At 64.9% G+C, this 56,310-nt stretch carries 53 protein-coding genes (1 of these 53 only partly in view); 27 read left to right on the top strand and 26 right to left on the bottom strand.

All coding sequences use genetic code 11. The annotated features are described in order from the left end of the window. Positions 1-582 precede the first annotated feature (582 nt). Positions 583-1,797 carry a hypothetical protein gene (locus RT131_RS13995; protein WP_313173414.1) on the bottom strand — a complete coding sequence of 405 codons (1,215 nt, stop codon included), beginning with the start codon at positions 1,795-1,797 and terminating at the stop codon, positions 583-585. 128 nt (positions 1,798-1,925) lie between these two features. Next, on the bottom strand, positions 1,926-3,161 hold the full coding sequence (metK, locus tag RT131_RS14000; RefSeq protein WP_293715206.1) for a methionine adenosyltransferase: 1,236 nt from the start codon (positions 3,159-3,161) through the stop codon (positions 1,926-1,928). A gap of 194 nt (positions 3,162-3,355) precedes the next feature. Here metK and RT131_RS14005 point away from each other — a divergent pair, with 194 nt between their 5' ends. The 7 genes from RT131_RS14005 (at position 3,356) to RT131_RS14035 (ending at position 11,669) form a co-directional block, all read left to right on the top strand. Continuing rightward, entirely contained in the window at positions 3,356-5,068 is a 1,713-nt protein-coding gene (locus RT131_RS14005; protein ID WP_313173415.1) for a lysophospholipid acyltransferase family protein, read from the top strand. Continuing rightward, positions 5,065-5,868, top strand: a complete 804-nt coding sequence (locus tag RT131_RS14010) for a UDP-2,3-diacylglucosamine diphosphatase (RefSeq protein ID WP_313173416.1) — start codon at positions 5,065-5,067, stop codon at positions 5,866-5,868. The genes RT131_RS14005 and RT131_RS14010 overlap by 4 nt, the downstream gene beginning before the upstream one ends. Before the next feature lie 102 nt (positions 5,869-5,970). Then, a complete protein-coding gene (locus tag RT131_RS14015; RefSeq protein WP_313173470.1) occupies positions 5,971-7,320 on the top strand; it encodes a TolC family protein in 1,350 nt (449 codons plus the stop codon). After that, positions 7,317-8,327 (top strand): efflux RND transporter periplasmic adaptor subunit, encoded by a 1,011-nt coding sequence (locus RT131_RS14020; RefSeq protein ID WP_313173417.1) that lies wholly within the window; start codon positions 7,317-7,319, stop codon positions 8,325-8,327. The genes RT131_RS14015 and RT131_RS14020 overlap by 4 nt, the downstream gene beginning before the upstream one ends. After that, positions 8,312-9,475, top strand: a complete 1,164-nt coding sequence (locus RT131_RS14025; protein ID WP_313173418.1) for an ABC transporter permease — start codon at positions 8,312-8,314, stop codon at positions 9,473-9,475. The genes RT131_RS14020 and RT131_RS14025 overlap by 16 nt, the downstream gene beginning before the upstream one ends. A gap of 38 nt (positions 9,476-9,513) precedes the next feature. Next, a complete protein-coding gene (locus RT131_RS14030; RefSeq protein ID WP_313173471.1) occupies positions 9,514-10,584 on the top strand; it encodes an ABC transporter permease in 1,071 nt (356 codons plus the stop codon). Between the two features lie 29 nt (positions 10,585-10,613). Further along, positions 10,614-11,669 (top strand): metal-dependent hydrolase, encoded by a 1,056-nt coding sequence (locus tag RT131_RS14035; protein WP_313173419.1) that lies wholly within the window; start codon positions 10,614-10,616, stop codon positions 11,667-11,669. On the opposite strand, the gene RT131_RS14040 is transcribed toward RT131_RS14035, so the two are convergent. After that, positions 11,663-12,484: a methyltransferase domain-containing protein gene (locus tag RT131_RS14040; protein ID WP_313173420.1), complete on the bottom strand. Its 822-nt coding sequence runs from the start codon at positions 12,482-12,484 to the stop codon at positions 11,663-11,665. The two genes, RT131_RS14035 and RT131_RS14040, sit on opposite strands and share 7 nt — an antisense overlap. A 355-nt stretch (positions 12,485-12,839) precedes the next feature. On the opposite strand from RT131_RS14040, the gene RT131_RS14045 reads away from it, so the two are divergent. After that, the gene (locus RT131_RS14045; protein ID WP_313173421.1) at positions 12,840-13,439 is read left to right on the top strand and encodes a nitroreductase family protein; all 600 of its coding nucleotides are present in this window, start codon (positions 12,840-12,842) and stop codon (positions 13,437-13,439) included. 306 nt (positions 13,440-13,745) lie between these two features. On the opposite strand, the gene dusB is transcribed toward RT131_RS14045, so the two are convergent. The 3 genes from dusB to RT131_RS14060 form a co-directional block, all read right to left on the bottom strand. Then, entirely contained in the window at positions 13,746-14,735 is a 990-nt protein-coding gene (gene dusB / locus RT131_RS14050; protein WP_313173422.1) for a tRNA dihydrouridine synthase DusB, read from the bottom strand. A gap of 236 nt (positions 14,736-14,971) precedes the next feature. Beyond that, a complete protein-coding gene (locus RT131_RS14055; RefSeq protein ID WP_313173423.1) occupies positions 14,972-15,922 on the bottom strand; it encodes a ribokinase in 951 nt (316 codons plus the stop codon). Positions 15,923-16,010: 88 nt separating this feature from the next. After that, the gene (locus RT131_RS14060) at positions 16,011-17,309 is read right to left on the bottom strand and encodes a nucleoside transporter C-terminal domain-containing protein (RefSeq protein ID WP_313173424.1); all 1,299 of its coding nucleotides are present in this window, start codon (positions 17,307-17,309) and stop codon (positions 16,011-16,013) included. Positions 17,310-17,513: 204 nt separating this feature from the next. Here RT131_RS14060 and RT131_RS14065 point away from each other — a divergent pair, with 204 nt between their 5' ends. The 4 genes from RT131_RS14065 to RT131_RS14080 all read left to right on the top strand — a co-directional run bounded on the left by RT131_RS14065 (position 17,514) and on the right by RT131_RS14080 (position 22,397). Continuing rightward, the gene (locus RT131_RS14065) at positions 17,514-18,485 is read left to right on the top strand and encodes an aldo/keto reductase (RefSeq protein WP_313173425.1); all 972 of its coding nucleotides are present in this window, start codon (positions 17,514-17,516) and stop codon (positions 18,483-18,485) included. Between the two features lie 345 nt (positions 18,486-18,830). Further along, positions 18,831-19,025, top strand: coding sequence for a hemin uptake protein HemP (locus tag RT131_RS14070; RefSeq protein ID WP_313173472.1), 195 nt, complete (start codon positions 18,831-18,833; stop codon positions 19,023-19,025). A 151-nt stretch (positions 19,026-19,176) separates the two neighbouring features. Next, on the top strand, positions 19,177-21,381 hold the full coding sequence (locus RT131_RS14075) for a TonB-dependent hemoglobin/transferrin/lactoferrin family receptor (RefSeq protein WP_313173426.1): 2,205 nt from the start codon (positions 19,177-19,179) through the stop codon (positions 21,379-21,381). Positions 21,382-21,470: 89 nt separating this feature from the next. Then, entirely contained in the window at positions 21,471-22,397 is a 927-nt protein-coding gene (locus RT131_RS14080; protein ID WP_313173427.1) for a DUF6607 family protein, read from the top strand. Positions 22,398-22,635: 238 nt separating this feature from the next. On the opposite strand, the gene RT131_RS14085 is transcribed toward RT131_RS14080, so the two are convergent. Further along, entirely contained in the window at positions 22,636-22,989 is a 354-nt protein-coding gene (locus RT131_RS14085; protein ID WP_313173428.1) for a DMT family protein, read from the bottom strand. 163 nt (positions 22,990-23,152) lie between these two features. On the opposite strand from RT131_RS14085, the gene RT131_RS14090 reads away from it, so the two are divergent. The 11 genes from RT131_RS14090 (at position 23,153) to RT131_RS14140 (ending at position 31,753) form a co-directional block, all read left to right on the top strand. After that, a complete protein-coding gene (locus RT131_RS14090; protein WP_057630720.1) occupies positions 23,153-23,866 on the top strand; it encodes a response regulator transcription factor in 714 nt (237 codons plus the stop codon). 136 nt (positions 23,867-24,002) lie between these two features. Then, positions 24,003-25,265, top strand: coding sequence for a HAMP domain-containing sensor histidine kinase (locus RT131_RS14095; RefSeq protein ID WP_313173429.1), 1,263 nt, complete (start codon positions 24,003-24,005; stop codon positions 25,263-25,265). Between the two features lie 148 nt (positions 25,266-25,413). Next, a complete protein-coding gene (locus RT131_RS14100; RefSeq protein WP_313173430.1) occupies positions 25,414-25,794 on the top strand; it encodes a diacylglycerol kinase in 381 nt (126 codons plus the stop codon). A gap of 54 nt (positions 25,795-25,848) precedes the next feature. Then, positions 25,849-26,598 carry a TerC family protein gene (locus RT131_RS14105; RefSeq protein ID WP_313173431.1) on the top strand — a complete coding sequence of 250 codons (750 nt, stop codon included), beginning with the start codon at positions 25,849-25,851 and terminating at the stop codon, positions 26,596-26,598. Positions 26,599-26,869: 271 nt separating this feature from the next. Further along, the gene (locus tag RT131_RS14110) at positions 26,870-27,502 is read left to right on the top strand and encodes a LemA family protein (RefSeq protein ID WP_313173432.1); all 633 of its coding nucleotides are present in this window, start codon (positions 26,870-26,872) and stop codon (positions 27,500-27,502) included. 10 nt (positions 27,503-27,512) lie between these two features. Next, a complete protein-coding gene (locus tag RT131_RS14115) occupies positions 27,513-28,406 on the top strand; it encodes a YgcG family protein (protein WP_313173433.1) in 894 nt (297 codons plus the stop codon). Then, positions 28,406-28,897, top strand: coding sequence for a TPM domain-containing protein (locus RT131_RS14120; protein ID WP_313173434.1), 492 nt, complete (start codon positions 28,406-28,408; stop codon positions 28,895-28,897). Before RT131_RS14115 ends, RT131_RS14120 begins: the two co-directional genes overlap by 1 nt. A 66-nt stretch (positions 28,898-28,963) precedes the next feature. Then, entirely contained in the window at positions 28,964-29,872 is a 909-nt protein-coding gene (gene lgt, locus RT131_RS14125) for a prolipoprotein diacylglyceryl transferase (RefSeq protein ID WP_313173435.1), read from the top strand. After that, positions 29,869-30,663, top strand: coding sequence for a thymidylate synthase (locus tag RT131_RS14130; RefSeq protein ID WP_313173436.1), 795 nt, complete (start codon positions 29,869-29,871; stop codon positions 30,661-30,663). Before lgt ends, RT131_RS14130 begins: the two co-directional genes overlap by 4 nt. Before the next feature lie 23 nt (positions 30,664-30,686). Then, a complete protein-coding gene (locus RT131_RS14135) occupies positions 30,687-31,265 on the top strand; it encodes a hypothetical protein (protein ID WP_313173437.1) in 579 nt (192 codons plus the stop codon). Then, the gene (locus RT131_RS14140; protein ID WP_313173438.1) at positions 31,262-31,753 is read left to right on the top strand and encodes a dihydrofolate reductase; all 492 of its coding nucleotides are present in this window, start codon (positions 31,262-31,264) and stop codon (positions 31,751-31,753) included. Before RT131_RS14135 ends, RT131_RS14140 begins: the two co-directional genes overlap by 4 nt. A 235-nt stretch (positions 31,754-31,988) precedes the next feature. On the opposite strand, the gene RT131_RS14145 is transcribed toward RT131_RS14140, so the two are convergent. From RT131_RS14145 to RT131_RS14190, 10 genes are all read right to left on the bottom strand, one after another. Continuing rightward, positions 31,989-32,630, bottom strand: coding sequence for a DUF1287 domain-containing protein (locus tag RT131_RS14145; protein WP_313173439.1), 642 nt, complete (start codon positions 32,628-32,630; stop codon positions 31,989-31,991). After that, positions 32,627-33,676 carry a symmetrical bis(5'-nucleosyl)-tetraphosphatase gene (locus tag RT131_RS14150; protein ID WP_313173440.1) on the bottom strand — a complete coding sequence of 350 codons (1,050 nt, stop codon included), beginning with the start codon at positions 33,674-33,676 and terminating at the stop codon, positions 32,627-32,629. The genes RT131_RS14145 and RT131_RS14150 overlap by 4 nt, the downstream gene beginning before the upstream one ends. After that, on the bottom strand, positions 33,676-34,059 hold the full coding sequence (gene apaG, locus RT131_RS14155) for a Co2+/Mg2+ efflux protein ApaG (protein WP_313173441.1): 384 nt from the start codon (positions 34,057-34,059) through the stop codon (positions 33,676-33,678). Before apaG ends, RT131_RS14150 begins: the two co-directional genes overlap by 1 nt. Before the next feature lie 49 nt (positions 34,060-34,108). Then, positions 34,109-34,915, bottom strand: a complete 807-nt coding sequence (gene rsmA, locus RT131_RS14160; protein ID WP_313173442.1) for a 16S rRNA (adenine(1518)-N(6)/adenine(1519)-N(6))-dimethyltransferase RsmA — start codon at positions 34,913-34,915, stop codon at positions 34,109-34,111. Next, a complete protein-coding gene (pdxA, locus tag RT131_RS14165; protein ID WP_313173443.1) occupies positions 34,912-35,892 on the bottom strand; it encodes a 4-hydroxythreonine-4-phosphate dehydrogenase PdxA in 981 nt (326 codons plus the stop codon). The genes rsmA and pdxA overlap by 4 nt, the downstream gene beginning before the upstream one ends. Positions 35,893-35,895: 3 nt before the next feature. After that, a complete protein-coding gene (locus RT131_RS14170) occupies positions 35,896-37,254 on the bottom strand; it encodes a peptidylprolyl isomerase (RefSeq protein WP_313173444.1) in 1,359 nt (452 codons plus the stop codon). Next, the gene (gene lptD, locus RT131_RS14175; RefSeq protein WP_313173445.1) at positions 37,251-39,683 is read right to left on the bottom strand and encodes an LPS-assembly protein LptD; all 2,433 of its coding nucleotides are present in this window, start codon (positions 39,681-39,683) and stop codon (positions 37,251-37,253) included. Before lptD ends, RT131_RS14170 begins: the two co-directional genes overlap by 4 nt. Positions 39,684-39,779: 96 nt before the next feature. Next, the gene (locus RT131_RS14180; protein WP_313173446.1) at positions 39,780-40,703 is read right to left on the bottom strand and encodes a histone deacetylase family protein; all 924 of its coding nucleotides are present in this window, start codon (positions 40,701-40,703) and stop codon (positions 39,780-39,782) included. A gap of 57 nt (positions 40,704-40,760) precedes the next feature. Continuing rightward, the gene (locus RT131_RS14185; protein WP_313173447.1) at positions 40,761-41,315 is read right to left on the bottom strand and encodes a cob(I)yrinic acid a,c-diamide adenosyltransferase; all 555 of its coding nucleotides are present in this window, start codon (positions 41,313-41,315) and stop codon (positions 40,761-40,763) included. Between the two features lie 14 nt (positions 41,316-41,329). After that, positions 41,330-41,911, bottom strand: coding sequence for a hypothetical protein (locus tag RT131_RS14190; RefSeq protein ID WP_313173448.1), 582 nt, complete (start codon positions 41,909-41,911; stop codon positions 41,330-41,332). 114 nt (positions 41,912-42,025) lie between these two features. Between RT131_RS14190 and ubiH the strand changes: the two genes are divergently transcribed. Further along, positions 42,026-43,237 (top strand): 2-octaprenyl-6-methoxyphenyl hydroxylase, encoded by a 1,212-nt coding sequence (gene ubiH / locus RT131_RS14195; protein WP_313173449.1) that lies wholly within the window; start codon positions 42,026-42,028, stop codon positions 43,235-43,237. After that, a complete protein-coding gene (locus tag RT131_RS14200) occupies positions 43,234-44,412 on the top strand; it encodes a UbiH/UbiF family hydroxylase (RefSeq protein ID WP_313173450.1) in 1,179 nt (392 codons plus the stop codon). The genes ubiH and RT131_RS14200 overlap by 4 nt, the downstream gene beginning before the upstream one ends. Before the next feature lie 128 nt (positions 44,413-44,540). On the opposite strand, the gene RT131_RS14205 is transcribed toward RT131_RS14200, so the two are convergent. The 9 genes from RT131_RS14205 to RT131_RS14245 form a co-directional block, all read right to left on the bottom strand. Beyond that, positions 44,541-44,942: an EF-hand domain-containing protein gene (locus tag RT131_RS14205; RefSeq protein WP_313173451.1), complete on the bottom strand. Its 402-nt coding sequence runs from the start codon at positions 44,940-44,942 to the stop codon at positions 44,541-44,543. Between the two features lie 90 nt (positions 44,943-45,032). Further along, positions 45,033-45,755: a hypothetical protein gene (locus RT131_RS14210; protein WP_313173452.1), complete on the bottom strand. Its 723-nt coding sequence runs from the start codon at positions 45,753-45,755 to the stop codon at positions 45,033-45,035. Between the two features lie 63 nt (positions 45,756-45,818). Beyond that, a complete protein-coding gene (locus RT131_RS14215; protein WP_313173473.1) occupies positions 45,819-46,724 on the bottom strand; it encodes an SMP-30/gluconolactonase/LRE family protein in 906 nt (301 codons plus the stop codon). A gap of 255 nt (positions 46,725-46,979) precedes the next feature. Beyond that, entirely contained in the window at positions 46,980-48,035 is a 1,056-nt protein-coding gene (rlmM, locus tag RT131_RS14220) for a 23S rRNA (cytidine(2498)-2'-O)-methyltransferase RlmM (protein ID WP_313173453.1), read from the bottom strand. A gap of 157 nt (positions 48,036-48,192) precedes the next feature. Next, positions 48,193-48,753 carry a nucleoside deaminase gene (locus tag RT131_RS14225; RefSeq protein ID WP_062169154.1) on the bottom strand — a complete coding sequence of 187 codons (561 nt, stop codon included), beginning with the start codon at positions 48,751-48,753 and terminating at the stop codon, positions 48,193-48,195. A gap of 266 nt (positions 48,754-49,019) precedes the next feature. Next, positions 49,020-51,296, bottom strand: a complete 2,277-nt coding sequence (locus tag RT131_RS14230; RefSeq protein WP_313173454.1) for a TonB-dependent receptor — start codon at positions 51,294-51,296, stop codon at positions 49,020-49,022. A 246-nt stretch (positions 51,297-51,542) separates the two neighbouring features. Continuing rightward, entirely contained in the window at positions 51,543-52,283 is a 741-nt protein-coding gene (phbB, locus tag RT131_RS14235; protein WP_313173455.1) for an acetoacetyl-CoA reductase, read from the bottom strand. 31 nt (positions 52,284-52,314) lie between these two features. Then, positions 52,315-53,643: a CitMHS family transporter gene (locus RT131_RS14240; protein WP_313173474.1), complete on the bottom strand. Its 1,329-nt coding sequence runs from the start codon at positions 53,641-53,643 to the stop codon at positions 52,315-52,317. 40 nt (positions 53,644-53,683) lie between these two features. After that, the gene (locus RT131_RS14245; protein ID WP_313173456.1) at positions 53,684-54,853 is read right to left on the bottom strand and encodes a porin; all 1,170 of its coding nucleotides are present in this window, start codon (positions 54,851-54,853) and stop codon (positions 53,684-53,686) included. Positions 54,854-55,045: 192 nt separating this feature from the next. Here RT131_RS14245 and RT131_RS14250 point away from each other — a divergent pair, with 192 nt between their 5' ends. Together RT131_RS14250 and RT131_RS14255 are read left to right on the top strand one after the other, a co-directional pair. Beyond that, positions 55,046-55,735: a response regulator transcription factor gene (locus tag RT131_RS14250; protein ID WP_313173457.1), complete on the top strand. Its 690-nt coding sequence runs from the start codon at positions 55,046-55,048 to the stop codon at positions 55,733-55,735. Continuing rightward, on the top strand, positions 55,722-56,310 hold the 5' portion of the coding sequence (locus tag RT131_RS14255; RefSeq protein ID WP_313173458.1) for a sensor histidine kinase. The gene runs 797 nt beyond the window's last position; the window shows 589 of its 1,386 coding nt (coding positions 1-589); the start codon lies at positions 55,722-55,724; the stop codon falls past the right edge of the window. The genes RT131_RS14250 and RT131_RS14255 overlap by 14 nt, the downstream gene beginning before the upstream one ends.

Raw genomic sequence — 56,310 nt, forward strand, 5'->3', positions numbered from 1 at the left:
CTTGCTCCTTGCTCCTTGCTCCTTGCTCCTTGCTCCTTGCTCCTTGCTCCTTGCTTTGGGCTTTGGGCTTTGGGCTTTGACTCTAGTTTCGGCTTTGGCTTTGATTCAAGCTCTGGCTCTGGCTCTGGCTCTGGCTCTGGCTTTGGCTGTGCTGTGCTGTGGCTGTGGCTGTGGCTCTCGCTTTGGCTCCTGCTTTTGGTTGTTTCTTCTCCCGCTTGCGGGAGAAGGTGCCCGGAGGGCGGATGAGGGGGCTCTTTAGACTTTTGCCCTTGTCTTTTCCAAAACCAAAACAGAATCCAACGCAAGAGCTGCCCTCATCCCGACCCCCGTTCCGCGCCCCGGCCCTTGCGCTGGCACCAGGGTGTTCGATGGGCAGCGAACCAGTAGTTCGCAAGCGGCCCCTCTCACCCCGCTAGCAGGAGAGGGGTCAACGCAAAAGCGGTGCTATGGCCAACCTCAAGGCGCGAGGCTAGAGCTCAAAGCTCAAAGCCCCAATCCGAAGTCAACAAAAGTCGCCACCTTCGCAGGCAGCCTGCATTGCTCAAGCGCTACGGGTGTAAAGCGATGGGTCTGGGCGAGGAATCAGAGCGCCTGCAACTGCGCGCGCATCTGTGCATCCGGAAACCCAAGCGTGAGGTAGCGCGGTGGGTAGATGTGCCGGCTGTCCTCGCGCAACAGGTGGCCAAGAACAGGCTGGGCCTGTTCCCAATCCACGACCAGCATCTCGGACTCCTGACCGTCGACAGGCGTCATCAGCACGATGCGGTCGGTGCGGGGGAGTGAACTGGCGACGCCATCCGTCCAGACGCATAGCGAGCGCTGTTCTTCGGTATGAATCATGAAGTTGGCGACGAATACATCCTCTGCATGCTTCTCATGCACACGGTCCAGCGACTGCTTCTGCTGTGCATAGTTATTGGCGTTCAACTCCAGCTGCAGCAGCCGTTGTCGCTCACGCAGCTCGGCAGTGGCCAGCGTGTGTGCATGCAGCCGTCCTTCGTCGTAGCGCAGCACTTCCCATGAAATTACGCGGCCGTCGTTGAATGCAATGGCAGCCAGTTCCAGCATATGCGCCTGCCCCTGCAGGTCGCCTTCACCGGCGACCAGCAGTACGTCGCGGCTGGCCAGCATGAACACGGGCAAGCCAGCGACCGGCACCCGGTGCAGGAGGTCGGGCAGCAGCGCACGGCTACTGTCATAGGCATCAGCCCACGCCGCCTGATAGACGCCGGGCATGACTTCGACGAAGGGCACATCAGGGCTTTGCCGCAGATTGGTGCGGGCGATGGCCAGGGCCTGCTCGAAGTCGATTCCCCATGCCTCCTCCGGACCACGGGTGAGCGTGGCGGTGTGGTCGGGGTGGTCGACCGCCAGCAGTTCGACGCACTCCTCGCTGAGGCGCCGGTACTGCAGACGCAACGGTGAAGCGTCCCAGCCCTCCTGCTCGGCATGGTGGAGCATCACCTCCTCAAGCTGGGTGATGCTGCGGACCAGCGGGCGCAGCAACGGCCGGATCTGCTCCCAGTCCATCGCCTCATCGTTGTCGTGGATGCCGAGCAAGCGGCTGAAGGATTGCAGCGCCTCGCGCTGTTGCCCTCGGGGTGCGCCCAGGTAGGCGTGATAGGCGTTGTGCAGGTTGAAGTAGGAGCCATTGGCGTGGCGGATGCGGAAGGCGTCCGCCTCGTATTCCAGTTCATGCGCATAGCCGTTGCGGCGCACTGCCTCCATGAACTTGCGGGCAAACCGATCCTGGTCGGGCTTGTCCTTGAACAGATTGCCGATGATTGCCGAAAACATGCCAACGCTCCCTGTGTATGCGGCGCCATCGTGAGCGGATGCGCGGTGGCTTGGCAAGGGCGCAGATGCAAAAACGGACGGGCCGCTTGCGCGGCCCGTCCGGGTGATGCTTTTACCTGCCGCTGAACTTACTTCAGCTTTGCAGCCTTGCGCAGGGCTTCGGCGCGATCGGTCTGCTCCCACGAGAACGCGGTGGCGTTCTGGGTCTTGCCGTCGCCGTCGACGTACGAGAATTCCTTCGGCTTGCGGCCGAAGTGGCCGTAAGCAGCGGTCTGCTGGTACATCGGGTGGATCAGGTCCAGCATCTTGATGATGCCGTACGGGCGCAGGTCGAAGTGCGCACGGATCAGCTTCTCGATCTGTGCGTCCGGGATCTTGCCGGTGCCGAAGGTGGTGACCGAGATCGAGGTCGGCTCGGCCACGCCGATGGCGTAGGAGACCTGCACTTCGCACTTGTCGGCCAGGCCTGCGGCAACCACGTTCTTGGCGACGTAACGGGCAGCGTAAGCGGCCGAACGGTCAACCTTGGACGGATCCTTGCCCGAGAACGCGCCACCACCGTGACGGGCCATGCCGCCGTAGGTGTCGACGATGATCTTGCGACCGGTCAGGCCGCAATCGCCCACCGGGCCGCCGATCACGAAGATGCCGGTCGGATTGATGTGCACCTTGTTCTTCGGCAGCTTGTCCAGCCATGCCTTCGGCAGCACCGGCTTGAGGATGTGCTCGCGCACGGCCTCGATCAGGTCCTTCTGCTTCACGCCCGGGTCGTGCTGGGTCGACAGCACCACTGCGTCCAGGCCTTCGATCTTGCCGTCCTGGCCGTAACGCAGGGTCACCTGGCTCTTGGCGTCCGGGCGCAGCCACGGCAGCGGCGAGTTCTTCTTCTTGCGGACCTTGGCCTGCTGCTCGACCAGACGGTGCGAGTAGTAGATCGGCGCCGGCATGTATTCCGGGGCTTCATTGCAGGCATAGCCGAACATCAGGCCCTGGTCGCCAGCGCCCTGTTCTTCCGGCTTCTTTGCCTTCTTGTTGGTGCCATCAACGCCGGCAGCGATGTCCGGCGACTGCTTGCCCAGCATGTTGATGATGGCGCAGGTGTGGCCGTCGAAGCCGACGTTGGAGTTGTCGTAGCCGATCTCGTTGATGACGTTGCGGGTCAGTTCTTCGATATCGACCCACGCCGAGGTGGTCACTTCACCGGCGACAATCGCCGCACCGGTCTTGACCAGGGTTTCGCAGGCCACGCGGGCGCGCTTGTCCTGGGCCAGGATCGCGTCCAGCACCGCATCGGAGATCTGGTCGGCAATCTTGTCCGGATGGCCTTCGGAGACCGATTCGGAGGTGAACAGGTAGCTGGACATCGGGCTATATATCCCTTGATTCGGATGGAAAGATGGGCGCGAATGATACACGCTCGGCCCCTTGACGGAATAGTGCCGATACGGCTGTTGCCATACGGTTAAGCCGGGGTCACCAAATTGCCGCAAATCCGCAACCGGCCTGCCTTGTAGCGGGCGCAGGCTCCCGGCCAATGGGCCGTCAGGGAGACCTTGCCATGCAACAGATCGCGCAGCGCCTGCAGCAACGCTACCCCGATTGGTTCCACGGCCCGCGCCGCCACTTGGCGAAGCCGTTACTGCGCACAGTGGGACGCTGGTCACGTTTCGAGCAGATGGACGCCTTCCTGCAGCGCAGTGCCGGGTTGCAGGGCTTCGCCTTCGTCACTGCCGCGCTGGGCTTCCTGGACACCGGTTATGCGGTGGATGCGGCGGCGCTGGCCCGGATTCCGGCCAGCGGCCGCCTGCTGATCGTCGCCAACCACCCATCCGGGGCGCTGGATGCGCTGGCCTTGCTGGACGCGGTGGGCCGGGTCCGCAGCGACGTGCGGATCATCGCCAACGACATGCTGCTGGAGCTGGAGCCGTTGCGTGAGCTGCTGCTGCCCGTTCGCATCCTCGGCGGCCGCGCCCAGCGGGCCAGCCTGCAGGCGGTGGAGCAGGCGCTGCAGGCCGAGCAGTGCGTGATCGTGTTCCCGGCCGGTGAGGTCTCGCGGCTGTCGCTGCAGGGTATCCGCGACGGCCGCTGGAACCGTGGCTTCGTCCGTTTCGCCCGCGCCTGCGACGCACCGGTGCTGCCGGTAAGGGTGCAGGCGCGTAACTCGGCCCTGTTCTACGGCGCCTCGGCGCTGTTCAAGCCTGCAGGTACCGCTTTGCTGGCACGGGAGATGTTTGCCCGCCGCAAGCGCCCGCTGCGCCTGCAGATCGGCCAGCTGATGCGGCTGGACGCGCAACAGGACCCGGCGCGGCAGCTGCAGGCGGTGCGCGACGCGCTGTACGCGCTGGGCAGGGAACAGCAGAACGCCGAGTTGCGCGAGGACGGCCCGCAGCCGCTGGCCGAGCCGGTAGCGGTGGCCGATGTCGCCGCTGCCATCGACACGACTGAGCTGCTCGGCCAGACCGGCGACGGCAAGCAGATCCGCCTGGCCCACTGCGCCGCCAACTCACCCTTGCTGCTGGAGCTGGGCCGGCTGCGTGAGCTGACCTTCCGCCAAGTGGGGGAGGGCACAGGCCGCAGCCGGGACCTGGATGACTTCGACCCGCTCTACCAGCACATCGTGGTCTGGGACGCGCCCGCCCAGCGCATCGCCGGTGCCTACCGGGTCATGCGCGGCGCACCGGCCCTGGCGCGCACTGGCCTGCAGGGCCTGTATACCGCCAGCCTGTTCCGCTACTCGGACGATGCCATCCCGCGCATCGCCGAAGGCATGGAGCTGGGCCGCAGCTTCGTGGTGCCCGACTACTGGGGCAGCCGTAGCCTGGACTATCTGTGGCAGGGCATCGGCGCCTATCTGGCCAGTCAGCCGGGCGTGCGCTATCTGTTTGGCGCGGTGTCGATCAGCGCTGCGTTGCCGCGCGAGGCGCGCGAACAGCTGGTCGCCTATTACCAGCAGTACTACGGCGCCGCCCGCAGCCTGGCCGAGTCGAACCGGCCGTTCCAGTACTTCGCCGCGCCGCCGAGTTTCGGCGAGCTGGACGCGCAGGCCGCCTTCGACGTGCTCAAGGCCAACCTGGCGACGCTGGGTACCAACGTGCCGACCTTGTACCGGCAGTACACCGATCTGTGCGAACCCGGTGGCGCACGTTTCCTTGCGTTCGGCGTGGATCCGGATTTCAGCGATTCCATCGACGGCCTGATCGAGGTGGACCTGCAGGCCATCCGCCCGCACAAGCGCAAACGCTATCTGCGTGATGCCGGAGCAGTGGCATGAGTGCGGTGCCGGTGCTGCCGCCGCACCGGCGCGCTGTGTTCATCTCCGACACGCATCTGGGCGCGCGCCATTGCCATGCGGCGGAACTGGCGCGCTTCCTCGCCAGCCTGCGTTGCGAACGCCTGTATCTGGTCGGCGACATCGTCGATCTATGGTGGCTTTCCCATAAGCGTGCAACCTGGCAGCAGGCGCACAACGAGGTGATCGAGGCCTTGCACGCGCTGCGTCGAGCCGGCACCGAGATCATCTACATCCCCGGCAACCACGATGCGCCACTGCGGCGCACCTGCGGTTTGATGCTGCCGGCCATGCAGGTGCGGCGCCGCGCCATCCACACCACCGCCGATGGCCGGCGCCTGTTGGTCGTGCATGGTGATGACTACGACGGCGCCACCCACTTCGGTGGGCTGCAGGAACGCTTCGGTGACTGGCTGTATTACCGCATCCTCACCGGCAACCGCCTGTTCAACGCCGCGCGGCGCCGGCTTGGCCTGCGCTACTGGTCGCTGTCGGAATTCCTCAAGCGGCAAAGCGGCGCGGCCGAACGCTATATCGAGCGCTTCGTGCAGGCTGGGCTGGCCGACGTGCGCCGGCGCGGGCTGGACGGCATCATCTGCGGCCACATCCATCGTGCGGCGCTGGTCGAGTGCGATGGCCTGGTCTATGCCAACGACGGCGACTGGGTGGAAAGCCTGACCGCGCTGGCCGAGGACCCGGATGGCAGCCTGCGCCTGCTCGATCATTCCGGCCGCAGCCTGGTCTGTCTGCCGGGAAGCCTGCGGCAGGCGCAGGCGGCCTGATCGCAAGGCTGACTTCTTCCTCACCCGTTGGGCGGCTATGCTGGGTCCAGCCAACGAGCAGGGAGTATCGGGGTGGCAGGCAAGCAACCAGCATCGGTCGCGATAGGGTTGTGTGTGCTGTGGTTGCTGCTGGCGCCGCCGGCAGCGGCGGCAGAGGTGGTGCCTGCCTTGAGCTACGAGCAGGCGCGTCAGCGCCTGGAGCAGGTGTCCGATGCGCTGGCCGCCGCCGATGCCGGGGTGCGCAACAAGCTCGACCTGCAGGATGCCAGCCGCTACCTGCGGCTGCCGGAAATCACCGCCGACGTGCGTCGCATGCAGTTCCAGAAGACCTTGAGCCTGCCACTGGGTTCACTGGCACCGGTGGCCGAGGCATTCGGCATCGAGTCGCCGCTGGAGTTCGGCGAGCGTGACTGGCGTACGCGTCCCATTGTTACTGCCAGCGTGCCCTTGTACAGCGGTGGCCTGATCCCGGCCGCGCAAGGGGCTGCACAAGCCGCCAGCGAGTTGGCCCAGGCCGATCGCGAACTGCAGCGGCAGTCCTTGTCGCTGCAGCTGGTGCAGGCCTATTTCGGCCAGCAGTTGGCCGAGCAGGCGCTGCAGGTGCGGCGTGACGTGCGCGATGGCCTGCAGCGGCACCTTGAGGACGCGCAGAAGCTCGAACGCGAGGGTTTCGCCACCAAGGCGCAGCGCTTGCAGGCCAATGTCGCGCGCGACAAGGCCGAGCGCGAGTACCAGAAGGCCGTCAACGATCTGTCTACGCTGCAGCAGGCGCTGGCGACCCTGCTGCGCAGTGGTGGCACGGTTGCGACGACGTCGCCGCTGTTCGTGATCAACGGCCCGGTCGGCGCGCGTGAGGAGTTCGAGCGCAGCGCCCAGCAGCGGCATCCACAGGTTGGCCGTCTGCGCGCGCTCACCGCGCAGGCCGAGCAGGGCGTGCGTGCGCAGCAGGCCAAGCTCAAGCCGCAGATCTATCTGTTCGGCCAATACGACCTGCGCCGTCGCGATGCGTTGTTGACCGATGCCGACTGGGCGTTTGGCATCGGCCTGCGCTACACCTTCCTGTCGCCGACGGCACGACCGCTGCAGGTCAGCGCGGCACGCGCGCAGCTGGAGCAGGCGCAGTCGGGGCTGAGCGAAGTGGAAAACCAGTTGCAGCTCGGTGTCGGCAAAGCCTGGAACGAGCTGGAGACCGCCCGCGCGCAGTTCCAGCTGCTCGACAGCAGCATCGCCCAGGCGCAGGAAAACCTGCGCCTGCAGGAGCTGTCGTTCCGCGAAGGCCAGTCCACCTCGCTGGATGTGATCGACGCACGCCTGGGCCTGGGTGCGGCACAGGTGGAGCGTGCACAGGCCGCCTATCAGTTCGACGTGGCGCTGGCGCAGCTGCTGGAAGTGAGCGGGCAGCTGCAACGTTTTGACGACTACCGCCAACGCGCGGACAAGGTGCTGGAATGAGCGATTCGCTGCAGGTGGAGACCAATCCGCGGCAACGCCGCGTGTTCCTGATTGCCGGTGTGGTGCTGCTGGTGCTGGTGGCGGTCGGCCTGTGGCTGGGCCTGCGCAGCCCGCCGGACCAGGTGCAGGGCATGGCCGATGCCGACAACGTCAACGTCGCCGCCAAGGTCACCGCGCGCCTGCAGCAGTTGCATGTGCGCGAAGGCGACCGGGTCAAGGCAGGGCAGGTGCTGTTCGATCTCGACAGCCCCGAGGTCGCCGCCAAGGAACGCCAGGCCGACGCGGTGGTGGCTGCGGCTGCGGCGATGGCATCCAAGGCCGAGGAGGGCGCACGCAGCGAGGACATCCGCGCCGCCGAAGCCAACTGGAAGCGTGCGCAGGCCGGTGCCGAGCTGGCGACCAGCACCTTCCGCCGGCTCGACAATCTTTATGCCGAAGGCGTGGTGAGCCGGCAGAAGCGCGACGAAGCACAGGCGCAGGCGCGCAGTGCCAACGAGCTGACCCGCGCTGCCCGCGCGCAGTACGACCTTGCCCTTGCCGGTGCGCGGGTGCAGGACAAGGACGCGGCACTGGCGCAGGTGCGGCAGGCCGAGGGTGCCAAGGCCGAGGTCGATGCGGCCCGGCAGGAAACCCAGGGCCGCGCGCCGCTGGCCGGCGAGGTTGGCAAGCGCATGGCCGATATCGGTGAGCTGGTACCGGCCGGCTATCCGGTTTTCACCCTGGTCGACATCGACCATATGTGGGTGGCGCTGAACCTGCGCGAGGACCAGATGAACGGGCTCAAGCCCGGCGCCCGCCTGCAGGGCACGATTCCGGCGCTGCAGGACCGCAGCGCTGCGTTCGAGGTCTATTTCATCAACCCCGCCGGTGACTACGCCACCTGGCGCAGCACGCGGCAGTCGTCCGGCTATGACGTGCGCAGTTTCGAGGTGCGGGCACGGCCGCAACAGGCAATCGAAGGATTCCGGCCGGGCATGAGCGTGCTGTTTGCATGGCCGCAGGACTGACATCGGCAGGCGCCTTCGCCGCCTCGTTGCGGCGCGAGCTGCAGCACTGGCGCAGTGACCGCTGGGAGCTGGCACTGGTGACGGTGCTGCCATTGCTGCTGATGGCGCTGATGATGTGGCTGTTCTCCGGCTCGGTGCTGCGGCAGGTGCCGATCGCCCTGGTTGACCTCGACCACAGCCCGACCAGTCGCGGCCTGGCACGCGCCATCGATGACAGCCCCGGCGTGCAGGTAGCAAGCCAGCCGGCCTCGTTGCAGCAGGCGCAGGCGCAGCTGCGTGCGCTGCAGGTGTTTGCCATCGTGCTGATACCGCGCGACCTGAGCCGGCGTGCGCTGCGCGGCGAAACCGTGCCGGTCTACGCCTTCTACAACGCCACCTACATGGCGACCGGGCAGTCGGTCGGGCGTGATATCGGCGACGCGGTGAGCGCCTACAATGCACGCATGCTCAAGGAGCAGATCGCGCTGCAGGTTGGCCCGGCAAAACTGCGAGGGCCACCGGTGACGGTGCAGGCGACGGTACTGTACAACCCGGCGCGCAGCTATGAATTGTTCCTGCTGCCGCTGATCTTCCCTGCCATGCTGTCCCTGCTGGCCGCACTTGCGGCCGGTGCCGCGTTTGGACGTGAGCAGCGCGATGGCCTGCTTGCCGGCTGGTTGCAGCAACGGCCGTGGGCAACGATGGCCGGCAAGCTGTTTCCGTATGTCGCGCTGTTCTCGCTGTATGGCGCGGCGGGCATGGTCTATCTGGCCTATGTGCGGGGCGATGGCGTGGCCGGCAGCCTGTGCTTGATGCTGCTGGCGCAGCCACTGTTCTACCTTGCCTGCTGTAGTTTCGCGCTGCTGTTCGTCGCGGTTACCCGCGACATCTGCACGGGGCTGTCGGCGGTGGGTTTGACGATTGGCACCGCGCTGGCCTTTTCCGGTGCCACCTTTCCGGTGATCGAGGCGCCGCTGTTCACCCGCGTCTGGAACCTGTTGCTGCCGCTGACCGCCTACGTGCAGGTTCAGATGCAGCAGTTGTTCATGGGTGCGCCGTGGCAGGTGTCGCTACGGCCGCTGGCGGTACTGCTGTTGATGACCGTGGTGGCCGGTGGCTTGGGGGCCTGCCTGCTGCTGCGCACCGCACGGCAACAGGTGCGTGCATGAGCGGTTTTGGTGCTGGCTTCCGGAGCGCCTTGCAGGCGATGTTCGCTGACCCGGCTGCGCGCGCGGTGATGATAGGCGCGGTGCTGCTGTATTCGTTTTTCTACCCGGCGGCCTATCGCCACCAGGTCGCCAGTGACCTGCCGATCGCGGTGGTGGATGCTGACCACAGCGCAAGCAGTCGCGAGCTGATCCGGCATGTGGATGCACTGCTTGCGGTGCGGGTGGTCAGCCAGCCAGTGGACCTTGGTCAGGCCAAACAGCAACTGTTGCGCGGCGAGGTGGATGGCATCGTGCTGATCCCGCAGCGGCTGGAGCGTGACATCCTGCGCGGGGGCAGCGGGCAACTGGTGCTGCTGGGCAACGGCGCCTACCTGAGCCGGGCCAGCACCATCCTCAATGGGCTGGCTGAAGGCATTACCGGCTTTGGACGCCAGCAGGCCGTGCGCCAGGCGGCGTTCATGGGCGCGCCGCAGGCAGCGCCGCTGCAACTGGTGCAGCGGCCGCTGTACAACACGCGCGAAGGCTATGGCAGCAGTGTGGTGCCCGGGGTATCGGAATTGATCGTGCACCAGACCCTGCTGCTCGGCATCGGTGTCCTGCTGGGCAGTCGCCGTGCGCAGTTGGGCCGACGCCTGCAGTTCGACCTGCCGACCTTGTCGGGCATGGCGCTGGCCTTCGTGGTGGTGGCGGTGTGCGGGCTGCTGTACTACGTCGGCTTCACCGCTTGGGCGCAGGACTATCCGCGCGGCGGCAATATCCCGGGAATGTTGTTGGCGGTGCTGCTGTTCGCGCTGGCGACGGTGCCGTTCGGGATGTTCATCGCCAGTTTCTTCGATACCCGCGAGCGGGCCTTCCAATACGTCACCGCGGTATCGATCCCGCTGTTTTTCCTGTCCAACCTGTCGTGGCCGGCGATTGCCTCGCCGCCAGCGCTGGTGGCGCTGGCCAAACTGCTGCCGACGACCGCCGGCATCAACGCCATCGTCCGCACCCAGCAGTTGGGTGCGCGCCTGCCCGAGATAGCTGGCGAGCTGCTGAACCTGTTGTTGCTGGCGCTGCTGTACGGAAGCCTGGTGCTTTGGCGGCTGCATGGCCGGCGGCGGCACTGAGCGCAGCGTTGGCTGCTAGCATCGGCGACATGGATTCCCTCAGTCAGATTGTTCTCGGTGGCGCCCTTGCCGCCGCCATCACCCCCGCCGCTCATCGTCGCGCTGCCTTGCTGGCCGGTGCTGCGCTGGCCACGCTGCCTGATCTGGACGGCTTGGCGATCATGGCCTTCACCGACAACCCGGTGAGCCTGATGACGGTGCACCGCAGCTTCAGCCATTCGCTGTTCGTGCTGCCCGTGCTGGGCACCTTGATCTGGTGGTTGTACAAGCGCTTCGGCCATGGCCGCGTCGCCCAGGCGCCGACGCGCTGGTGGTGGGCGATGGTGCTGGCGCTGGTGACGCATCCATTGCTGGATGCCTTCACTGTTTACGGCACCCAGCTGTGGTGGCCGCTGATACCGCCACCGACGATGTGGTCCAGCGTCTTCATCATCGACCCGCTGTATACGATCTGGCTGCTGATCGGCTGCGTCACTGCCTGGTTTGCGCGGGCGCGGCCACTGGCACAGCGCGCGCTGGTGGCAGGGCTGGTGTTGAGCACGGGCTATCTGGGCTGGTCGTTGATCGCCAAGGCGCAGGTGGACCGGGCTGCCGCGCAGTCCCTGGCGCAGTTGGGGCTGGCCGATGCGCCGCGTTTCTCGGTGCCGATGCCGTTCAATACCTTGCTGTGGCGGGTGGTGGCGATGACGCCGCAGGGCTATGTGGTCGGCGACCGTTCGCTATGGGCCGACCACGGGCCGATGCAGTTCCAGGGTTACCCGTCAAATGTGCAGGCGTTGCGGCAGGCGGCTGATGTGCCTGCGGTGCAGCGACTGAACTGGTTCAACCATGGCTTCATGCGTGCCCAGGTAGTCGATGGCGAGCTGGTGCTCAGCGATCTGCGCATGGGTCTGGAACCGGATTACAACTTCAACTTTGCCGTTGCCAGCGAACGTGAGGGGCAGTGGCAGGCGATGCCGCCACGGCAGCTGATGCCGGCCTATCGGCAGGCCGGCAATCGTGATGTGCTGAAGCAGCGCTTGGCGCTGATGTGGCAGCGCATCTGGCGGGCGCCGGTGGCAACCGGCGCCGCCGCAACTCAGTAGACCGTGGCGCGGGCCTGCACGAAGGAATAGAAGAACACCGCATTGGGGTCGTTCTGCACCTGGGTGAACTCGGCGCGCATGCCGTCCACCGTGGCCTGATCGACCTTGCCGGCTTCCAGCAGTTGCTCGGCCGCTGACAGCAGCAGTTCTTCCCATAGTGCGAACATCACCTTGCGCCGTGCGGGTTCGCGGTTGTCCAGGTGCACGGTCTTGGTCTGCGTCTGCACATCGCGGAAGCCACCGGCCAGCAGCAGGTTGCCGAGCTTGGCACCGACGAACGGGTCGCCACCGCTGTCGATCTGGAAGTCGTTGAACGCCATCCAGTAGCGCCACAGGTTGGGCGAGTAGGGGTCGAGCAGGAACGAGGCGTTCATCACTTCGGTGACGAATACCGGCGAGCCCGGGCTCAGCACCCGCCGCACTTCGGCCAGCGCGCGCGCGGGCGAGGGGACGTGCTCCAACACCCAGCACAGGAAGGCTCCGTCGAAGCTGCGCGGTTCGAACGGCAGGTCGCTGGCATTGGCGCGCTGGAACTCGACGCGCTCCTGCAGCCATGGCATCTGTGCCAGATGCGCGTTGGCGGCAGCCAGCTGGCGCTCGTTGAGGTCGATGCCGGTGACCCGCAGCTCGGGGAAGCGGCGCAGCAGGATCTCGCTCTGCGCGCCGACCCCGCTGCCGACCTCGAGGATGTGGCGTGAATTGCGGAAATCGATGTCGTGGAAGATCGCCGGTTCGAACAGGCGTGCCTGCTTGCGCAGCCGCTCCTGTTCGTTTGCCGAGAAGCCATGCAGGTAGGGGAAGTCGTTGAGAGTCATGGAAACAGCGTCGTGCAGTGATCCGCGCAGTATCGCCAGCCATCGTTAGCGCGGCGCATGCGTGACGGAACCCAGTATTGCGGTGCCGTAGGCAATGTCGGCATGGCGCGGGTTTGCGGCCATCGTCAGCTGATAGCCATTGGTTCTGAGAATCCGCCCGCTGGGCATCAGGGTTTGGTGCGAACGTGCAGGCACCTGCTTCGGACGGTGAAAGGTCGGAAGTTCATTTGTTCTGAAAATGAAACGAATTATTGGTTTTTAAGTAATTGTTCTAATTTTGATGGCAAATAAAATGGGCGCCATCAAGCAAAGGCCGGCGGTGTTGCGGGCCTGCTTTCCCCACAAGGAAACGATCATGAACAGCCAAGTCATCTCCCTGTACAAGAAGCGCCGGTCCCAGTATGCCCTCGGCAAGCAGCTGCCGATCAGCCAGGACGACACCACCCAGCTGATCAAGCAGGCGATGCGCCAGGCGCCGTCGGCCTTCAACGCCCAGTCCTCGCGCGCGCTGATCCTGTTCGGCGACCACAGCCAGAAGTTCTGGGAGCTGACCAAGGAAGAGCTGCGCAAGATCGTGCCGGCTGAGGCATTTGCGGCCACCGAAGGCAAGATCAACAGCTTCGCTGCCGGTGCCGGCACGGTGTTGTACTTCGTCGATACCGATGTGGTGAAGGGCCTGCAGGAACAGTTCGCGCTGTACGCCGACAATTTCCCGATCTGGGCCGAACAGTCCAACGGCATGGCCCAGTTCGCGGTGTGGACCGCACTGGCCGACGCTGGCGTCGGTGCCAGCCTGCAGCATTACAACCCGCTGGTGGACGAGGTGGTGCGCAAGCACTGGGGCGTGCACGGCAACTGGCAGCTGCGCGCGCAGATGCCGTTCGGCTCGAATGAAGCCCCGTTCGGCGAAAAGACCTTCATGGAAGACGAAGCGCGCTTCAAGGTATTTGCCTGATCGAAGTGTTCGGCTGATCCCGGTCGACGCGGTTCTCTCCCCTGCGCGTCGATGACAGTCGGACGGGCCCATCAGCGCAAGCTGGTGGGCCCTTTTTTTTTGTAGTGCCGAGCCATGCTCGGCAGGGCTTTCTGCAGCATCGGGCAGATCTCCGGTAACGCCCCAGCCGAGCATGGCTCGGCTCTACAGGGCTTCATGCCCGGTCGGGCTGAAGCAGGGTGGCGTAGTGCCGAGCCATGCTCGGCAGAGGCTCCATGCACAATCTGACAGATTGTGGGTAACGCCCCAGCCGAGCATGGCTCGGCTCTACAAGACGTACGCTGTTTCGCCTGCTACCAGCGCATCGAAATAATCACGGGTCAGGCGCAGCTGCGCATCGGCGGTTTCGGCGGCATTGACCACCGCGCGGAAGGCGGCGTTCTCAGGCCGGTCCTTGGCATACCAGCCCAGATGTTTGCGGGCGATGCGCACACCCTGTGGCTCGCCGTAGAAGGCGTGCAGGTCGGTGAGATGTCCCAGCAGGATGTCGCGTACTTCCTCCACCGATGGCGGTGGCAGTTCCTCGCCGGTGGCCAGGTAGTGGGCGATCTCGCGGAAGATCCACGGCCGGCCCTGTGCGGCACGGCCCACCATCACCGCATCGGCGCCAGTGTGCTTGAGCACCTGTTCGGCCTTGCGCGGTGAGTCCACGTCGCCATTGGCCAGTACCGGGATCTTCAGCATCGCCTTGATCGCGGCGATGGTGTCGTACTCGGCCACGCCGGTGTAGTGCTGGTCGCGGGTACGGCCGTGGATGGCCAGCGCGGCGATGCCGCTGTCCTCGGCAATGCGGGCGATGGTCGGCGCATTGCGCACGTCCGCGCACCAGCCGGTGCGGATCTTCAGTGTCACCGGCACATCGACCGCATTGACCACGGATTCGAGAATGCGTGCCACCAGTGCTTCATCGCGCATCAAGGCCGAGCCGGCCCAGGCATTGCAGACCTTCTTGGCCGGGCAGCCCATGTTGATGTCGATGATCTGCGCGCCGTGGTCGACGTTGTAGCGTGCCGCTTCGGCCAGCTGCTGTGGCTCGGTGCCGGCGATCTGCACGCTGATCGGGGCGGGCTCGCCGGCATGGTCCATGCGATGGATCGACTTGCGGGTGGTCCAGAAGCGCGGGTCGCTGATGGTCATTTCCGAGGCGGCCAGACCCGCGCCAAGCCGTTTGCACAGCTGGCGGAATGGCTTGTCGGTGACGCCGGCCATGGGCGCGAGCACCACGTTGGGCGCAATGGTGTAGGGGCCGATCTGCATGGGGCTAGTGTAAGGCTGCGGGTCGCAACCCGCGCTGTGTAGGGATGTGGGAGCGGCGTAAGCCGCGAAGCTGGCAATGCGTGAAAGGCCCAAGAGCCAACCCCTCCCCAACCCTCCCCTTGCCTACGGCAAAGGGAGGGAGCAACAGCGCGAAACCGGGAGTGCTTGAAAGGCCCAAGAGCTTACCCCTCCCCAACCCTCCCCTGCTGCGCAAGGGAGGGGGTACAGCGGTTGCCTCAGACGTCGGCCGGGGTCATTCGCGGCATCGCCAGCGCGGCGCCTTCGTTCTCGGTGGAGCGGGCGGCGTACTGGTTGGCGAAGCGCACGTGCTTGATGAAGGCAGCATCCGGTGCCGCCGCCAGCGAGGCGGCGAGGGCGCCATTGAAGGCGTCGCCGGCGCCGGTGGTGTCGACCACCTGCACCGATTCGGCTGCCACCCGGTAGTAGGGCTGGCTGTCGCTGCGCAGTTTGTCTTCATCGTGCGAGACAAACACGCCGACCGCACCCAGCGTCACCACCACGGTGCTGCCGGACAGCTTGCGGCACAGCGCGTGCAGGCTGGCGCCGTCCAGGGTTGCGACGTCGTCGGCCTCGATGCGCTCGCCGACATGACGGCCGAGCAGGGCAGCAAACTCGGTTTCATTGGGAGTCAACACATCGGCCAGCTTGAGCAGACTGATGGTGGACGGGGCGTTGGCCGGGGCGGCATTGAGCATGGTCAGCACGCCGGCCTCGCGGGCCACGCTGAGCGCAGCCTCGATCGATTCCACCGGCGACTCCAGCTGGGCCAGCAGGACCTTGGCATTGCTGATCAGCGCGGCGTTGGCTGTCATGAAATCGATGCTCAGCGAGGCATTGGCGCCAGCGCCGATCACGATCGAGTTGCGGCCGCGGCCATCGACATAGATGCCGGCGGTGCCGGTGGGTTCCGCGCTGGCTTCGGCCACCAGCGCAATGCCATCGGCCTGGGCCAACTGGCGGGCGAGGTCGCCGCCAGCGTCGGCACCGAGCGCGCAGACGAAGCTGGTGTCAGCACCGGCGCGGCGCGCCGCAACCGCTTGGTTGAAGCCCTTGCCACCGGGACCGGTGCTGTAACGGCCAGCAATGGTCGCTCCCGGCGCGGGCAGGGCATCGCAGCGCCAGACGTGATCGACATTGAAAGAACCGGCGACGACTACAGAACTCATGGAATCTATGTCTCTAAAGTGGCTATGAAGCTGCAGCTGCGTTGGTCGGGCCAAGCTGCATCGGCCGACCTGGATCAGCGGGGTTGAATCAGGTGAAGTGGCTCAGCACGCCGGCAATGGTGGCCGTCATCAGGGTGGCAATGGTGCCGCCCAGGACTGCACGCAGGCCGAACTTGGCCAGGTCCTGGCGACGGTCCGGTGCCAACCCGCCGATGCCGCCGATCTGGATCGCGATCGAGCTGAAATTGGCGAAACCGCACAGGGCGTAGGTAGCGATCAGGCGGCCTTCTTCGCTCAGGGTAACGCCGGGGACATTGCCCTTGATGATTTCCGACAGATCCATGTACGCGACAAATTCGTTGATCACGACCTTCTGGCCAATCAGCGAACCCACTGTGGTGGCGTCAGCCCATGGGGTGCCGATCACCCAGGCAATCGGTGCCAGCACGTAGCCGAAGATGGTGGCCAGGTTGGTCGGCTTGCCGATGGCGGCGGCCAGGCCAGTGACGTCACCGATCCAGGTCAGCGGCGCATTGAGCAGCGCGATCAGGGCGATGAAGGCCAGCAGCATGGCGCCGATGTTCAGCGCAAGGCGCAGGCCGTCACCGGCACCGGCGGCGGCGGCATCGATGATGTTGGAGGAGGTCTTCTCCACTTCCATCTTGACCGTGCCGCGGGTCAGCGGGGTACCGGTTTCCGGCACCAGCAGCTTGGCGACCACCAGCGTGGCCGGCGCGGCCATGATCGAGGCGGCCAGCAGGTGCTTGGCGTAGAAGGCCTGTGCGGTCTGGTCGCCGCCGCCGAGCATGCCGACATAGGCGGCCAGCACGCCGCCGGCGATATGCGCCATGCCGCCGATCATCATGGTGATCAGCTCGGACTGGGTCATCTTGGAGATGTAGGGGCGCACGGTCAGCGGCGCCTCGGTCTGGCCGATGAAGACGCTGGCGCAGACGCTGGTGGTTTCGGCACCGGACACGCGCATCACCTTGGTGATGGCCGCAGCCATGACCCGCACGATGGCCTGCATCACGCCCAGGTGGTACATCACGCCCATCAGCGCCGAGAAGAAGATGATGGTTGGCAGTACCTGGAAGGCAAAGATGAAGCCGTACTTGGGCACATCCATCAGGCTGCCGAAAATGAAGTTGGAGCCTTCATTGACGAAGCTCAGGATCTTGACGAAGCCCTTGCCCAGCCAGTCGAACACGTCACGGCCGCCCGGAACCAGCAATACCAGCGCCGCAAACGCGATCTGCAGGGTGATGCCGGTGGCAACCAGTTTCCAATCAACGGCTTTCTTGTTGTTGGAGAAAAGCCAGGTGATGCCCAAAAGCACCGCCAGGCCGAACAGGCCGAAGCCGATTCTGCCCAAACCTTCGAACATGAGTAATCCCCGGGCGTGCCCGCAAAAGACGCAAGCCTAGAGCAGCGGCTGATGCCGGGCAAGAATATCTCCGGCATAAGCCGGTATTTGCTGGGATTGCGCCGGTATCGGCAAGGTCCGCGGGCCTGCCGGATGCGCAGTCAGGGTTACACTGGCGGCCTGTCTGCGCGGATTGCGCGCACCGTCCCCTAGTTGGAGCCAGCCATGCAATACCGTCGTCTCGGGTCGTCCGGCCTGCAGCTGTCCGCCCTGTCATTTGGTGCCTGGGTGACCTTTGGCAGCCAGATCGGGCGCGACGAATCGCGCAACCTGATTGCCTGTGCCTGGGACAACGGGGTCAATTTCTTCGACAACGCCGAGGTTTATGCCAAGGGCCGCGCCGAGGAGGTGATGGGGGATGTGATCGCCGACCTGCGCCTGCCGCGCGATGGCTTCTGCGTGTCGTCCAAGGTGTTCTTTGGCGCGGTCGATGAGCCGGCGCCGACCCAGCGTGGGCTCTCGCGCAAGCACGTCACCGATGCCTGCCATGCCGCGCTCAAGCGCCTGCGGGTGGACTATCTGGACCTGTATTACTGCCATCGCCCGGATGCGGAGACCCCGATCGGCGAAACCGTGCTGGCGATGGACAACCTGATCCGCCAGGGCAAGGTGCTGTACTGGGGGACCTCGGAGTGGTCGGGCGCGCAGATTGCCGAGGCCGTGGCGTTTGCCCGCGCCAACCATCTATATGCGCCGAGCATGGAGCAGCCGCAGTACAACCTGCTGCACCGCGCCCGCGTGGAGCAGGAGTACGCGCCGTTGTATGCCGATGCAGGCTTGGGGACCACCATCTGGTCGCCGCTGGCTTCGGGCCTGCTGACAGGCAAGTACAACGACGGCATCGCCGCCGATTCGCGCCTGGGGCAGTCCACGCTGGGCTGGCTGCAGGCCTCGGTGTTGGGCGAGCCGGCCGATGACCGCCTGGGCAAGGTGCGCCGCTTCACCGCCTTGGCCGCGGAGCTGGGTGAGTCGCCGGCGCAGCTGGCCGTTGCCTGGTGCCTGCGCAACCCACAGGTGTCCAGCGTGATCCTCGGTGCGAGCCGGGTGTCGCAGCTGGAAGAGAACCTGCGCGCGCTGGACGTGCTGGGCAGGGTGGAAGAGGGTGCCTGGCAGCAGATCGAGGCGATCTTCGCCTGATAGCGAAGCGGTAGTGCCGAGCCATGCTCGGCAACGCCGTGCCAGCAGACTTTCAGCCCCGTGTTCATGGGGTTTGTGGGAGCGGCGTGAGCCGCGAAGCCACAGATCCGTCAGATTCCGGGCATGTTGGTAGCTTCAGTGCTGCCAGCTTCGCGGCTTACGCCGCTCCCACAAGTGTGATGCTGGGCCGGTGAGGCTCCTGCCGAGCATGGCTCGGCACTACAGGTGGAGCGAATGGCCCTGTCCAACGGGGTTTCGCACCGAATGTTGTTTGATGCAAATAGTTCTTGCATCGTTATTGAGAATCATTATCATCAACTCCGTCCCCAGCACGGAATCACGATGATGTCGGCCCAGCCCGTTCTGCTTCGCCCCCGTACCCTCCACCTGCCGCAGCGCCCGGTCCAGTTGTTGCCGGTCGATGGCGTTGTTGACAGCGGTGCCCTGCTCAAAGGCCAGCGCGAGATCGTGATCCAGCACGGCGACAAGTTCTATCGCCTGCGGCATACCAGCAACGACAAGCTGATCCTCACCAAGTAAGCCGCAACACGGCCGCATTCGCCGCAAGCCCGCGCCGCATTGCGCTTGGCTCCTGAGTGCGCAGCTCTCTCCCCCCTTGGCTACAGCCGGGTTGTCCAGGCAACCCGGCTGCCTGCCAGGGGTTTTGTTCACCTGACGATTCCAGGCCTCCATGATCCGTCCAACTGTTCTGAGTGCTGCCCTGTGGGCGGTGCTGTCTTGCGCGCATGCTGAAAATGCGGCTTTGCCGGCTGTGCATGAATTCGACCGCGTACAGGTCACCGCCACCCGTACCGAACGTGCCATCAGCGATGTCGCCGCCACGGTCGATGTGATTGATCGCGAGCAGCTGGACAAGCAGTTGGCCAATGACATCGCCGATCTGGTGCGCTACGAGCCGGGCGTGTCGGTCACCCGCAGCGCTTCCCGTTTCGGCCTGGGCGGCTTCCGCATTCGTGGCCTGGATGCCAACCGCGTGCTGATCCAGACCGACGGCATCGCGATGCCGAAGAGCTTCAATATCGGCAGCTTCGCCAACAGCAACCGCAACTTCACCGACCTGGAGACGCTCAAGCGTGTGGAAATCGTGCGCGGCCCGGCCAGTTCGCTGTATGGCTCCGATGCACTTGGTGGCGTGGTGGCCTTCGTCACCAAGGATCCTGCCGACTATCTGAAGGATGGCAAGGACAGCCATGTCGGCCTGAAGTTCGGCTATGACGGCGAGTGGAAGGGCCTGTTGGGCGGTGCAACCGCAGCCTGGGGCGGTGAGCGTTGGAGCGGCATGCTCAACGTCAACCACCACCAGGGCCAGGAGACGGTCAACAAGGGGGACGTGCGCAGCAGGGACTACACCCGCACCGCGCCGAACCCGCAGGAACGCGATGGTCGCAGCGTGCTGGCCAAGCTGGTCTATGCGCCGGACGAAAGCCAGCGCTTCCGCCTGACCGTGGAAGGCAATGAAGACAGCACCGATACCGACGTGTTCTCCTCGGTCAACGACAAGCACCCCGTCGCCGCGTCTCGTACCACCACCGACATGACCGCGCACGACACCCAGAACCGTACCCGTCTGTCCTTTGCCCATGAAATGGATGCGCTGGACGCGGCGTTTGCCGATAGCCTGAACTGGCAGGTCTATCGCCAGAACAGCGAAACCAAACAGGTCACCAACGAAGGCCGTACCAACGGCAGCCGTCGCCATCGCGCCTTCCATTTCGATCAGCTCGTTTACGGCGCGCAGCTGCAGTTCAACAAGGCCTTGCAGACCGGCTCGGTCGAGCACGTGCTGACCTGGGGCTTCGATGGCGCCCAGACCGACATCCGCCAGAAGCGCGATGGCTACCAGGTACTGGCCAACGGCACGGTCAGCTCCAACATCTCGCCGGACAACTTCCCGGTGCGCGATTTCCCGATCAGCAAGACCACCGAACTCGGTCTGTACCTGCAGGACGAAATGCGCCTGGCCGATGGCCGCCTGTCGGTGGTGCCCGGCCTGCGCGTGGACCATTACCGGCTCAAGCCAGAGCTGGACAGCATCTTCAGCGAAGACAATCCGGACATGGCAGTGGCCTCCCTGACCAAGACCAGCGTTTCACCGAAGCTGGGTGTGGTGTGGCGCTTCGATGACCAGTGGTCGGTGTTCGCCGGCTATGCGCATGGTTTCCGTTCACCGCCTTACAACGACGTCAACCTTGGCTTCACCAACCTGATGTTCGGCTACACCGCCATTCCCAACCCGGACCTGAAGCCGGAAACCAGCAATGGCGTCGAACTGGGCGCGCGCTATGTCAGCCCTGCCGCTTACATGAGCGTCAGTGGTTACTGGAACGACTACCGCGACTTCATCGAATCGCAGCGCTATGTGGGCGTCAATGCGCAGGGTCTGATGGTGTTCCAGTCGCAGAACATCGCCGATGCGCGCATCTACGGTGCCGAACTGAAAGCCGGCGTCGACTTCGGCGAGCTCAGTGATGCCTTGAAGGGTTGGGGTCTGCGCAGCGCAGTGGCATGGGCGCATGGGCAGAACCGTACCGCCGATACGCCGCTGGATTCGGTGGACCCGCTGCGCGGCACCGTCGGCCTGATGTACGACCGCGACGCGTGGGGCGTGGAACTTGCAGGTAGTTTTGCCCGCCGCAAGGACCGCATCGCTGCAGCCACGGCTTACCGCCCGGCTGGCTATGGCGTGCTCGACCTGATGGCGCATTGGGACTTCGCACCGGGTGCCAAGTTCAATGTCGGCGTATTCAACCTGGCCGATCGCAACTACATCGACTGGTCGAGCATCACCTCGACGCTGGCTGGCAACAGCAGCGTGATCGACCGCTTCAGCAACCCGGGGCGCACCGTTTCAGCCAGCGTCTCGGTGTCCTGGTAAGCAACGACGTTAGCGGTTCCTCCAGGAGCCGGCGAAGGAGCGCGTCGCGGCCACGGATGGCCATCCTTTCATCCACACAAGGAACACCCATGAAGCTGCTTTGTGCCAGCCTGCCGCTGCTGATTCTTGCCAGCACCGCCGCCAGCGCCGCCCCTGCCGATATCGCCCGTGACCACGACAGCATCCTGAAGATGCAGGGTGAGTACACGGTGGACTTTGCCTTCGATGAGACCGTGCTGCTCAAGCCCGGCTACGAACGTGCGTCGGCGATGCGCAGCGGTGGTGACGAAGTGGTGATCGTGGTTGAGGACAGCCCGCAGCGCATCGTGCTGCAGCATCTGCTGGTGGACACCAAGAGCGGTCATGTCACCAAACATTGGCGCCAGGACTGGGTCTACGAAGCAGCGCAACGTTTCGAATTCAGCGCCGACCAGACCTGGTCGGTGCGCCCGATTCCGGCCGCGTTGAACCAGGGAGCGTGGACGCAGTGCGTCTACGAAGTCAGCGACGCGCCGCGCTACTGCGGTACCGGCCGCTGGAGCTACAACAACAATGTACCGACCTGGACCAGCGACCTGAGCTGGCGGCCGTTGCCGCGTCGTGAATACACCAAGCGCAGCGACTACAACGCGCTGGCGGTGGTCAACCAGCACACGCTGACCCCGAACGGCTGGACCCACGAGCAGTTCAACACCAAGGTGCAGCGCAATGCCGATGGCAGCCAGGTGGAGATCGCGCGCGAGTTTGGTTTCAACGACTACATCAAGACCACGCAAGTGGATTTCACCCCGGCGCGTACTTACTGGACTGCCACCGCGCCGTTCTGGGCACAGGTACGCCAGCGCTGGGACGGCTTCCTCGGCAAGGCACCGGGCGTGCACCTGAAGACCAAGCTTGATGGCATGGCGATGATCATGCCGCTGTTCCAGCAGGCCGAGGAAATACAGGGCGGCGCGGCGCTGGATACCGGCAAGATCGATGCGGTGTTCGCCAAGTATGTGGAAGCCGCCAGGTAAGTTGGCCTTGCCCGGCTTTGTTTGGTTCTGTGGGAGCGGCGTTAGCCGCGAAGCTACTGCAACATCAGGGGCAAGAGCTCACCCCTCCCCAACCCTCCCCTTGGCTCCGGCAAAGGGAGGGAGCAGAGCGGTAGGAGCGGTGTCAGCCGCGAAGCTGAGGGTCCATCAGGTCGCGGGCATGACCGTGATTGCACTGAAGCCAGCTTCGCGGCTGACGCCGCTCCTACATGCTTCTGGGTTATTCCTTGAACATCAGCAATGCAGCCACCACGATCAGCGCGAACGCCGCCCAGTGGTTCCACTTCAGCGGTTGCCCCAGGTAGGTGGCAGAGAACACCGCGAACACCACCAGGGTTATCACTTCCTGCAGGCCCTTGAGCTGCGGCGCCGAATACACCGCGCTGCCCAGGCGGTTGCCCGGCACCTGCAGGCAGTATTCAAAGAAAGCAATGCCCCAGCTGACCAGGATCACCGTCATCAACGGGGCGGTCTTGAACTTCAGATGGCCATACCATGCAATGGTCATGAATACGTTGCTGGCAACCAGCAGCAGTACCGGGTACAGGTAGGCGGTAAACGAGGGGGCGACCATATCCAGATTCGTTCAGGCGGGTCGATAGCATAGGGCGCGGAAGGGCGACTCTTTCCCTGTGACGGATAAGTTTCAATTGTTACCAAGTTGCGTCATCGCGTCTTCACGCGACATCCACCAGGAGTGCGGCATCTTTCACAAAGCTGAAGACTAAGGAGGCTCCATGCGACAGACAAAGGAATCGTCCGGGTTGGTACTGGTCGTCGAGGACAACCGCAACATCTCCGAGATGATTGGCGAATATCTGGAAGGCAAGGGTTTCGAAGTGGACTATGCAGCCGATGGCCTGGACGGCTACCGGCTGGCCGCTGAGAACAGTTACGACGTCGTGGTGCTCGACCTGATGCTGCCACGTCTGGACGGCATCGAGGTATGCCGTCGACTGCGTAACGAGGCACGCAAGTCGACGCCGGTATTGATGCTGACTGCGCGCGATACGCTGGACGACAAGCTCACCGGGCTGGGTTACGGCGCCGACGATTACCTGACCAAGCCATTCGCGATCCAGGAGCTGGAGGCCCGGCTGCGTGCCTTGATCCGACGCGAACGCCGCCAGGTGGGGGCCGAAGTGCTCAAGGTCGCCGATCTGGTACTGGACCCGGTCAGCATGCGTGCCACCCGCGCCGGCAGCGAATTGCAGCTGTCACCGATCGGCCTGCGCCTGCTCACCATCCTGATGCGCGAATCGCCGCGTGTGGTGACCCGCCAGGAGATCGAACGCGAGATATGGGGCAATGGTCTGCCCGATTCGGATACCTTGCGCAGCCACCTGTACAACCTGCGCAAGATCATCGACAAGCCGTTTGACCGGCCTTTGCTGCATACCGTGCAAAGTGCGGGTTACCGGATTGCCGACATCGGTCAGTCGATGGGCTGATCCACAGGGGCTTGAATGGCACCTGCAAGGGGAAAACCGCCGCAGGACAAGGTTCGCGGCGGTTTTTTTTGTGTCGGGTATTTCTGCGACTGCGCCGGTTCAGTCCCTATAATCACGCGGGCTTCGAGGGGGGCGCATGGCGTACGGGTTACCGCGCAAGATCAGAAAGGCATTCATCGTGCAGGCGCTGCTGGCGAGTCTGGCCGTGTTGCTTGGCGGCTACCTGATGGCGCTGGTGGTCAAGTACGGCCTGATCAACGCGGTCCTGCAGGGCGAGGCAGAGTATTACTGGCAGCAGAGCGCCCAGAGCGCGGATCCGGCGCCTCCCAACACACTGCGTATCCGCGGCTATCTGCAGCCTGCCGGGCAGTCCGATGCGATGATTCCCGAGCCGTTGCGGCGGCTTCCGCCGGGTTTCCACGAATTGGAAGCCTCCGACCAACTGGTACTGGTGGACCAGCAGGCGGCGGGGCGCCTGTATCTGGTGTTCCAGCGATCCCCCGCGCACCGCGCCGCGGTCTGGGCGGGGGTGCTGCTGATACTGCTGGCCATCCATGCGGCGTCATGGTTGACCTACCGCTCCTCATCACGGCTGGTGTCGCCGATAAGTTGGCTGGCACGCAGGGTGTCCCTGTGGGACCCGCGTCATCCCGATGCCAACGAGCTGGCGCCCGAACGGCTGCCACCGGAAGTGCAGGGTGAAACCCGGCAGCTGGCATTGGCGCTACATGGCATGGCCGGCAAGGTCGCCGACCACGTGGCCCGTGAGCGCAACTTCACCCGTGACGCCAGTCATGAACTGCGTACACCGCTGACCGTGATCCGCATGGCCAGCGACATGGCCTTGGCCGATTCGGGCCTGACCCCGCGCTTGCAGCGCAGCCTGCAGCGCATCCAGCGTGCCGGTCGCGACATGGAGGCGGTGATCGATGCCTTCCTGTTGCTGGCCCGGGAGGTGGATGTGGAGCCGCAGTCGGAGCTGTTCGATGTTGGCGAGGTGGTGCGGTACGAGGCGGCCAATGCCGAAGAACTGCTGCAGGGAAAGCCGGTCCAACTGCGGGTCGTGGTTGAAGGCAACCCGATGCTGATGGCACCACCACGGGTGATGCACGTGGTGGTGGCCAATCTGTTGCGCAACGCCTGCCTGTACACCGACGTAGGTGAGGTGGAGGTGCGGGTGACGCCCGGGCAGGTGGTTGTCCGCGATACCGGTATCGGCATGAGCCGCGACGCCGTGGCGCGGATATTCGAACCCTTCTACCGGGCTGAGGGCGGCCGTCAGCAGGGCGTGGGGCTGGGCTTGCCGATCGTGCGGCGCCTGTGTGAGCGCTGCGGCTGGCGGATCGAACTGGACAGCCATGAGGGGCAGGGCACCACCGCGACCCTCCTGTATCGCTGAGGGCTGCGTTCGCGTCAGCGCCGGTAAGCACTGGCCAGATGTGGCAAAATTGGCAGCTAATCTCACGCTACCGGTGTCATTTCCATGAGCGGTTGTTCAGGCTTCAAGCTTCTGCGCGGCCGCGATGCGGCAACTGCCAAGGTGTCGCATGGCTGACCAGATCGGGCATATGCCGCGGGGCCCCGGTCGCATCCTGAAGGCTGCCAAGTGGTCCTGGCAGGGGCTTTGCGCGGCATGGATGCATGAGTCCTCGTTTCGGCTGGAAGTCTGCCTGTTCGTGGTGCTGGCACCGTTGGCCCTCTGGCTGGGCCAGAGTCCGGTGGAGCAGGTGCTGCTGATCGGCTCGATGCTGCTGGTGATCGCCATGGAACTGGCCAACTCGGCCATCGAGGCGGTGATCGAGCGTTACGGACCCGAGTACCACGTGCTGGCGGGCCGCGCCAAGGACATGGGCTCGGCGGCGGTGTTCGTGCTGATGATGAACGTGCTGCTGTGCTGGGGCCTGATCCTGCTGCCGCGCGTTTTCTGACAAATCAGCCGCCGGGTGGCGCTGATGCAATGGTTTTATTGAAGGATTGATCGCATGTCTCTTGAGTTCCTAGCCGACCCCAACGTTTGGGTCACCCTGTTCATGCTCAGCGCACTGGAAATCGTGCTCGGTATCGACAACCTGGTCTTCATCTCCATTGCGGTCGGGCGCCTGCCCGAGGAGAAGCGCCCGCTGGCTCGTCGCGTCGGCATCGCGGTCGCCTGCATCACCCGCATCCTGCTGCTGATCTCGCTGGCCTACCTGGCCCACATGGAGAACAACCTGTTCAATGTGGCTGGCATGGGCATTTCGATCCGTGACCTGGTGTTGATCGTGGGCGGCCTGTTCCTGCTCTACAAGGGTGCCAAGGAAGTCCGCGAGCTGGTCACCGGCGGCGAAGATGCCGACCCGACCACGACCAAGGTGGCTGCTTCGTTCGGCATGGTGATCGCGCAGATCGCGGTGATCGATATCGTATTCTCGCTGGACTCGGTGATCACCGCCGTCGGCATCGCCTCGCACGTCCCGGTCATGGTCTGTGCGGTGCTGCTGTCGGTAGCGGTGATGCTGCTGGCGGCCAACCCGCTGGGCCGTTTCATTGATGCCAACCCGACCGTGAAGCTGCTGGCGCTGGCCTTCATCCTGATGGTGGGTGCGGTGCTGGTGCTGGATGGTCTGGATGTGCATGTGCCCAAGCCCTACATCTACGCGGCGATGGGTTTCTCGATCCTGGTGGAGTGGCTGAACCTGCTGATGCGGCGCAATGCCAAGGCCCACCACGTGCCGGGTTCGGACAACTGGTAAGCGTCTGATCGGCCGGCATCGCCGGCCGGCAACAGGACCTGAAAGGGCCGGCATTGCCGGCCCTTTTGTTTTTTGTGGGAGCGGCGTCAGCCGCGAAGCCGGTGCAGCTGTAGGTGCGGGGATGCCTGCAATCTGAAGGGTGGTCAGCTTCGCGGCTGACGCCGCTCCCACAACAGCCTCGCTCGGGGGCTTTGACCCGCCACCCGGTCTTTGCAGACCTTGAACAGGCAACGTGGCATGCTCGGCGCTCCAGCCATCCAGGGTCCGACCCATGCGCCAGTACCTTCGCCTGATGTTGCTCGTCATCGCGGTGATTTCCATTTCCGGCTGTGGCTACAACGCCATCCAGCAGAAGGACGAGGCGGTCAAGGCCGGCTGGTCCGAGGTGGTCAACCAGTACAAGCGCCGCGCTGACCTGATCCCCAACCTGGTCAATACCGTGCAGGGCTATGCCCAGCAGGAGCGCCAGGTGCTGACCGAGGTCACCAATGCCCGCGCCAGGGTCGGGCAGATCCAGGTCAATGCCGACGATGCCGATTCGCTCAAGCAGTTCCAGCAGGCCCAGGGCGAACTGGGCAGCGCGCTGTCGCGGCTGCTGGTGGTCAGCGAGAACTACCCGACGCTGAAGTCGGACCAGAACTTCCGCGACCTGCAGGCGCAGCTGGAAGGCACCGAGAACCGCATCACCGTGGCCCGTGGCCGCTATATCCAGCTGGTGCAGGACTACAACACCTACATCCGCTCGTTCCCGCAGGTGATCACCGCCAAGATGTTCGGCTATGCGGCCAAGCCCAACTTCACCGTCGACAACGAGGCGCAGATCGCGCAGCCCCCGGCGGTGAACTTCGGTACCCAGCCGGCTGCGCCGCAGCAGACGCCGCCGCAGCCCGCACCGGCACAGTGAGCCGCGCGCGATGAGCGCGTTGCTGCAACGGTTCGGCCTGCTGCTGTGCCTGCTCGGCCTGGGCTGGGCAGGCCCGGTGTCGGCCCAGCAGCTGGCGCCGATCCCGCCGCTGGACTCGCCAGTGGTCGATACCACCGGCACCCTCGATGCGGCGCAGAAGCAGGCGCTGGAGCAGCAGGCTATTGCCCTGCAGCAGCGCAAGGGCGCACAGCTGCAGGTACTGATCGTGCCGACCACCCAGCCCGAGGACATTGCCCAGTACAGCACCCGTGTGTTCGACCAGTGGGCGATTGGCCGCAAGGGCGTGGATGACGGCGTGCTGCTGCTGGTGGCCAAGGATGACCGGCGGGTGCGGATCGAGCCGGGCTACGGTCTGGAAGGTGCCATCCCCGACGCCATCGCCAACCGGGTAATCCAGGAATACCTGGTGCCGCATTTCCGCCAGAACGACTATGCAGGGGGCATCACCGCCGCCAGCGGGGTGCTGGTCAAGATCATCGATGGCGAGGAACTGCCGGCGCCGGTCAGCAGCAACCGCGATGATCGGAATGGAGGCGCCAGTGGTGACTTTATTTTCTTTGTGGCAATTGCGATCGCCATGGTGGTGTCGCTTGTCATGCGTGTGTTGATGTTCAAGTCATCGCGGTCGGCGCGGGTTTTTGTGTCAGGCCTGGTTGCAGGTGGCATTGCGTGGATGCTGTTGTCTCTTCTTGGTGGTGGCGTCGCTGCCGTAGCTGCGGTATTGATTTCGCTGGGGAATGCTAGTTCCGGTGGGTATGCTGGCGGAGGTGGCTTCGGTGGTGGCGGTGGCTTTGGCGGAGGCGGTGGAGGCTTCGGCGGTGGTGGCGGTTGGGGCGGCGGTGGTGGACGTTCGGGAGGCGGTGGCGCCTCGGGGAGCTGGTGATGCGCTGGTTACGACATTTCTTTGCTCCGTCCGCGCATGCCGCATTCCCGGAGGCCAGCCTGGACCGGATCGCCCACGCCATTGCCGACGGCGAGCGCCTGCACAGCGGCCAGGTGATGTTCGCGGTCGAGTCCGACCTGCCGCTTGCCCTGTTGTGGAAGAACACCAGCGCCCGTGCCCGTGCCGAGCACGCCTTCGCGCTGCTGCGTACCTGGGACACCGAGGCCAATAACGGCGTGTTGATCTATCTGCTGCTGGCCGACCATGCCATCGAGATCGTCGCCGACCGTGGCCTGCAGGCGCGGGTGGATGCCGCGCAATGGCGGCTGATCTGCGACCATCTGCGCGAGCAGCTGAACGGAAATACGCGCGAGGAAGCCGTGCTGGCGGCAGTGGCGGAGGTCTCACAGCTGCTGTCGGCGCACTTTCCGCCCGATCCGGCGGGGCGTGTGCGCAATGAGCTACCTGACCACCCGCAGGTGTTCGGCTGAACCATGGGTTGAGTGGCAAGGGCTGCTACCCCGAGAATAGGGACTGGTTCGCCTGACAGTGCCCGCATGCTCTTTCTCCATGACATAGACCCCATCGCTTTCTCGCTGGGTCCGATCGATGTGCACTGGTACGGTGTCATGTACCTGCTGGGCTTTGCCGCCGCCTGGTGGCTGGGCCGCTCGCGTATCCTCGCCGGGCGCTTGCCGGGCGTGGACATGAACGGGTTCTCCGACCTGCTGTTCTACGCGATGCTGGGCGTGGTGCTGGGCGGACGCATCGGCTACATGCTGTTCTACGCAACCGCCGACTTCCTCGCCAATCCGCTGATCCTGCTGCGGGTCTGGGAAGGTGGCATGAGTTTCCATGGTGGCCTGCTTGGCGTACTGATCGCCGGCTGGTGGTGGACGCGCAAGCACAAGCTGCACTTTTTCGACACCATCGACTTCGTTGCGCCGCTGGTACCGCTGGGCCTGGGCTTTGGTCGGCTGGGCAACTTCATTGGTGGCGAGCTGTACGGCAAGTTCACCAATGCCGGTTGGGGCGTGATCTTCCCGCATTCGCCGCTGAAGGATGTTCCGGCCGGATTGCCGGCGATGGAGCAGCTGTTGTCCGCTGCGCAGATCCAGCAGGACTATGCCGCTGGCCTGCTCACCCAGTATGCGCGTCATCCCTCGCAGTTATATGAGGCGCTGCTGGAAGGCCTGGTGATGTTCCTGGTGCTGTGGTTCTACTCGATGAAACCGCGCCCGCGTTATGCCGTGTCCGGCCTGTTCGCGCTGCTGTATGGGTGTTTCCGCTTCCTGGTCGAGTTCGTGCGCATGCCCGACAACGGCGTGTACGTCGCGTTTGATTGGTTGACCCGTGGCCAGATCCTGAGCCTGCCGTTGATCGTGCTGGGCCTGGTGTTGCTGGCAATGTCGCGCCGCGCGCCGGTGTTGCAGCCGGTGCTTCCACTGGAAGAGAAGAAGGCATGAAGCAATATCTGGATCTGCTGCAGCATGTGATGGAGCATGGCACCGAGAAGTCAGACCGCACCGGCACCGGCACGCGCAGCGTGTTCGGCTGGCAGATGCGTTTCGACCTCAGCCAGGGCTTCCCGCTGGTCACCACCAAGAAGTTGCACCTGCGCTCGATCATCCACGAGCTGCTGTGGTTCCTGAAGGGCGATACCAATATCGGCTACCTGAAGGACAACAAGGTCAACATCTGGGACGAATGGGCCGATGCCAACGGCGACCTCGGCCCGGTCTACGGCAAGCAGTGGCGCAGCTGGGCCACTGCCGATGGCCGCGAGATCGACCAGATGCAATGGCTGGTGGATGAGATCAAGCGCAATCCGGATTCGCGCAGGCTGGTGGTCAGCGCCTGGAACGTGGGCGAGTTGCCGCAGATGGCGCTGATGCCCTGCCATAACCTGTTCCAGTTCTACGTGGTGGACGGCAAGCTCAGCTGCCAGCTGTACCAGCGCAGCGGCGACATCTTCCTCGGCGTGCCGTTCAACATCGCCAGCTATGCCTTGCTGACGCATATGGTGGCGCAGGCGACCGGACTGGGCGTCGGCGATTTCGTGCACACGCTGGGCGACGCGCACATTTATTCCAACCACTACGAGCAGGCACGCGAGCAGCTGTCGCGCGAACCGCGCGCGCTGCCCAAGCTGTGGTTGAACCCGGAGGTGACCGACCTGTTCGGCTTCCAGTTCGACGACATCCGCATCGACGGCTACGACCCGCATCCGGCAATCAAGGCGCCGGTGGCGGTGTGATGTTTCAGCAAGGGAGATCTGCCATGCGACGGATCGCATTGCTCTTTGCAGTTCTGGTGGTTGCGGTACAGGCGCCGGCGTTGGCCAAAAAATTGGCCAAGCAGACACCTTCCGAACAAAACTCAGCCATCTTCGTGCAGCTCATCAAGCCGGTTCTGCAGAAGTCATTGGTGGAAGAACTGCTGGGCGAAGTGGAAGTCGCTTCGTTGGCGTATGCCCCGGCAGGATGGGAGGATCAATGTGTTCAGATCCGGCCGGCGTTGAATGAGCTCATGCAAGGCCAACTACGTCCATGGGCACAAAAAATGGTGGACGGCAAGGCGTTGGAAGCCGGGATCAATTCGGCATTGCAGGAGCAACTGACAGCGGCTGAAAGGCTCCTGGTCATCACCGCAATGGATGGTGGCAACCTGGTGTTGGCCACGTATCTTGTGGTCAACCACAAGGGGTTGGCCGAGCGCATGGCGGGATTGGTGGACGCGCAGATGGAAGTGGCCAAGCCCGGCTATCTTCAGATCATGGATACGCCGGCGAGCGCCGAGTTCAAGCAGGTTGTTGAAACCTGCAGAACCCATTTGGCTTCGTCTGAGGTGGAATTGTGAAACTTTCCATGATCGCTGCACTGGATCGCAATCATGGCATTGGCCATGACAACGCGATGCCCTGGCATCTGCCGGATGACTTCAAGCACTTCAAGGCGCTGACCTTGGGCAAGCCGATCCTGATGGGGCGCAAGACCGCCGAATCGCTGGGTCGTGCGCTGCCGGGGCGGACCAATCTGGTGTTGACCCGCAGTGGCCAGGTGCCGTTTGCCGGCATGCGTGCGGTGGCTTCGTTGGATGAGGCGCGGGCGATTGCGGCGGGCGAGGGTGCCGACGAGTTGTGCGTGATTGGTGGTGGTGAGATCTATCGGCTGTTGCTGGATCAGGCCACCGATCTGCACCTGACCTGGGTGGATACCGAAGTGAACGCCGATACGCATTTTCCGGACGTGGATCCGGCGCTGTGGCGGGAGGTGGAGAACCTGGCGCATGCGGCGGATGAGCGGCATGCGTTTGCATTCCGGTTCGTGCATTACGTGCGGTGCTGAGTTGTTTTGAGGTCAACAGCTAAAGGCTACGAAGCTACCCCTCCCCAACCCTCCCCTTGGCTATGCCAAAGGGAGGGGGTAACAGCCTTGGCTGCGCGAAATGGTGCAGCCGGCGAGATCAGCTCCCTCCCTTTGGCGCAGCCAAGGGGAGGGTTGGGGAGGGGTAGCTCTTTGCTCTTTGCTCTTTGCTCTTTGCTCTTTGCACAAGGCTTCCAGAGCCTCGCAAGAGAGCCCATCACCCCGGCATCCGGTAATGCCCAATGATCGTGTGCCGGAAAAGCAGATCCTGCTCCTGCGTGCCCTGTGCGATGTTGTGCAGCACCAGCGGGGTGCCATCATCCAGCCGCCGGTCAGAAACGATGCCTACGTGCAGCAGGCCGTTGCCATTGAGCTTCCATGCCACGATGTCACCGGCGGCGTAGTCATCGGCGAGGGTAGTTATCGGTAGCTCCCAGCCCTGGCGCTGGAACCAGAGCATCTGGTTGGGCACGCGGCGGTGGTCGATGTTCCGATCCGGTCGCGACAGTCCCCATAGCGACGGATAGGCGGAGAAATCCCCGCGCATGTCCTCGTTGATGCGCTGCTGCAGGTCAACACCTTGCGTGCGCAGGGCGCGGATCACCACATCGGTGCAGACGCCGCGATCCAGTGGCGGATCGCCACCGGGATAGCCGAGGGAAAAATAGGCCGGATCGTAGCGGGTGGTGACACCGATCTGCGCCCGTGCAGCTGCCACCAGCGGGGGCGAAGTTGCGGCAGGCGTGGATTCGGTTGCTGCCTGCGACGGCGGGCTGGTCTGCGTGTCATCCGTCTGCGGACGACAGCCGGCAAGCACTGCGATGACCATCAGCATCAACGCTGATGGCCAAGGCCTCATGCAGCCGGTCCGTTGTTGTCTGGCGTAGGCGTGCTGTTGCTGCCGTTGTTGTTGCCATTGCCGTTGCGCCCACGCGGACGATGGCGGCGCGGCCGGCGGCGCTGTTCACCGCTGCGCTCGGGGCGGGGCGCTTCGCTGCGCGTTTCGGATTTGGCCTCGGGCTTGGCTTCCGGCTTGGCTTCCACGCGCGGCTTGCGCGGCGGATGCTGGCCGGGCACCGCGGCCGGCACGTCACGCCCCGGCACCTGCACGACGCGCAGGTCTTCGCTGTCCAGCTGCAGTGCGGTGAGCTTGCCACCCCAGACCGCACCGGTATCGATGGCATGCACGCCCTGGGTGATGGTCAGGCCCAGCGCCGACCAATGGCCGCAGACCATCTTCAGCTCACGCTCCACCCGCCCGGGCACTTCAAACCAGGGGTACATGCCCTGCGGCTGGGTACCCGGCGTGCCCTTGTCTTCCATGCCGATGCGCCCGCTTGGCGTGCAGTAACGCATGCGGGTAAAGATGTTGATGATGGCGCGCGAGCGGTCGTAGCCGCTCAGGCCCGGCGACCACGCCGGCTTGTCGCCGTACATGTTGCGAAACAGCTTGCGGTAGCCATTGCCATGCAGCTGCTGCTCGACTTCGCGCGCGTGCTTTTCGGCCAATGCCACGGTCCACTTCGGCGCCAGCCCGGCGTGGAACATCATCCAGCCCAGCTCACGGTCCACGTGCGCCAGCTTCTGCATGCGCAGCCAGTCCAACAGCACGTCGCGGTCCTCGGCCAGCACGATGCGTTGCAGGTCCGGGTTGACCTTGCGCTGCTCCTCTTCACTGCGGGCGCCAATGGCCAGCAGGGACAGATCGTGGTTGCCGAGCACGGTGACACTGTGTTCGCGCAGTGAATGCACAAGCCGCAGTGTTTCCAGCGACTGGCCGCCGCGGTTGACCAGGTCACCAGCGAACCACAGTTTGTCTGCAGCCGGGTCGAAGTTGATCTTTTCCAGCAAACGCTGGGTGACGTCGTAACAGCCCTGCAGATCGCCGATTGCCCAGGTCGCCATCAGTGCAGCGTCCTGGGAATGGCAAGCACGAACGGCGCGATCGTCGCGGCGAACTCGGTGCCGTCGTCAGCCAGCATGTCGTAATGACCCTGCATGGTGCCGTGCTCGGTGCCCAGCATTACCCCGGAGGTGTAGCGGAACTCCTCGCCGGGGCGCAGGCGCGGTTGCTCGCCGACCACGCCCTCACCATCGACGTGCTCGACCCGGCCTTCGCCGTCGGTGATGCGCCAGTGGCGGCTGATCAGGCGGGCCGGGACGGTGCCACGGTTGTGGATGCGGATCGTGTAGGCGAACGCAAAGCGGCCGTCTTCAGGGGCCGACTGGTCGTCGATGAAACGAGGCGAGACCTCGATCTCGATCGCGTAGTGGCGGTTGTCTTCCATGGGAGGAGTGTAAGCAAAAGCAGGTGATCGGTTTGCGTGGATGCAGCGCTTATTCGTGCGGCAGGTTGGCAAGCCTGATGAAATCGGCAACTTCCAGCTGCTCGGCGCGGGCATCGCTGCGCACGCCGGCGGCTTCGAACTGGGCCTGGTCGATGACCCCGTTGAGGGCGTTGCGCAGGGTTTTGCGGCGCTGGCCGAAGGCGGCGCGGACCACGTCGGCAAAGCGTTTGCGGTCGTTGATGCCGACCGTGGCCGGATCGCGCGGCAGCAGCCGGACCACGGCCGAATCCACCTTCGGTGGCGGCCGGAACGCGCCCGGCGGCACCACGAACAGCGACCTGACCTCGCAGAACGCCTGCAGCATTACGCTCAGGCGGCCGTAGACCTTGCTGCCGGGGCCGGCCGCCATGCGGTCGACCACTTCCTTCTGCAGCATGAAGGTCATGTCCGAGATCGCCGCAGCATGGTCCAGCGCGTGGAACAGGATGGGCGAGGAAATGTTGTAGGGCAGGTTGCCGACCAGGCGGATCTTGTCGCCTGCAGCCAGTTCGGTGAAATCGACCCGCAGCACGTCGCTGTGGACGATGGTCAGCTCGCCCAGTGGCGCGGCGGCCTCGGTCAACGGCACGATCAGGTCGCGGTCGAACTCGATGACGGTCAGCCTGGGATGGCGACGCAGCAGCGGGAAGGTGATCGCACCCTGGCCCGGCCCGATCTCGACCAGACGGTCGCCGTCCTTCGGGTCGACCGCCATGACGATCTTCTCGACGTAATACTTGTCCGCCAGGAAGTGCTGGCCCAGCTGTTTCTTGGCCGGGGCAGTGAAGCCGCTGCGCGGGGAGTGATCTGAATTCATGCGGTGATTTTACGTTGTGCAGCCAGCCGGGCGCACAGCTCGGTGGCGGCAAACAGGCTGGAGGGATCGGCCACGCCCTTGCCGGCGAGGTCCAGGGCGGTGCCATGGTCGACCGCCACGCGCGGGTAGGGCAGGCCCAGGGTGATGTTGGTGGCCTGCTCGAAGCCGCTGTACTTGAGCACCGGCAGGCCCTGGTCGTGGTACATCGCCAGCACCGTGTCGAAACCGGCCAATTTGGCCGGCAGGAAGGCGGTATCGGCCGGCAGCGGACCGATCAGCTGCATGCCTTCGGCACGCAGCTGTTCCAGCAGCGGGATGATCAGGTCCAGCTCCTCACGGCCCAGGTGACCGTCTTCGCCGGCATGCGGGTTCAGGCCGAGCACCGCGATGCGCGGTGCGGCCAGGCCGAAGTCGCGGCGCAGGGCGGCGTGGGTGGTACGGATGACCCTGCTCAGGCTGTCGGCGCTGATGGCGTCGGCGACGTCGCGCAGCGGCAGGTGGGTGGTGGCCAGGGCCACGCGCACGATGTCGTTGGCCAGCATCATCACCACCTCCACACCGGCCTGTTGGGCCAGCAGCTCGGTGGTGCCGCTATAGGCGATGCCGCCCAGGTTGATCACCGCCTTGTGCACCGGGCCGGTGACCACGCCGTCGAGGCTGCCGTCCAGGCAGGCCTGGCCGGCGCCGAGCAGGGCGTCGATCACCGCACGTGCATTGCGCGGGTCGGCCTGGCCGAACTGCGCGGGGGTGGCGTTGCGGACTTCGCGCAGGCGCAGGTCGCCGGGGCGCTGGGCGTCGGCGTGTTCGGGCAGCAACTGCAATGGCAGGTTCAGCGCGCGGGCGGCGGCCTGCAGGGTATCCGGGTCCGCAAACGCCAACAGCCGGCAGTCACTGCGCGGCTGTTGGGCAAGGCGGATGCAAAGTTCCGGGCCGATCCCGGAGGGCTCGCCCGGAACCAGAGCGAGCTGGGGAATCATCGGTCAGGGCTTGGCAGGTTCTGCGGGCGTGGTTGCCGTATCGGCATTGCCCTCGGCACGGTCGCCGCTGCGGAAGCTGACATAGGCTTCGCCGCGCAGCTCCTGCAGGAACCGGTTGTACTCGTCGTCCAGCTTGCGACGGCCGATCTGCTCACGGATCTGGGCGCGCTTGTTGTTGTCGCTGACGTCGGTCTGGCGGCTGCCTACGCGCTGCACGATATGCCAGCCGGCATCGGTGCGGAACGGAGTGCCCACGCCGTTGTCGGCCAGGCTTTCGACCTGCTTGCCGAAGTCCGGGCCAAACGCATCGGCCGGGAACCAGCCCAGGTCACCGCCCTGGCCACGGCTGTTGGCGTCGTCGGACGACTCCTTGGCCACGGTCTGGAAGTCGGCGCCGCCCGCGATGCGTGCACGCAGGGTCTCGATCTTGGCCTTGGCAGCAGCGTCGTCGACCTGGTCGGTGACGCGCACCAGGATGTGACGGGCATGGTATTCGGTGACCTTCTGGCCACTGTCGCCAGCGTTGGCGTCACGCGTTTCCACCAGCTTGAGCAGCTGGAAGCCGCTCGGGCCGCGGATCGGGCCCAGCACGTCGCCGGCCTTCATGTTCTTGATCTGGTTGGCAAAGGCGTTGGGGATTTCGTCGACGCTGCGCCAGCCCAGGTCACCGCCTTCCAAGGCGTTGGGGCTGTCCGAATAGCGTACGGCCGCCGCCGCGAAATCCAGTTCACCCTTGTCGAGCAGGCCCTTGACGCCGTCGACCTTGCTCTGGCCGGTGGCAATCTGCTCGGCCGTGGCGCCCTCAGGCAGGGCGATCAGGATGTGCGCCAGGTGGAACTGGGCGCCACCGGCATTCTGCTGGGCCAGCGCGGCATCCACTTCGCCTTCGCTGACGCTGATGCGGCTCTGCGCAAAGCTCTGGCGCAGGCGCTGGGTGATGATTTCCTCGCGCACCGAATTGCGGAAGTCCGGGAAGCCGATGCCGTCCTGGCTCAGGCGCTGGCGCAGACCGTCAACGGTGGTGCCGTTCTGCTGGGCAATGCTGCCGATGGCGTGGTTGAGCTCTTCGTCGCTGACGCGGATGCCGCTGCCTTCGGCGCGGGCCACCTGCAGCTTGACCAGTACCAGGCGTTCCAGCACCTGGCGCTCCAGTACCGACTCGGGCGGCAGCTGGGCTTCGCGCCCGGCGTACTGTCCCTTGATGTTGGCAACCGCACGCTGCAGTTCGCTCTGCAGGATCACGCCCTCGTCGACGATGGCGGCAATGCGATCCAGCGGCTGCGTCTGCTGTGCAACAGCCGGGGCGGCAACGCCGGAGAACGCCAGCAAGGTGGCGAGGACTGCAGGAAGGGTCTTGGTCATGGAATCTGGTTGGGATCGTAGTCGTCGTCGTTCGCTTCGATATTGCTCGGCGGAACGAGGTAGAGGTCGTCTCGGTTGTAGCCGAGAATAGCACGGCGCAAGGTGCGGTCCGTGTCCTGTCCGACCGAGCTCAGGCCCTTGAGCACGAACTCGATCTGGAACGAATTGTTGAGGTCACCCTCGCGGTTTCTGACGTAGCGGCGGGCCAGCGCACGCACGGCCAGGCAGCAACTGTCCCATTGCACGCCACCGATGATTTCCAGCGGCTTGCTGTCGAGCATGGAGTAGTAATAGCGGCCGACGATGCTCCAGCGCGGGTTGATCGGGTACAGGAAGGAGAAATCCGCCTGCTTGAGCTGTTCCTGGCCGGTGGTCGGGTTGCCGCGGTAGCGGTAGCTCAGGTTGATCACGCCGTCGTCGGGCAGCAGGTAGCGTGCGCGCACGCTGGCCAGGTCTTCCTTGCGGAACTTGGGATTCCACTGGTAGGTGCTGCCTAGGGTCCAGCGGTCGGTCAGCGCCCAGTTGACGTCGGCGACCCAGGCGGACTTGCTTTCGCTCACCACCGGGTCACCGGGGTTGACGGTGACCCTGGAGTCGTCGAAATAGCTGATCTGGCCAATGCTGGCCGACAGCTTCTCGCGGCCATCGGCCTGCCGGATCAGGCGCGTGGTCAGCGCCGTGGTCAGCTGGTTGGCATCGTTCTGGCGGTCGGCGCCGGTGAAACGCGAATCGCGGAACAGCTGGCCCCAGCTGAAGGTGAAGGCGCGGGTGTCGAACAGCGGCAGGTCCGACTGGTCGCGGTAGGGCGTGTTCAGGTAGAACAGCCGCGGTTCCAGCGTATGCAGATAGGACTTGCCGCCCAGCGTGGTCTCACGGTCGAAGAACAGGCCCATGTCGATGCTGGTGATGGGCATGCTGCGGTTGGGCGAGGTGTTGCCGCGGCGCTGCTCCGGGGTGGCGGTGGCCGGGTCGATGCCGGCTGCGCGCAATTGCTGGGCGCGGATGTCATCGGCCAGGCCACGCTCCAGGTCATAGGCGGTATAGCGCCAGGCCAGGGTCGGGGTGATGTACCAGGCAGCGCCGCCCAACGGCATCGACACGTAAGGCTTGATGTCGAGGCGGGAACCGCCAGGCATGGCCCTGGACAGCCCATTGCGGGTGTAGTCCTGGTCGGCGCCATTCTTGAAGTGGATGTCGTCGTGGGTGAAGCGTACTGCTTCGGCATACACGCCCGCCTCGAACCAGCGGCCGAAGCTCTCGTCCCAGGTGGCGAACAGGCGCGGTTGGCGGCTGTAGGGCAGGGAGGATTCGGTCAGCGTGTAGTCGGTCAGCTGCCACTCGTCGGCCATGATGCCGGCGGTCCATGCGCGGCCGGTGCCGTACAGGCCTGCGGTGCTCTGCAGATTGGAGGCGGTGATGCCGTTCAGGCGGTTGGCAAAGTCCTCGACGTAGCGCTCATCGCTGACCCAGGCCATATTGGCGCGAGCCTGCCAGTGCCTGTTGACGTTGTGGTAGCCGTTGAATGCCACGGTGCCACGGTCGCGGTCACGCAGCGAGTCGTTGGGCAGATACGCGGTATCCAGTTGGCCGCGGCCACCGGAATACAGATAGCGGAATTCGTTGTCGAGCATGAGCCCGCGCCTGCTCATGTAGCGCGGGGTCAGGGTGTCGTCGTAGTTGGGCGCCAGATTGAAGTAGATCGGCTGCGCGTAATCAACGCCGTTGCGCCCGGACATGCTGATCTTGGGATAGAGCAGGCCGGTCATGCGGCGGTCGTCGATCGGGAACTTGAAGTAGGGCGCGTACAGCACCGGCACATTGCCGATGCGCAATACCGCATTGCGGGCGGTGCCAAAGCCTTCTTCGTTGTCGACATCGATCTGCGGTGCCACCAGTTTCCACACGGGCTGCGAGGGATCGCAGGTGGTGTAGCTGGAATGGTGCATCTGCCCGGTCGAGCCCTGCAGGTCGACCGAGTCGGCCGAGCCATTGCCACGACGGGAAACCAGCTGGTAACGGATATCGCTGATCTTGTGTGAATCCGTTTCCTGGTTGCCTTCGGCGCGCTCGGCGACCATCCGGATCGACGAATCCGAATAACGGACATTGCCTTCGGCAATGTAGTTGCCGGTTTCGGTGTCCATGCGCAGGCTGTCGGCGCCCATGAACTGGTCGCCACGCTTGAGCAGCACATTGCCCTGGTACTGCGGCACGGTGCTGGTGCCGGTCAGCTCGTTGCCTTCGATATCGGTCGGCAGCTGCTCGCGGTTGGCTGCGGCAGCCGGGTCGACCGGCGGCGCTTCGTCGAAGGCCGGCAAGGTGTCGGTGGCCGGGCACAGGCCCCAGTTCACCGGCTTCTCGTCGGCCCAGGCGGGCAGGCAGATGGCAATGCCCAAGGGCAGGGGAAGCAGGCGGAGAGCTCGGCGCACGCGGTTCGCATTCGGGGGAAAACGGCCGCTAGCTTGCCGCATCGCCTGCATGGGGGCAATGAAAGGCTGCCGGATGGGCCGGGCAGGGTTCATCCATCAACGGCTTGCGAGCAGTTCCTGGACGTGGGCCACGCTGCATTCGCGCAGCGCCTGCAGGTCGTAGCCCCCCTCCAGCATCGACACCACGCGGCCGCTACCGTGGCGCTCGGCGAGCCTGACCAGTTCGGCGGTCAGCCAGCCGAAGTCCTCGGTCTCGACCATCAGGTCGGCCTGTGGGTCACGCATGTGGGCGTCGAAACCGGCCGAGATGAACAGCAGCTGTGGCCGGAATGCCTCGATCTGCGGCAGCATCTCGTCGGCCCAGGTATTGCGGAAGCGGAAGCCGCCACTGCCCGGCGGCAGCAGGATGTTGCAGATGTTGCCGACCCCGCGTTCGCGCATGTTGCCCGAGAACGGGAACAGGCCGGATTGGTGGGTGCTGTAGTAGGCGACCTTGGGGTCGGCCTCGAAGATGGCCTGGGTGCCGTTGCCGTGGTGGACGTCGAAATCGACGATGGCGATGCGCTCCAGGCCGTACTTGTCGCGGGCGTAGGCCGCGGCAACGGCGATGTTGTTGAACAGGCAGAAGCCCATCGCGGTATCGGCGGTCGCGTGGTGGCCGGGCGGACGTACCGCACAGAACACATGGGTGTTGCCGTCCTCGAGCATCACCGCGTCAACCGCTGCAACGCCGGCACCGGCTGCATGCAGGGCTGCGCTGGCCGAACCGGGGGAGCTGAAGGTGTCCAGGTCGATACGCCGCAGCGGCGCGGTCTGCACCTGCAGCACCGAATCGATCAGCTCGCGGCTATGCACCCGGGCCAGTTCGCCGAGCTTGGCGGGCGGGGCATTGCGCCATTCCAGTTGGTCCGGGAACGCGGCCCGGAGGGCGGAAATGACGGCGTGCAGACGCTCGGGCGACTCGGGGTGGTCGATACCGGGGTCATGTTCAAGGCAGGCGGGGTGGGTGAATACCAGCATGGCCGCACTGTAACCGGCGACGCCGCGCGGTGCGCGGCGTCGTATGGGAGGGGAGGATCAGCCGTGACGGCGTTCGTGGTTCCACAGGACTTCGCCATGGCCACCGGCCCTGGCAAGTACGCGGGACAGCACGAACAGCAGGTCGGAGAGGCGGTTCAGATAGCGCACGGCCTCGGCACGGATATCTTCGACCCGCGCCAGTGCGACCGTCTCACGCTCGGCGCGACGGACGATGGTACGCGCGAGGTGGCAGCGCGCAGCACCTTCGCCCCCGGCCGGCAGGATGAAATCCTTCAGCGGCGGCAGGTCGTCGTTGTAGCGGTCCAGCTGCTGCTCCAGCGCGTCGATGTCGGCGGCGTGGATGGCGGCATGGCCAGGGATGCACAGCTCGCCGCCCAGGTCGAACAGCTGGTGCTGGATGGTGGTCAGCAGATCGCGCACGTCCTGTGGCAGCTCCACCGCCAGCAGCACGCCGATGGCCGAATTGGCCTCGTCGACGGTGCCGTAGGCGTTGACCCGCAGCGAATCCTTGCCGGTGCGGCTGCCATCGCCCAGGCCGGTGCTGCCATCGTCACCGGTGCGGGTGTAGATCTTGGAGAGGCGGTTACCCATTGCCTGGCGTGCCCTTAGTGGGCAACGCGGCCGGCGGCCGGCTGCTTGCTGGTGGCTTCAACGGCAAGCTGCACCAGTGCGGCGGCACCGACGTACATGGCAGCGGTCTGCATGTAGGGCAGCAGCCAATCGCTGTAGTTCTTGGCCCAGCCGGCAACGCTCGGCTCAGCCACCGAAGCGCTGATCCAATAGAAGCTGCCCTGGGCGATCAGGTGGCACAGGGCGACAGAACCGATCACGCTGGCGGCCAGCAGGCCCAGCGACTTGAGGCTGGCACCGGTGTAGTAACGACGCAGCAGCATGCCGCCCGCCCACATCGCGAAATAGGCCGGGATCAACATCCAGTAGGCGGCCGAGACACAGTAGTGCTGCCAGAAGCTCATGCCCTGGTTGGAGATCACCACCCAGTCAACCACCACGGCCAGACCCATCAGCAAGGGGAAGGCCCAGCGGGTCCAGTTGCGCAGGTAGAAACCACCGATGAAGAACACCGCCCAGGACGCATCCGGGACCGGTGCGAAGTGGTTGAGGCGGGTGCCGGCCATCAGCAGCACGAGCAGGGACAGGATGATGGCGCGTTGGACGTTGGCGGTCATGGTGGCGGTTTCCGTTAATCAGACGGCCATTCTAGCCGTAGTGGGGGTGAACCGGCGGTTGCGCTGCGGCAAGACTGGCGTAGCCGTGCCAGTGATCCCCCGTATCATTGGCCCATGAGCAAGAACCATGACGTAGTGATTGTCGGTGGCGGGCTGGTCGGTGCCAGCCTGGCCATCGCACTGGACCGGCTGGGACTGGACGTTGGTTTGGTCGAGGCGACCCCGGCCGGCACCATGCCGGCGGTGTTCGACCAGCGCAACCTCAGCTTTGCCGCAGCTACGGTCAACGCCCTGACCGCGCTGGGGGTGATGCAGAAGCTGGCCAATCCGGGTGGCCCGATCCGCCGTATCCATGTCAGCCGCGCCGGCGATTTCGGCCGGGTGGTGATGCAGGCCAGCGACTATGGCCGCGAGGCCTTCGGCCAGGTGGTGGTGGCGCGCGACTTTGGTGAGGCGCTGGAAGCCCGGCTGGGCGAACTGCAGCACCTGACCCGCTACCGCCCGGCGCGCTTCCTGGGCCTGGGGGGCAGCAGCGATGGCCGCCGCCAACTGGTCATCGGCGATGCGTCTGGCGAGCAGCAGCTGCAGGCGCGGCTGGTGGTGGGGGCCGACGGCACCCGCAGCGCGGTGCGGCAGGCGCTGGGCATCGCGGTCAGCGAACACGATTACGAGCAGACCCTGTTCGTGGCCCGGCTGCGCGCGGCCAAGGCGCCGGACGGCACTGCCTACGAGCGCTTCACCGATACCGGCCCGACCGCGCTGCTGCCCCGTGGCGACCGCCATTACGGTGTGGTCCACGGCGTGGCCCGCGCCCAGGCCGATGCGGTAATGGCGCTGGACGAGACGGCATGGCTGGCGCGGCTGCAGGATGCGGTGGGCTGGCGCGCCGGGCGCCTGCTGGAAAGCGGCCCGCGCAGCGCCTACCCGCTGATCCAGGTGCTGGCGCAGCAACTGGTGGGCGAGCGCGCGCTGCTGCTGGGCAATGCCGCGCAGACCATCCACCCGCTGGGTGCGCAGGGCTTCAACCTGGGGCTGCGCGATGCGCTGACCTTGGCCGAGCTGATTGGCGACGCCGCGCGGGACCCGGGCAGCGACGACCTGTTGCAGGCCTATGTGGCGCGACGCGGCCCGGACCGCGAGCAGACCTTGGCATTCTCGGATGGGCTTGCCCGTTTGACCAGCAATGCCACGCCGCTGATACGGCCGCTGCGCAGCCTGGGTTTTGTCGCTGCGGCACAGGCGCCAGCCGTGCAATCCTTCTTGGTCGGTGGCGCGATGGGCTTCCGTGGCAAGGTGCCCGAGCTGTGCAGGAGTGAAGTGCGATGAGCCGGCGCGGACAATGGGATGCGGTGATCGTGGGTGGCGGCGTGGTCGGCGCGGCCTGTGCGCTGGCGCTGGCCCAGGAAGGCCTGCAGGTGGCATTGATAGAAGGCCGCGAGCCGCCGCCGTGGTCAGCGCTGAAGCCGGACCTGCGCGTGTTCGCCTTCGCGGCTGACAATGCCGCCCTGCTGGAATCGCTGGGCGTGTGGAAGCAGGTGGACCAGACCCGTGCACGCGCCTATCGGCGCATGCGGGTCTGGGACGCCGCCGGTGGCGGTGACCTGACCTTCGATGCCGACACCCTGGGCCGCCGCGAACTGGGCTGGATCGTCGAGAACGGCCTGCTGGTGGACCGCCTGTGGGCGGCGCTGCCGGCGGCGGGCGTGCAGCTGTATTGCCCGGCACGGGTGGAGGCGATGGAGCAGGATGCGCAGGGCGTGCGCCTGCGCCTGGACGATGGCCGCCGCATCGAAGCGACGATCGCCATTGCCGCCGATGGTGCCGAATCCACCCTGCGCACGCTGGCAGGGTTGGAGGTCAGCCGCCACGACTATGGCCAGCGCGGCGTGGTTGCCTACGTGGACAGTGCGCTGCCGAACGAGGACACCGCCTGGCAGCGTTTCCTCGATACCGGCCCACTGGCGGTGCTGCCGTTCGACCCCCACCGCAGCTCCATTGTCTGGACCTTGCCGGATGCCGAAGCCGAACGGGTGCTCGCCCTGGATGAGGACAGCTTCAATCGCGAGCTGACCAATGCCTTTGCCGGGCGTTTGGGTGAGATGCGTTTGGTCTCGGCGCGCGCGGCGTTCCCGCTGCGTCGGCAGTTGGCCAGCGCCTATGTGGTTGGGCGCGTGTTGACCCTGGGCGATGCCGCGCACGTGGTGCATCCACTGGCCGGGCAGGGCGTGAACCTGGGCCTGCGTGATGTCGCCGGCCTGCGTGATCTTGTGCGCGAAGCCAGGCAGCGTCGGCAGGACTGGAGCTCGCCACATCGCCTGCAGCGCTGGGCGCGTACCCGGCGCAGCGAGAACACGGTGGCCGCTTACAGCTTCGATGCGATCAACAAGGTGTTCTCCAACGATGAGATGCACCTGACCCTGGCACGTGGCGCGCTATTGGGCCTGGCGGGCAAGATGCCGCCATTGATGTCGATGTTCTGGAAGCGCGCCTCCGGCCTGTAGGTGATGTAGTGCCGAGCCACGCTCGGCAGGGGCTTTACCAGCAATGCCACTGTAGTGCCGAGCCATGCTCGGCAGAGGTTCTATCGGTAATGCCCAGCCGAGCATGGCTCGGCACTACAGGTGAAGCTTCAGCGCAACCAGCCGGCCAACTGCTCGCGCGACAGCTTGCCGCGCCGCGCCGTATCCAGGGCATTGAATTCGTCAGCCAGGGCCGGATTGGCCTGCGCTTCCTCGCGGCTGATGAAACCATCGCCATCCACATCCATCGCCTCGAAATCGATGCGGTAATTGCCGACTACGCTGTCGGGCTGGATCGAGCGGACCGTTACCTGGGCCTGATCGGTAGGCATCGGGATCTGCACGGAATGGGTGACCTTGCCAGTAGCCAGCGATTGCTCGCGTACATGCACCGGCACATCGTTCAACGGCATGCTGACCGCAGGCTCAGGGCGCGGCACCGTCTGGGCGTTGGCGGCAACAGGCAGCAAGGCGGCGAGCGCCAGCGGCAGGAGAGTACGGAACACAGGCATGGCACGACTCATCATTGTTGGAAACAGGGCCTGCCACCGCGGTGGCAGCTGCCCATGATGGTAGTGCGCAGTAGCTGAACAGGCGAATCGTCAGCTCGGAATAAAGGGGAACACCAGCTTCAACAGCCCCTTCAAACCGCCCTCGGCGGTAGAACTGATGGCCTTCGCGCCCAGGCTGTTGAGCGCACGCCGCAGGTCGACCCAGCGCAGTTGGCTGACATCCTTCTTCAGCAGGTCGGCGACTTCTTCCGATGCCGGGGCCAGCTTCTTCAAGGCATCCAGGGTGGCCTGCGGATCGGGCTGCAGGTAGTTCCAGCGCTCGGCGATGTTGAGCAGGGTGTCGAAACGCACTGCCACCACTTCGCGGTTGCGTTCGTAAACCGGGATTGCGCCGACATCGAGGATGGCCTGCTCGAAGCGCTGCGCATCGTCGGGGTGTTCGATGCGGATGGCGAGGAAGCCTTCCTTGCGACTGCGTTCGCTGACGTGTTTTGCCCCGGAACGCAGATTGGCCTCGGTCAACACCGCGGCGACGATGCGCTGCAGGGCGGCGTCGCCTTCCTCCGGCACCAGCGCACGCCAGCGTGCATAACCATCGCGACGCAGGCCCTTGACCTTGGCCGGGGTGACCCGCAACTGCAGTGCGACCGCTGCATTGGAGTCGCTGCGGTTGATGGCGCCGTCGCGCTCGAGCAGTACGAAGATCAGCAGTTCCAGGTCGCGCTTGGTCAGCGACTGGAAGCCCTGCATCAGGGTCAGCCGCAGAAACTCGTTGCCGAAACCGGCCGGGTCCTTCAGTTCGATGCTGTGCATTGCGGTTCCTCCCATGGCCTACAGCATGCCTGATATGGATTGCAGCAGCTGAGACTGGCGCTCTCAGGGGTTGGCTGAGGGTTGCAAGCCGTATTCACGGCCGGGACGGTCTGCCTGGAAGGTTTCCACCGCGCCGCGGTCCTGCACGGTAACGAAGACCTGACGGCCATCGCTGCCACCGAAGGCGACATTGGTGGGTTTGCGGCCCTTGAGTGGCACGTCACGCAGCAGCTTGCCTTCCGGCGAGACCACCGCAACCACACCGGCGTCGTAACGGGCGATATAGAGATTGCCGTCGGCGTCGCAGCGCATGCCGTCCATACCATGGTCGTCGAAGCGGATCAGCAGGCGCTTGTTGCTGATGCTGCCGTCGGCGGCGAGGTCGTAGACCCAGACATTGCGTTGCACGCTTTCGTTTACGTACAGGCGCTTGCCATCAGGGCTGACCTCGATGCCATTGGTGGTGCCCATGCCGGATTCCAGCAACTGCACGCGGCCATCGCGGTCGATGCGCCACAACTGGCCGTCATCGACCTTGGTCCAGTTGGGGTCGCTGGCATACAACGTGCCGTCCGGAGCCAGGGCGATGTCGTTGGGTTGGTGTGCGTTTGGCAGATGCGCGAATACGCTGACGCTGGTTGAGTCGGGCGCTACGCGCAGGATGTTGTGGCGTGGGTAATCTGCGATATACATCGTGCCATCGCTACCGAAGCGGATGCCGTTGCCGATGCTGCCTTCGGGCAGGGTGAGGAACAGCGTTGCCTTGCCGGTTGCATCAACGCGGCCGATGGTGCCGTCCTTGCCGAGGTTGACCACGTACAGCGCGCCGTCCGGGCCGGTCGCCGGGCCTTCGATGCCGGTGGTGAAGATGCCATCGCTGACGTGGTCGCGGGCGATGAAGGTGTCGGCGGCCAAAGCCGTGCTGCTCAGGGTGATGAGCACGAGGGCGGCGGTGCGGGCGCGGGTGATCTGGCGGGCGATGGCGGCGACTTCCGTGTTGGTGGAAGCGCGAGTGTGCCAGAGGCTTGGAGGGAAGCGGAGTGTGGTTGCGCGGGCAACCATGAGGGAGGCGCATGTAGTGCCGAGCCATGCTCGGCAGAGGCTCTACCGGTAATGCCTATGCCGAGCATGGCTCGGCACTACAGGGAATGCCCAAGCTTGAAGCGCTAGCCAAAGGCTGCCCTCACCCCAACCCCTCTCCCGTGAACGGGAGAGGGGCTCTGATCAAAAGCCCTTGGCTCTTGGGGTCACGAACACCGTGATTTCCTCGCGATCGTGATACAGCTGCTTGGCGCGGATGGTCAGCGGCTTGCCGGCCTTGTCGGCGAACAGCTCCAGGCAAAGGCGCGTTTCGTCCCAGCGCTTCTTCATCGGCAGCTTCAGGTTGAAGATGGCGTGCTTGCACCAGCCCTCGCGCAGCCAGGTGGCCATGCGCTCGGCCACGCGGCGTGGCTGTTCCACCATGTCGCAGACCATCCAATCCAGCGGCGTTTCCGGCTGCCAATGGAAGCCATCGGCACGCAGGTGTTCGACTAGACCGGTATCCAGCACGTGCTGGCGCAGTGGGCCGTTGTCGATGCTGCTCACATGCAGGTGCTGGCGGGTCAGCACCCAGGTCCAGCCGCCCGGTGCGGCACCCAGGTCCGCCGCGCGCATGCCCGGCACTACCAGCGCTTCGCGTTCTTCCGGCGTGAGCAGGGTCATGAAGGCTTCTTCCAGCTTCAGGGCCGAACGTGAGGGAGCGTCCGGCAGCAGCTTCAAACGCGGAATGCCCAGCAACCAGGGCGCGCTGTCGCGGGTATCGGCCACGCAGACAAATGCGTGCGTGCCATCGACAAACACCACATGCAGCCGCGGCAGCTTGCCGTTGGGCTTGTCGGTGAGCAGGCCAGCCTTGCGCAGGGCTGGCCGCAGGGCATTGCCGAAGGCGCGCGCCAGCCCGGCCAGCGGTTTGCCGGCGTCCGAATCGGGGTGTTCCACCCAAAGGTCGCCAAAGCGCTGCTGGCCTTCCAGCGCGGCGATGATCGGGGTGATGCGGTCGCTGGCATCGAGCTGCGGCAGCTCGGCCAGCACGCGCAGTTTCTGCCGGGCGAAGATCAGCTCGCGCCAGGGCAGGCGCTGGTCCAGCGCCTCGGCCTCGTCGGTGACGAACACCACGTAGCCATCGTTGCGCTGGGTACGCGCGTAACCGGAAATGCCGGCATGGCCTGCACGTTCGTTCAGTTCGCCGGCCAGTTCCGGTTCAAAGCCTTGGCGGCAGTAGCAGAGCAGGCCGGTCATGGAAATCCTTGGTGTGGAGCGGGCGGGCCTCTCCTTCTCCCGCCGGGAGAAGGTGCCCGCAGGGCGGATGAGGGTAGGTGATGCTCCGGTAGCAGACTGCATGAGAACTGCCGGACCCTCACCCCAACCCCTCTCCCGGTGGGAGAGGGGCTTCAGGTCAGTAGCGGGCGCCGTCGTTCTTGCCGTAGCTGTGCAGCACGGCGCGTGCGTCGTCGCGGTTGATGCCTTGCACGACCTCGATGCCGCGCTTGTTCAGTTCACCAGCCCAATCGGCGGGCAGCGGGCCTTCGTCGAACGGGGTCAGTTCTTCCACGTCGGCGGCGCTGGCGCCGATCAACAGGCGATCGATACCGGCCCAGACGGTGGCGCCATAGCACTGGCAGCAGGGCTGCGAGGAGGTGGCCAGGGTGATCGGCGACAGCAGCGCGTTCAGGCGCGGGGTGTTGAGCTTCTGCTGGGCCAGCATATAGGCCATGTTTTCGGCGTGTGCCAACGACGTGGCATGCGGCACCACGCGATTTACCGCGGCGGCGATCACCTTGTGGTCCGGGCCGAATACCACCGCACCAAACGGGCCGCCGCTGGCGTGTTCAACGTTCAGTCGCGACAGCTCGATGGCCAGCGCCACCTTGTCCGCATCGCTGGTATAGGCGCGGTCGGCGTCGACGGCGTCGTGGATCCAGACGGGGAGGGTGAGGTGAACCTGGGCGTGCAGCATGATGATGACCGGCGTTGTGGCAAAAAACGGCGGTCAGTTTAGCGGACTGGGGCGCTGGGGCGGGCTTGCTGGTGGGGCTTGTTCAGGTGTGGGGGCTGGCAGGCAATGATCTGTAGCGGAGCCGGGTTCAGCCCCCTCCCTTTCGCGCAGCGAAGGGGAGGGTTGGGGAGGGGTTGGCTTTTGTCTGTGAATTTCAGGATTGACGCCAAAAGCACCCCTCCCCAACCCTCCCCTTGGCCTTCGGCCAAAGGGAGGGGGCCAGAGGCTTAAAACTCCGCACCCACCGTCATGAAGATCTGCCGCGGGGCGCTGGCGTGGATGGAATAGCGGGTGCCTGCGGGATCGGTCGGGGCGAACGAGCTCAGCTGGCCGGCGTAGCGCTTGTTGCTCAGGTTGGTCACGTTCAAGGACACTTTGACGTTCTGCAGGCCCAGGCCAGGGCCGAAGCTGTAACCGCCGCCAGCGTCGAAGGTGGTCACGCCCGGTACCGACTGGTCGTTGGTATAGGTGTAGTAGCGCTTGCCGGTGTACTTGCCGCGCAGGCTGGCGAACCAACCATCACGGTTCCAGCTCAATTCGCTGGAGGCCATGCGCTGCGGCGTATCGACGGTGATCTTGCCGGCCACCGGCACGATGGCGCCGCCGGAGAGGTAATCGTCCTCGTAGGTGGTCTTGTTCCAGGCCAGCGCGTTGTACCACTGCAGGCCCTGCGTCGGCTTGAGGATGAAGGTCAGCTCCGCGCCCTGGCTTTTCACCGAGCCGACGTTGATGAAGCGGGTGATGCATTCCGGGCGCGTGCCCACTTCAATGCTGGTGCAGGGGTTGAGCGACAGCAGGCGGTTGTCGAACATCACGTGGTACGCGGCCAATGAGGCCTGGTACTTGCTGCCGAAGGTGCGGAAGCCGGCCTCGAAGGTCCTGGATTTCTCCGGTTCCAGGCCGGCGCTGGCGGCAAACGACTCCGGCGAAACCTGCAGCGGGCCGCCGCTGCCACCCCCGACGAAGGCGGCGATGTTCTCGGCATACGAGGCGAACAGCTCATTGTTTGTATTGAGCTTGAAGCCGACGCCCAGCTGCGGCAGCAGCGACTCCTTGGCGGTCAGCGTGCCCGACGCGAGCTTCTGCTCGGTGCCGGGTTTGGCCGTGGCGCGCATGCGGGTATTCGGGCTCTTGATGCCGATATCGACGGTCAGGCGCTGGTCGAGGAAGCGCATGCGGTCCTGCACGTAGAACTGGCGCGTGCGGATGTCGAAATCCTGGTCGAACAGGCGGCGGTCTGGATTCTTGAGGTAGGTGTCGTCGAGGAACGGGCCGTCGATGTAGTAGAAGTTGCGCTCGACGTTATGGTCGTTCTGCTCGAACCACAGACCGGCTTCCAGCTCATGGATGCCGACGTTCCACGACAGCGCAGCGGTCAGGCCCTGGCGATCAATCGTGTAGTTGGTGCTGCGGATCGAGATCGGCAGCATGCGGTCGGTGCCCGGGTACGAGGGCTGGCCCGGTGCCCACCAGTGGCCCTGGCCACGGTTGTCATGGTGGTAGGCAAGCAGCTTGAGGTTGAGTTCGTCACCGAGATGCAGGCTGGCATCGAGCGAATACAGATTGTCATCGCGCAACGCGCGGCTCTGGTAGTACGCATCGTCGATGCTGTTGACGCCGCCAGTGAAGGCGCAGCGCGTGGCGTCGAAGGTCGCTGGCGCGCAGTATGCAGCGGCGACGGCGCGGTCCCAATCCGGCGCATAGATGTTCCAGTCGTAGCCCAGTCCACGCTGCAGCATGCTCTTGGACAGGTAGGCATAGTTGGCCTGGCTGGCCCGCGAGGTGGCTATGAAGGCGCCGAAACGATGATCGCCCACGTTCCACACCGCCTTGGCGTTGAACTGGCGTGTGGTCTGGTTCTGGTGCGGTGCGGCCCACATGTCGGCGTCCTGGTGCACGCCGGAGACATAGGCCGAGAAGCCATTCAGGTCGCCGGTATCCACGCGCAGATAGCCGCGGCGCTGGTTGTCATCGCCGACGGTGACGCTGGCGCGGCCGCCGAATACCGTGGATGGATCCTGCGAGAAGTACTGGATGGCACCGCCCAGGTTGCTGGTCGAGGCCACGCCCAGCGAGCCGATGCCCTGCGACAGTTCGGCACCGCCGAGGTTCTCGGCAATGATGGCGCGGGCGATGCTCAGGCCGTTGTAGTTGCCATAGCTGTTGTCGCCGAGCGGGATGCCATCGAGCGTATAGCCCAGGCGGGTCTTGTCGAAGCCGCGCAGGCTGATGGTCTGCGATTCTTCGTTGGCACCGAAGGCATCATTGGATTGCACGGAGACACCGGGCAGACGATCAAGGATCTTCTGGCCGCTGCTGCCCGGCGGCAACACCTGCTTGTCGACTTCACCGATGCGTTGCACCTGGCGGGTCTGGCCTTGGCCGATCACCGAGATGGTATCCAGTGTCTGCGCGGAGGCACCGCTGTCTGCAGCGGCTTCGGCGAAGGCGTGGTTTGTGCACAGGGCGAGGGTGATGGCGAAGCTGAGGCGTTGGAGATTCATTGTCTACCGGGTCCATGGAAAGGCCGGCGTGTACGCCGGTCCAAGGAGCCTGTCGGACGATTGTTAAAGCTCGTTTACGCAGATGCGAAACATTGCTGTTCCACGGTGTTTTGCGCACAGATGCGAGCAGAAGTGCGACGCAGTCGATATGAAATACCGGACGTTCGACAGCAATGGTGCGCGGGCTTCCAAAAGAAAACGCCGCGACAAAGCGCGGCGTTGGTTGTTGCATCCATGGTCGCAAGATCAACCCATGTACAGACCACCGTTGACCGGATAGTCAGCACCGGTGACATAGGCCGCATCATCACTGGCCAGCCACGCGCACAGCGCAGCTACTTCCTCGGGCTTGCCGAGGCGGCGGATCGGCACCGAGGCCGCCAAGCGGTCCAACACATCCGGCGGGAAGCTGCTGATCGCCTGGCTGGCGATATAGCCGGGCGAAATGGTGTTGACGGTGACGCCGCGCGCTGCGACTTCCGCTGCAAGCGCGCGGCTGAAGCCGTGCATCGCCGCCTTGGCAGTCGCATAGTTGACCTGGCCGATCTGGCCCTTCTGCGCGCTGACCGAGCCGATGTTGATGATGCGGCCCCAGTTCTGGTTGGTCATGCCATCCACCACCTGCTTGCTCAGGTTGAACAAGGTGTTGAGGTTGGAGGCGATCACCGCGTTCCAGTCCTCGCTGCTCATCTGCCGGAACAACATGTCGCGGCTGCCGCCGGAGTTGTTGACCAGCACATCGACTTCGCCCACTTCCGCCCGCACCTTGGCGAATGCGGCGGCGGTGGAGTCCCAATCGGCGGCATTGCCTTCGGACACGATGAAATCAAAGCCGAGTTCGCGCTGCTCGCGGATCCAGTTGGCCTTGCGCGGGGAATCCGGTGCGCAGCCTGCCACCACCGTGTGGCCGGCGCGGGCCAGGGACTGGCAGATGGCAGTGCCGACACTGCCCATGCCACTGGTGACGTAGGCGATACGTAGCGTCATGGTGCTCTCCAATGCGTCAGGTAGGTGCCGCTCAGGCGGCCAGTGGATACAGGGCGAACAGCAGGCTGCCGGCCATCAGGATCAGCGAGATCAGCACTGCCCACTTCAGGGTGAATTTCTGGTGGTCGGCGAAATCCACCTTGGCCAGGCCAACCAGCAGATAGGTCGAGGGCACCAGCGGGCTGAGCAGATGTACCGGCTGCCCGGCCAGCGAAGCGCGTGCCATTTCCACCGGGGTGATGCCGTAGTGGCCTGCCGCTTCGGACAGGATCGGCAGCACGCCGAAGTAGAAGGCGTCATTGGACATGAAGAAAGTGAAGGGCATTGATGCCACGGCGGTGATCACCGCCAGGTACGGGCCCCAGGCTTCCGGAATCACCGACAGGAAGCCGCGCGACATCGCCTCGACCATGCCGGTGTTGGACAGGATGCCGGTGAAGATGCCTGCGGCGAAGATCAGCGACACCACCGACAACACATTGCCGGCATGGTTGACCACGCGGCGGCGCTGCTCGGCCAGGTTCGGGTAGTTGATCACCAACGCAATCGCGAAGCCGACCATGAACAGGATCGGCATCGGCAGCAGGCCGATCACCAGTGCCGCCATCAGTGCCAGGGTCAGGGCGAAGTTGACCCACAGCAGCTTCGGCCGCTTGGTGTCTTCAGCGTCTTCCACCGTCGGCAGCGCATCGCTGTCATCGGAGACGCTGGCATCCATCCACGAACCACCCTGCGGCAGGGCGACCACGCCAAGGCGACGGCGTTCCTTCATGCCCAGGTACCAGGCCAGTGCAAGGATGCCAGCGCAGGCCAATACCATTGCTGGAATCAGCGGCACGAACACGTCGGCCGGATCCACATGCAGCGCAGTGGCGGCACGCGCGGTCGGGCCACCCCACGGCGTGAGGTTCATCACGCCACCGGCGAGGATGGTCACGCAGGTCATGCTCAGCGCGTTCATGCCCAGCCGGCGATACAGCGGCAGCATCGCCGACACGGTGATCATGTAGGTGGTGGAGCCATCGCCATCGAGCGAGATCAGCATCGCCAGCACGGCGGTGCCCATCACGATCTTCAGCGGATCGCCCTTGACGATGCGCAGGATGATGCGTACCAGCGGATCGAACAGGCCGGCGTCGATCATCACCCCGAAGTAGAGGATGGCGAACATCAGCATCACGCCGGTCGGCGCGATCTTCTTGATGCCGTCGAGCATCATCTCATCGAGGCCAGCACCGAAACCGCCAATCAGGGCGAACACGATGGGTACGGTAATCAGGGCGACCAGCGGCGACAGTCGTTTGCTCATGATGAGATACATGAACGTCAGGACCATGCCGAAGCCGAGGATGGTCAGCATCATCTGCAGACTCCTTGAAGACAGGACGGGAAGGGGATGTTTAGAAATCGAACTGCAGGCGGCCGGTGACCGCGCGGGTGTGGTCCACCGTGGTATCGGTCAGGCGATTGCGGTTGCGGCTTTCAATCAGGTTGAGCATGAAACGCAGGTTGTCGCGCAGGTACCAGTTGCCGGCCAGGGTCCAGGCTTCGGTGCTGCCGTTGCGCAGGTCGGGCTGGCCATCAAGGTGCTGGCTGCCGCGCATCTGGTCGTAGCGCAGCGCGACTTCGAACGCGCCGGGCTTGTGGCGGATGTCCTTGATGCGGGCGAAGCGGCCGGTCTTGCGGTCATAGCTGCGCGACTCGCCGGTGACGAACCAGCTGAGCATGCCGTAGGCCGCCATCACTTCACCGCGCTGCGCGCCATCGTCGAAGGTGGCGCCGCTGAATTCGCCCTGCCATGACAGCGGACCGCGCACCTGCGCGTATTCCAGCGACCACTTGTTGACGTCGGTATCGCGACCGGCCGAGAAGTCGACCAGGGTCAGTCGGCTTTCATCGGACAGATGGCCGGCCGGGCGCGGACGGATACGCAACGCAGGAACGCCGTTCACGCCGGGGTTGTCATAGGCCTCGTGGGCCAGCGACACGCCCAGGTGCAGCACATCGCCAGCGGCCGGGTCCGGCGCCCAGGTGACGCGGCCACCGGCAGCGCGGCCTTTCACCTGCCAGGCATCGATGCTTTCCAGGCTGTAGACACTTGCCGCCCAGGTCATGTCGCCCGGGTTGGCCTGCCACGAGGCGCCGAGACGATACAGCGGGGCCAGGCTGGTGCCGGCGTTGCCGCGTTCCAGGAAGCTGCCGTAGTTGGAGCCGGTGCGGTCGTCCAGCGAGTAGTACTGCTTGAACTGGCCGACGGTCAGGCGGCCGGCATCACCGAAGCTGCGGCTGACGTAGACGTCCTTGGCCTCGGGGCGGTCGCCGGAGAAGTCCGCTTCCAGCTTGTAGTCGACGACGAAGAACTTGCCGGACACATCCAGCCAGGCGCGACGGATCTCGGTGTCGTCCTTGTTCGGGGTGCCGCGATGGTCGTTGTCGAAGCTGGCGAAATCCAGATGCAGGCGGCCACCGATGGTGGCAGTCACCGGGCCTTCGTCTTCTGCGGCCAGCGCTGGAGCGCACAGGCTCAGCAGGACAGCGGCAGCGAGGCTGCGCTTTTGGAAAACACTCAATTCCACAAACCCTCCCAGGTGCACGCCAGGCGCGCGGCAAACATGGGCACCTGCTGGTGCGTGGCCGCAGTCTGGCCGGGACTAGCTGTCATCCGCCTGTCAGGGGTTTGTGCGGCGCAGCAATGCGCGCTGGCACTGCGCCTTTGCGGCTTCCGCGTTAGCATTCGCGCCTTCCCGACACTTTTCACCGCGATGCGCCTGCTGCTGGTTGAAGACAATGCGGACCTGGCCGACGCCATCATCCGTCGCATGCGCCGCAACGGCCATGCGGTGGATTGGCAGGCCGATGGCATGGGCGCAGCCAGCGTGCTGCGCTACCAGAGCTTCGATCTGGTGGTGCTGGATATTGGCCTGCCCAAGCTCGATGGCCTGCGCGTGCTGGCTGGCATGCGCGAACGCGGCGACAGCACGCCGGTGCTGATGCTGACCGCCCGCGATGGCATCGAGGATCGCGTGCAGGCGCTGGATGTGGGCGCCGATGACTATCTGGGCAAGCCGTTCGACTTCCGCGAATTCGAGGCGCGCTGTCGGGTATTGCTGCGTCGTGGTCGAGGCCAGGCCAGTGAGGTGATGCAGATCGGCAGCTTCCAGTTCGACAATGCCGCGCACCGGGTCAGTCTGGATGGCGAGGTGGTCGAACTGCCGAACCGCGAATTCCGCCTGCTGGAGATTCTGGTCGGTCGACTCGGACAGGTCGTCGGTAAGGATGAGATCGCCAAGGGTCTGTTCGGCTTCGACGACGAAGCCGGGCCCAATGCCATCGAGCTGTATATCGGTCGGCTGCGCAAGAAACTGGCGGCCGCGCCAGTGCGCATTACCACCGTGCGCGGCGTGGGCTACATGCTGGAAGCCAGTGACGGCGGCGCCGATGGCGCCGGCTGAGGTCCGTACCTCCGGTTCATTGCGGCGCACCTTGATGCTGTATCTGGGCGCGTTGCTGGCGGTGTTCGCGGTAGCCTTGCTGTTCGCCGCGCGCGACTACGGGCAGCGTGCGGCGAATCGCTCCTACGACCATCTGCTGGTGTCTTCGGCGCTGTCCATCGCCGATTCGGTGGCATTGGTGGATGGGCAATGGCAGGTGGATCTGCCATATGCGGCCCTGGACCTGCTGTCGATGGCGGAAGAAGACCGCGTGTTCTACCGCGTGGCCGATAGTCGTGGCCGCACCATCACCGGCTACGAGGATCTTCCCCAGGCACCGCGCAGGAGTGGCAACCAGCCGCAGTTGTTCGATGCAGACTACAGCGGTGAGACGGTGCGCTTCGTGGTGGTCAAGCGCAGCTTTGCCGCCGCTTCTGCGCAGGGTGAAGTGCAGGTGCAGGTGGGGCAGACCCGCCGTGCACGCGCCGAACTGGCGCAGGAAATGGTCAACCGCGCCTTGATCGCCATCGGCGTGTTGTCGGCCTTGTTGCTGGCACTGGTGGCCTTCGGCGTGCATCGCGCGTTCCGTCCACTGG

Origin of the sequence: Stenotrophomonas sp. (assembly GCF_032066555.1) — a bacterium.
GTDB lineage: Bacteria > Pseudomonadota > Gammaproteobacteria > Xanthomonadales > Xanthomonadaceae > Stenotrophomonas.

Excerpts from the sequence above, each read along its gene's own strand:
- RT131_RS13995 (WP_313173414.1), bottom strand. The coding sequence starts at position 1,797 with ATGTTTTCGGCAATCATCGGCAATCTGTTCAAGGACAAGCCCGACCAG.
- metK (WP_293715206.1), bottom strand. The coding sequence starts at position 3,161 with ATGTCCAGCTACCTGTTCACCTCCGAATCGGTCTCCGAAGGCCATCCG.
- RT131_RS14005 (WP_313173415.1), top strand. The coding sequence starts at position 3,356 with ATGCAACAGATCGCGCAGCGCCTGCAGCAACGCTACCCCGATTGGTTC.
- RT131_RS14010 (WP_313173416.1), top strand. The coding sequence starts at position 5,065 with ATGAGTGCGGTGCCGGTGCTGCCGCCGCACCGGCGCGCTGTGTTCATC.
- RT131_RS14020 (WP_313173417.1), top strand. The coding sequence starts at position 7,317 with ATGAGCGATTCGCTGCAGGTGGAGACCAATCCGCGGCAACGCCGCGTG.
- RT131_RS14025 (WP_313173418.1), top strand. The coding sequence starts at position 8,312 with ATGGCCGCAGGACTGACATCGGCAGGCGCCTTCGCCGCCTCGTTGCGG.
- RT131_RS14030 (WP_313173471.1), top strand. The coding sequence starts at position 9,514 with ATGTTCGCTGACCCGGCTGCGCGCGCGGTGATGATAGGCGCGGTGCTG.
- RT131_RS14035 (WP_313173419.1), top strand. The coding sequence starts at position 10,614 with ATGGATTCCCTCAGTCAGATTGTTCTCGGTGGCGCCCTTGCCGCCGCC.
- RT131_RS14040 (WP_313173420.1), bottom strand. The coding sequence starts at position 12,484 with ATGACTCTCAACGACTTCCCCTACCTGCATGGCTTCTCGGCAAACGAA.
- RT131_RS14045 (WP_313173421.1), top strand. The coding sequence starts at position 12,840 with ATGAACAGCCAAGTCATCTCCCTGTACAAGAAGCGCCGGTCCCAGTAT.
- dusB (WP_313173422.1), bottom strand. The coding sequence starts at position 14,735 with ATGCAGATCGGCCCCTACACCATTGCGCCCAACGTGGTGCTCGCGCCC.
- RT131_RS14055 (WP_313173423.1), bottom strand. The coding sequence starts at position 15,922 with ATGAGTTCTGTAGTCGTCGCCGGTTCTTTCAATGTCGATCACGTCTGG.
- RT131_RS14060 (WP_313173424.1), bottom strand. The coding sequence starts at position 17,309 with ATGTTCGAAGGTTTGGGCAGAATCGGCTTCGGCCTGTTCGGCCTGGCG.
- RT131_RS14065 (WP_313173425.1), top strand. The coding sequence starts at position 17,514 with ATGCAATACCGTCGTCTCGGGTCGTCCGGCCTGCAGCTGTCCGCCCTG.
- RT131_RS14070 (WP_313173472.1), top strand. The coding sequence starts at position 18,831 with ATGTCGGCCCAGCCCGTTCTGCTTCGCCCCCGTACCCTCCACCTGCCG.
- RT131_RS14075 (WP_313173426.1), top strand. The coding sequence starts at position 19,177 with ATGATCCGTCCAACTGTTCTGAGTGCTGCCCTGTGGGCGGTGCTGTCT.
- RT131_RS14080 (WP_313173427.1), top strand. The coding sequence starts at position 21,471 with ATGAAGCTGCTTTGTGCCAGCCTGCCGCTGCTGATTCTTGCCAGCACC.
- RT131_RS14085 (WP_313173428.1), bottom strand. The coding sequence starts at position 22,989 with ATGGTCGCCCCCTCGTTTACCGCCTACCTGTACCCGGTACTGCTGCTG.
- RT131_RS14090 (WP_057630720.1), top strand. The coding sequence starts at position 23,153 with ATGCGACAGACAAAGGAATCGTCCGGGTTGGTACTGGTCGTCGAGGAC.
- RT131_RS14095 (WP_313173429.1), top strand. The coding sequence starts at position 24,003 with ATGGCGTACGGGTTACCGCGCAAGATCAGAAAGGCATTCATCGTGCAG.
- RT131_RS14100 (WP_313173430.1), top strand. The coding sequence starts at position 25,414 with ATGGCTGACCAGATCGGGCATATGCCGCGGGGCCCCGGTCGCATCCTG.
- RT131_RS14105 (WP_313173431.1), top strand. The coding sequence starts at position 25,849 with ATGTCTCTTGAGTTCCTAGCCGACCCCAACGTTTGGGTCACCCTGTTC.
- RT131_RS14110 (WP_313173432.1), top strand. The coding sequence starts at position 26,870 with ATGCGCCAGTACCTTCGCCTGATGTTGCTCGTCATCGCGGTGATTTCC.
- RT131_RS14115 (WP_313173433.1), top strand. The coding sequence starts at position 27,513 with ATGAGCGCGTTGCTGCAACGGTTCGGCCTGCTGCTGTGCCTGCTCGGC.
- RT131_RS14120 (WP_313173434.1), top strand. The coding sequence starts at position 28,406 with ATGCGCTGGTTACGACATTTCTTTGCTCCGTCCGCGCATGCCGCATTC.
- lgt (WP_313173435.1), top strand. The coding sequence starts at position 28,964 with ATGCTCTTTCTCCATGACATAGACCCCATCGCTTTCTCGCTGGGTCCG.
- RT131_RS14130 (WP_313173436.1), top strand. The coding sequence starts at position 29,869 with ATGAAGCAATATCTGGATCTGCTGCAGCATGTGATGGAGCATGGCACC.
- RT131_RS14135 (WP_313173437.1), top strand. The coding sequence starts at position 30,687 with ATGCGACGGATCGCATTGCTCTTTGCAGTTCTGGTGGTTGCGGTACAG.
- RT131_RS14145 (WP_313173439.1), bottom strand. The coding sequence starts at position 32,630 with ATGAGGCCTTGGCCATCAGCGTTGATGCTGATGGTCATCGCAGTGCTT.
- RT131_RS14150 (WP_313173440.1), bottom strand. The coding sequence starts at position 33,676 with ATGGCGACCTGGGCAATCGGCGATCTGCAGGGCTGTTACGACGTCACC.
- apaG (WP_313173441.1), bottom strand. The coding sequence starts at position 34,059 with ATGGAAGACAACCGCCACTACGCGATCGAGATCGAGGTCTCGCCTCGT.
- rsmA (WP_313173442.1), bottom strand. The coding sequence starts at position 34,915 with ATGAATTCAGATCACTCCCCGCGCAGCGGCTTCACTGCCCCGGCCAAG.
- pdxA (WP_313173443.1), bottom strand. The coding sequence starts at position 35,892 with ATGATTCCCCAGCTCGCTCTGGTTCCGGGCGAGCCCTCCGGGATCGGC.
- RT131_RS14170 (WP_313173444.1), bottom strand. The coding sequence starts at position 37,254 with ATGACCAAGACCCTTCCTGCAGTCCTCGCCACCTTGCTGGCGTTCTCC.
- RT131_RS14180 (WP_313173446.1), bottom strand. The coding sequence starts at position 40,703 with ATGCTGGTATTCACCCACCCCGCCTGCCTTGAACATGACCCCGGTATC.
- RT131_RS14185 (WP_313173447.1), bottom strand. The coding sequence starts at position 41,315 with ATGGGTAACCGCCTCTCCAAGATCTACACCCGCACCGGTGACGATGGC.
- RT131_RS14190 (WP_313173448.1), bottom strand. The coding sequence starts at position 41,911 with ATGACCGCCAACGTCCAACGCGCCATCATCCTGTCCCTGCTCGTGCTG.
- ubiH (WP_313173449.1), top strand. The coding sequence starts at position 42,026 with ATGAGCAAGAACCATGACGTAGTGATTGTCGGTGGCGGGCTGGTCGGT.
- RT131_RS14200 (WP_313173450.1), top strand. The coding sequence starts at position 43,234 with ATGAGCCGGCGCGGACAATGGGATGCGGTGATCGTGGGTGGCGGCGTG.
- RT131_RS14205 (WP_313173451.1), bottom strand. The coding sequence starts at position 44,942 with ATGCCTGTGTTCCGTACTCTCCTGCCGCTGGCGCTCGCCGCCTTGCTG.
- RT131_RS14210 (WP_313173452.1), bottom strand. The coding sequence starts at position 45,755 with ATGCACAGCATCGAACTGAAGGACCCGGCCGGTTTCGGCAACGAGTTT.
- rlmM (WP_313173453.1), bottom strand. The coding sequence starts at position 48,035 with ATGACCGGCCTGCTCTGCTACTGCCGCCAAGGCTTTGAACCGGAACTG.
- RT131_RS14225 (WP_062169154.1), bottom strand. The coding sequence starts at position 48,753 with ATGCTGCACGCCCAGGTTCACCTCACCCTCCCCGTCTGGATCCACGAC.
- RT131_RS14230 (WP_313173454.1), bottom strand. The coding sequence starts at position 51,296 with ATGAATCTCCAACGCCTCAGCTTCGCCATCACCCTCGCCCTGTGCACA.
- phbB (WP_313173455.1), bottom strand. The coding sequence starts at position 52,283 with ATGACGCTACGTATCGCCTACGTCACCAGTGGCATGGGCAGTGTCGGC.
- RT131_RS14240 (WP_313173474.1), bottom strand. The coding sequence starts at position 53,643 with ATGCTGACCATCCTCGGCTTCGGCATGGTCCTGACGTTCATGTATCTC.
- RT131_RS14250 (WP_313173457.1), top strand. The coding sequence starts at position 55,046 with ATGCGCCTGCTGCTGGTTGAAGACAATGCGGACCTGGCCGACGCCATC.